This is a genomic window from Blautia wexlerae (assembly GCF_013300825.1).
Classification (GTDB): Bacteria; Bacillota; Clostridia; order Lachnospirales; family Lachnospiraceae; genus Blautia_A; species Blautia_A wexlerae_B.
On record NZ_JAAIMY010000001.1, the window covers coordinates 115344 to 173014 of the forward strand.

47 protein-coding genes and 3 riboswitches (2 of these 50 cut by a window edge) are annotated in these 57671 nt (G+C 42.7%); of the genes, 38 read left to right on the forward strand and 9 right to left on the reverse strand.

Going from position 1 to position 57671, the window contains the following annotated elements:
- The 5 genes from G4417_RS00485 to G4417_RS00505 form a co-directional block, all read left to right on the forward strand.
- On the forward strand, positions 1–18 hold the 3' end of the coding sequence (locus G4417_RS00485; protein ID WP_025578840.1) for a homoserine dehydrogenase. 1197 nt of this gene lie to the left of the window's left edge; the window shows 18 of its 1215 coding nt (coding positions 1198–1215); its start codon lies beyond the left edge, outside the window; its stop codon occupies positions 16–18.
- 163 nt (positions 19–181) lie between these two features.
- On the forward strand, positions 182–1390 hold the full coding sequence (locus G4417_RS00490; RefSeq protein ID WP_173682254.1) for an aspartate kinase: 1209 nt from the start codon (positions 182–184) through the stop codon (positions 1388–1390).
- A gap of 14 nt (positions 1391–1404) precedes the next feature.
- Positions 1405–2427 (forward strand): DUF975 family protein, encoded by a 1023-nt coding sequence (locus G4417_RS00495; RefSeq protein WP_173682255.1) that lies wholly within the window; start codon positions 1405–1407, stop codon positions 2425–2427.
- A gap of 149 nt (positions 2428–2576) precedes the next feature.
- Positions 2577–3857 carry a M28 family metallopeptidase gene (locus tag G4417_RS00500; RefSeq protein ID WP_173682256.1) on the forward strand — a complete coding sequence of 427 codons (1281 nt, stop codon included), beginning with the start codon at positions 2577–2579 and terminating at the stop codon, positions 3855–3857.
- Between the two features lie 315 nt (positions 3858–4172).
- Positions 4173–6332, forward strand: coding sequence for a Tex family protein (locus G4417_RS00505; protein WP_118566664.1), 2160 nt, complete (start codon positions 4173–4175; stop codon positions 6330–6332).
- An 87-nt stretch (positions 6333–6419) separates the two neighbouring features.
- Here the strand turns inward: G4417_RS00505 and G4417_RS00510 are convergent, their stop codons facing one another.
- Complete coding sequence (locus G4417_RS00510) at positions 6420–7313, reverse strand: LysR family transcriptional regulator (protein ID WP_173682257.1); 894 nt, start codon at positions 7311–7313, stop codon at positions 6420–6422.
- A gap of 163 nt (positions 7314–7476) precedes the next feature.
- Between G4417_RS00510 and G4417_RS00515 the strand changes: the two genes are divergently transcribed.
- The 12 genes from G4417_RS00515 (at position 7477) to G4417_RS00570 (ending at position 20771) form a co-directional block, all read left to right on the forward strand.
- The gene (locus G4417_RS00515) at positions 7477–7710 is read left to right on the forward strand and encodes an HPr family phosphocarrier protein (protein WP_025578847.1); all 234 of its coding nucleotides are present in this window, start codon (positions 7477–7479) and stop codon (positions 7708–7710) included.
- Between the two features lie 28 nt (positions 7711–7738).
- A complete protein-coding gene (locus tag G4417_RS00520) occupies positions 7739–8032 on the forward strand; it encodes a DUF1294 domain-containing protein (RefSeq protein ID WP_173682258.1) in 294 nt (97 codons plus the stop codon).
- A gap of 305 nt (positions 8033–8337) precedes the next feature.
- On the forward strand, positions 8338–9198 hold the full coding sequence (locus G4417_RS00525) for a mechanosensitive ion channel family protein (protein ID WP_118574488.1): 861 nt from the start codon (positions 8338–8340) through the stop codon (positions 9196–9198).
- Between the two features lie 391 nt (positions 9199–9589).
- Entirely contained in the window at positions 9590–11200 is a 1611-nt protein-coding gene (locus tag G4417_RS00530) for a glutathione ABC transporter substrate-binding protein (protein WP_020993649.1), read from the forward strand.
- 213 nt (positions 11201–11413) lie between these two features.
- Positions 11414–12334 carry an ABC transporter permease gene (locus tag G4417_RS00535; protein WP_055060088.1) on the forward strand — a complete coding sequence of 307 codons (921 nt, stop codon included), beginning with the start codon at positions 11414–11416 and terminating at the stop codon, positions 12332–12334.
- 13 nt (positions 12335–12347) lie between these two features.
- A complete protein-coding gene (locus G4417_RS00540; protein ID WP_173682259.1) occupies positions 12348–13247 on the forward strand; it encodes an ABC transporter permease in 900 nt (299 codons plus the stop codon).
- A 12-nt stretch (positions 13248–13259) separates the two neighbouring features.
- Positions 13260–14249, forward strand: a complete 990-nt coding sequence (locus G4417_RS00545; protein WP_022380021.1) for an ABC transporter ATP-binding protein — start codon at positions 13260–13262, stop codon at positions 14247–14249.
- Positions 14250–14252: 3 nt separating this feature from the next.
- Entirely contained in the window at positions 14253–15227 is a 975-nt protein-coding gene (locus G4417_RS00550; protein ID WP_081018937.1) for an ABC transporter ATP-binding protein, read from the forward strand.
- Positions 15228–15329: 102 nt separating this feature from the next.
- Entirely contained in the window at positions 15330–16091 is a 762-nt protein-coding gene (locus G4417_RS00555; RefSeq protein ID WP_173682260.1) for a DeoR/GlpR family DNA-binding transcription regulator, read from the forward strand.
- Positions 16092–16189: 98 nt separating this feature from the next.
- The gene (locus tag G4417_RS00560; protein ID WP_173682261.1) at positions 16190–16936 is read left to right on the forward strand and encodes a copper homeostasis protein CutC; all 747 of its coding nucleotides are present in this window, start codon (positions 16190–16192) and stop codon (positions 16934–16936) included.
- Positions 16936–19437, forward strand: a complete 2502-nt coding sequence (locus G4417_RS00565) for a transglutaminase domain-containing protein (RefSeq protein ID WP_173682262.1) — start codon at positions 16936–16938, stop codon at positions 19435–19437. The genes G4417_RS00560 and G4417_RS00565 overlap by 1 nt, the downstream gene beginning before the upstream one ends.
- Before the next feature lie 23 nt (positions 19438–19460).
- Positions 19461–20771, forward strand: a complete 1311-nt coding sequence (locus G4417_RS00570) for an alpha-L-fucosidase (protein ID WP_118520030.1) — start codon at positions 19461–19463, stop codon at positions 20769–20771.
- A gap of 81 nt (positions 20772–20852) precedes the next feature.
- On the opposite strand, the gene G4417_RS00575 is transcribed toward G4417_RS00570, so the two are convergent.
- Positions 20853–21371, reverse strand: a complete 519-nt coding sequence (locus tag G4417_RS00575) for a hypothetical protein (protein WP_025578865.1) — start codon at positions 21369–21371, stop codon at positions 20853–20855.
- 245 nt (positions 21372–21616) lie between these two features.
- On the opposite strand from G4417_RS00575, the gene cobI reads away from it, so the two are divergent.
- The 4 genes from cobI to G4417_RS00595 all read left to right on the forward strand — a co-directional run bounded on the left by cobI (position 21617) and on the right by G4417_RS00595 (position 27156).
- Complete coding sequence (gene cobI, locus G4417_RS00580) at positions 21617–22312, forward strand: precorrin-2 C(20)-methyltransferase (protein ID WP_173681034.1); 696 nt, start codon at positions 21617–21619, stop codon at positions 22310–22312.
- Entirely contained in the window at positions 22309–23151 is an 843-nt protein-coding gene (locus tag G4417_RS00585; protein WP_118593020.1) for an ABC transporter ATP-binding protein, read from the forward strand. The genes cobI and G4417_RS00585 overlap by 4 nt, the downstream gene beginning before the upstream one ends.
- A 73-nt stretch (positions 23152–23224) precedes the next feature.
- On the forward strand, positions 23225–23956 hold the full coding sequence (locus G4417_RS00590; protein WP_008706312.1) for an ABC transporter permease: 732 nt from the start codon (positions 23225–23227) through the stop codon (positions 23954–23956).
- A gap of 398 nt (positions 23957–24354) precedes the next feature.
- On the forward strand, positions 24355–27156 hold the full coding sequence (locus G4417_RS00595) for an EAL domain-containing protein (RefSeq protein ID WP_173682263.1): 2802 nt from the start codon (positions 24355–24357) through the stop codon (positions 27154–27156).
- 3 nt (positions 27157–27159) lie between these two features.
- Here the strand turns inward: G4417_RS00595 and G4417_RS16800 are convergent, their stop codons facing one another.
- The 3 genes from G4417_RS16800 to G4417_RS00605 form a co-directional block, all read right to left on the reverse strand.
- The gene (locus G4417_RS16800) at positions 27160–27648 is read right to left on the reverse strand and encodes a LysR substrate-binding domain-containing protein (protein ID WP_243872034.1); all 489 of its coding nucleotides are present in this window, start codon (positions 27646–27648) and stop codon (positions 27160–27162) included.
- 67 nt (positions 27649–27715) lie between these two features.
- On the reverse strand, positions 27716–27913 hold the full coding sequence (locus tag G4417_RS16805; protein ID WP_243872035.1) for a LysR family transcriptional regulator: 198 nt from the start codon (positions 27911–27913) through the stop codon (positions 27716–27718).
- A 54-nt stretch (positions 27914–27967) separates the two neighbouring features.
- Entirely contained in the window at positions 27968–29131 is a 1164-nt protein-coding gene (locus G4417_RS00605) for an aminotransferase class V-fold PLP-dependent enzyme (protein WP_173682264.1), read from the reverse strand.
- A 146-nt stretch (positions 29132–29277) separates the two neighbouring features.
- Here G4417_RS00605 and G4417_RS00610 point away from each other — a divergent pair, with 146 nt between their 5' ends.
- From G4417_RS00610 to G4417_RS00640, 7 genes are all read left to right on the forward strand, one after another.
- The gene (locus G4417_RS00610; RefSeq protein WP_330598056.1) at positions 29278–29541 is read left to right on the forward strand and encodes a hypothetical protein; all 264 of its coding nucleotides are present in this window, start codon (positions 29278–29280) and stop codon (positions 29539–29541) included.
- A 244-nt stretch (positions 29542–29785) separates the two neighbouring features.
- Positions 29786–30793, forward strand: coding sequence for a LacI family DNA-binding transcriptional regulator (locus tag G4417_RS00615; RefSeq protein ID WP_173682265.1), 1008 nt, complete (start codon positions 29786–29788; stop codon positions 30791–30793).
- Between the two features lie 250 nt (positions 30794–31043).
- Positions 31044–32348, forward strand: a complete 1305-nt coding sequence (locus tag G4417_RS00620) for an ABC transporter substrate-binding protein (RefSeq protein WP_173682266.1) — start codon at positions 31044–31046, stop codon at positions 32346–32348.
- 16 nt (positions 32349–32364) lie between these two features.
- A complete protein-coding gene (locus G4417_RS00625; RefSeq protein ID WP_055154109.1) occupies positions 32365–33252 on the forward strand; it encodes a carbohydrate ABC transporter permease in 888 nt (295 codons plus the stop codon).
- Entirely contained in the window at positions 33249–34091 is an 843-nt protein-coding gene (locus G4417_RS00630; RefSeq protein ID WP_173682267.1) for a carbohydrate ABC transporter permease, read from the forward strand. The genes G4417_RS00625 and G4417_RS00630 overlap by 4 nt, the downstream gene beginning before the upstream one ends.
- A 42-nt stretch (positions 34092–34133) precedes the next feature.
- Positions 34134–35807, forward strand: coding sequence for a glycoside hydrolase family 13 protein (locus G4417_RS00635; RefSeq protein WP_173682268.1), 1674 nt, complete (start codon positions 34134–34136; stop codon positions 35805–35807).
- A gap of 347 nt (positions 35808–36154) precedes the next feature.
- A riboswitch (FMN riboswitch) is annotated at positions 36155–36288 on the forward strand.
- 153 nt (positions 36289–36441) lie between these two features.
- Entirely contained in the window at positions 36442–37077 is a 636-nt protein-coding gene (locus G4417_RS00640) for an ECF transporter S component (protein WP_055054032.1), read from the forward strand.
- Here the strand turns inward: G4417_RS00640 and G4417_RS00645 are convergent.
- The 4 genes from G4417_RS00645 to G4417_RS00660 are packed head-to-tail and all read right to left on the reverse strand — an operon-like array spanning position 37064 to position 40491.
- Positions 37064–37954 carry an RluA family pseudouridine synthase gene (locus tag G4417_RS00645; protein ID WP_173682269.1) on the reverse strand — a complete coding sequence of 297 codons (891 nt, stop codon included), beginning with the start codon at positions 37952–37954 and terminating at the stop codon, positions 37064–37066. The genes G4417_RS00640 and G4417_RS00645 overlap by 14 nt on opposite strands.
- Before the next feature lie 50 nt (positions 37955–38004).
- Positions 38005–38526, reverse strand: a complete 522-nt coding sequence (locus tag G4417_RS00650) for an asparaginase domain-containing protein (RefSeq protein ID WP_055054034.1) — start codon at positions 38524–38526, stop codon at positions 38005–38007.
- Positions 38523–39638, reverse strand: a complete 1116-nt coding sequence (locus tag G4417_RS00655; protein WP_173682270.1) for an adenosylcobinamide amidohydrolase — start codon at positions 39636–39638, stop codon at positions 38523–38525. The genes G4417_RS00650 and G4417_RS00655 overlap by 4 nt, the downstream gene beginning before the upstream one ends.
- A 19-nt stretch (positions 39639–39657) precedes the next feature.
- On the reverse strand, positions 39658–40491 hold the full coding sequence (locus tag G4417_RS00660) for a leucine-rich repeat domain-containing protein (RefSeq protein ID WP_173682271.1): 834 nt from the start codon (positions 40489–40491) through the stop codon (positions 39658–39660).
- Between the two features lie 226 nt (positions 40492–40717).
- Positions 40718–40923: riboswitch (cobalamin riboswitch) on the reverse strand.
- A gap of 489 nt (positions 40924–41412) precedes the next feature.
- Here G4417_RS00660 and G4417_RS00665 point away from each other — a divergent pair.
- The 10 genes from G4417_RS00665 to G4417_RS00710 all read left to right on the forward strand — a co-directional run.
- A complete protein-coding gene (locus G4417_RS00665; RefSeq protein ID WP_173682272.1) occupies positions 41413–42285 on the forward strand; it encodes a hypothetical protein in 873 nt (290 codons plus the stop codon).
- Between the two features lie 373 nt (positions 42286–42658).
- Positions 42659–42849, forward strand: a riboswitch (cobalamin riboswitch).
- A gap of 151 nt (positions 42850–43000) precedes the next feature.
- Positions 43001–43768: a hypothetical protein gene (locus G4417_RS00670; protein WP_117844734.1), complete on the forward strand. Its 768-nt coding sequence runs from the start codon at positions 43001–43003 to the stop codon at positions 43766–43768.
- Between the two features lie 1064 nt (positions 43769–44832).
- Positions 44833–49185, forward strand: a complete 4353-nt coding sequence (locus G4417_RS00675; protein ID WP_173682273.1) for a hypothetical protein — start codon at positions 44833–44835, stop codon at positions 49183–49185.
- Between the two features lie 89 nt (positions 49186–49274).
- Positions 49275–49490 carry a hypothetical protein gene (locus G4417_RS00680; RefSeq protein WP_055054041.1) on the forward strand — a complete coding sequence of 72 codons (216 nt, stop codon included), beginning with the start codon at positions 49275–49277 and terminating at the stop codon, positions 49488–49490.
- Positions 49491–49634: 144 nt separating this feature from the next.
- Positions 49635–52217, forward strand: a complete 2583-nt coding sequence (locus G4417_RS00685; RefSeq protein WP_179969968.1) for an Ig-like domain-containing protein — start codon at positions 49635–49637, stop codon at positions 52215–52217.
- Entirely contained in the window at positions 52214–53485 is a 1272-nt protein-coding gene (locus tag G4417_RS00690; protein WP_243872036.1) for a DUF4430 domain-containing protein, read from the forward strand. Before G4417_RS00685 ends, G4417_RS00690 begins: the two co-directional genes overlap by 4 nt.
- Positions 53460–54482 (forward strand): energy-coupling factor transporter transmembrane component T, encoded by a 1023-nt coding sequence (locus G4417_RS00695; RefSeq protein ID WP_243872045.1) that lies wholly within the window; start codon positions 53460–53462, stop codon positions 54480–54482. Before G4417_RS00690 ends, G4417_RS00695 begins: the two co-directional genes overlap by 26 nt.
- Positions 54479–56389 carry an ABC transporter ATP-binding protein gene (locus G4417_RS16810; RefSeq protein ID WP_055052728.1) on the forward strand — a complete coding sequence of 637 codons (1911 nt, stop codon included), beginning with the start codon at positions 54479–54481 and terminating at the stop codon, positions 56387–56389. Before G4417_RS00695 ends, G4417_RS16810 begins: the two co-directional genes overlap by 4 nt.
- Positions 56368–57291 (forward strand): ECF transporter S component, encoded by a 924-nt coding sequence (locus G4417_RS00705; protein ID WP_070100092.1) that lies wholly within the window; start codon positions 56368–56370, stop codon positions 57289–57291. Before G4417_RS16810 ends, G4417_RS00705 begins: the two co-directional genes overlap by 22 nt.
- Positions 57278–57671, forward strand: partial view of an Ig-like domain-containing protein gene (locus tag G4417_RS00710; protein WP_055052727.1) — the 5' end (the start) only. The gene runs 1742 nt beyond the window's last position; the window shows 394 of its 2136 coding nt (coding positions 1–394); it begins with the start codon at positions 57278–57280; its stop codon lies off the right edge, out of view. The genes G4417_RS00705 and G4417_RS00710 overlap by 14 nt, the downstream gene beginning before the upstream one ends.

Below are 57671 nucleotides of genomic sequence, written 5' to 3' on the forward strand. Positions count from 1 at the left end.
ATTCGAGTTAAAGATTGATAAACTGACAGATTTCGTGTATCATATAGTGTGCCTGATAAGGTGGACACTGATACAATACTTCAGATAAATATTTGTACAGTGATTACTGTAAACAGAACAGGAAAGGGAAGATATGAGAATCTTCTCTTTCCTGTAAACTTATTATGGAGGAAGTAAAACAATGTTGATTGTCAAGAAATTTGGCGGTACATCGGTTGCAAATAAAGAACGTATCTTTAATGTTGCCAGCCGCTGTATAGAAGAGTACAGAAAAGGAAATGACGTGGTTGTCGTTCTGTCCGCAATGGGGAAATATACGGATGAACTGATCACCATGGCGAAGGATGTCAATGAGAAACCGCCGAAAAGAGAGATGGATATGCTCTTTACCATCGGAGAACAGATGTCTGTTGCACTGATGGCAATGGCGATGGATAAACTGGGAGTTCCTGCGGTTTCCCTGAATGCTTTTCAGGTTTCCATGCATACGACAAGCAGTCATGGAAATGCACGTTTAAAAAGAATTGATACAGAGCGTATCAGAAGAGAGCTGGACAGCAGAAAGATTGTAATAGTTACCGGCTTCCAGGGAGTTGACAAGTATGATGATTATACGACTCTTGGAAGAGGCGGTTCTGACACAACAGCGGTTGCTCTTGCGGCTGCTCTTCATGCAGATGCCTGTGAAATTTATACAGATGTAGATGGTGTTTACACAGCAGATCCGCGTAAGGTTCCGAAAGCAAGAAAGCTCAAAGAGATCACTTACGATGAAATGCTTGACCTTGCGACTCTCGGGGCAGGTGTGCTTCACAACCGTTCTGTGGAGATGGCGAAGAAATATGGCGTGCCGCTTGTGGTACGTTCAAGTTTAAACAACAGTGAAGGAACTGTGGTAAAGGAGGAAGTTACAGTGGAGAGAATGTTGATCAGCGGTGTTGCGCTGGATACAGATGCAGTGAGAATTGCGGTAATCGGATTAAAGGATGAGCCGGGTGTGGCTTTTAAATTATTTGATACCCTTGCGAAGAAGAATATTAATGTAGATGTGATCCTGCAGTCTATCGGACGTGCGGGCAGAAAGGATATTTCTTTCACAGTCGATGGAAATGATCTGGATGATGCAGTTGCAGTTCTGGATGCAAATCAGGCAAGACTTGGATTTGCAGAGCTTCATTCTGAGAGAAATATTGCGAAGCTTTCCATCGTAGGTGCAGGAATGATGAGTAATCCCGGAGTAGCTGCAAAGATGTTTGAGAGCCTCTATAATGAGGGCGTAAACATCAATATGATTTCTACATCCGAGATTCGTGTGACAGTTCTGATCAATGAAAAGGACGGCGTGCGCGCAATGAATGCAGTACATGATGCCTTTGGTCTGGCAGACTGATTTAGGAGAATTACATGACATCGAGACGTGAATTAAAAAACTATGCGAAGCAGGCCATGTCAGGAAAATATGGGATACTGATCCTGGCATTTGTTGCAGTTCAGGCACTGGCTCTGATCAGCAGCATGATATCCTCGGCTTTATTTCCGGGAGAGGAAACAATTGATATTGTGTTGTCGTATGCATTTACATTTATTCTGACTCTGCTGATCAATGTGGTAGCGGCAGGTATGAATTATATGTATCTGAATATTGCCAGAGGGAAAGCATATTCATTAAATGATCTGTTTTATTTTTACAGACATCATCCGGACAGAGTGATCGTTGCCGGATTTTTCATGGCAGTACTGAATCTGCTTACCATGCTGCCCTATACGATTTACAGTAATGCGAATCTTCCGGGTGAAGATGCTTCTGTGGAGGTGCTGATCACCTGGCTGTATACAGGTGTTGTTCTGATGATTGTAGGAATGATTGTTTATCAGATTCTGGTCATTCCTCTGGAGATGACTTATTATATTTTGGCAGATAAGCCGGAATTGAAAAGTACAGAGGCTATGAAAGAGAGTCTGGAGATGATGCATGGAAACTTCGGAAGATATCTGATGCTGAAGATAAGCTTTATCCCATTGATGTTTCTTTCTGTTTTTACGTTCTATATTGCACTCTTGTGGATATTTCCATATATGGCTATGACAGAAGTAATGTTCTATCGTGATCTGACAGGGGAGCTTAAAGTGCAGAAAGAGGAAGAAGAACGTGTGGCACGAGACTATGTGAATCCTATGTTTGACAGCTATTCACAGAGTGAACAGCCACAGGAAGATCAGACGCATCCGCAGCAGTTTTGGCATGTGCCGGAAGAATCGGTTTCTTATGAAAACGAAGATGAACAGAATATTACGGACAGCACAGAAATACAGAATGTTCAGACAGATATGGATGATAAAAAAGAGCAGAATGATTCATCACCAAAAGAAGAGGAAGAAGACAACGAACCGAAACCATGGGATGAATATTTTGACAGTCTGAAATAAAAATACAGTTTATTAAATTGAAGACCTTTTTGCTATGATAAGCATTATGATATCAGGGTTAAAATACCTTTTGGCCCTGACATCATATTATCAGAAGAAAAAGGTCTTTTTTATAGCAATTCAAGAAAAGAGAAAGGGTTTTTACGATTATGAATACAAATGAGATCAGTGGAAAACGTCAGTTGGAATTTCTGGAAGATTTTGACTATATCAGAGAGGCAGGAACTGCAGGAGAAGAAAAAGCAGCAGAAAGGATTCAGAAAACTCTGGACAGTTTTGGCGTGGAGAGTCATCTGGAAGAATTTTCTTTTGATACCTTTCAGATAAAAAAAGCAAAGCTGAAAGTAACAGAGCCATACACAAAAGAATACACAGTAACCGGATATGGAAGATGCGGAAACACAGCAGAGGACGGGCTGGAAGCACCATTTGCGTATGCAGAGAACGGTGATGATATCAGCCTTGCACATGTCAGCGGAAAGATTGTTATGGTAAATGATCCAGTGAGAAAAGATATGTACCGGAAGCTGGTGAAAGCCGGTGCTGTGGGATTCATCAGTATTGCAGGTTCTCCGTTAGATGAAGGCGTGGATCTGGTTCCACGTGCATACGCTCTGCCAAAGAATCTGCCGGGAGAAGAGAAAAAGGCGACAGGAAAAGAGGCTCAGAATTATGATAACAGAATTCCTGGTGTAAGCATTCATTACAAAGATGCCATCGAACTGGTGACGAAAGGTGCATCTCAGGTATGTTTATCTGTAGAGCAGGAGATAGTAACACGTACATCCCGTAATATAGTGGCACGTATCGAGGGGACAGATAAGGCAGAGGAAATCCTGACTCTGACTGCACATTATGATTCTGTTCCGGAGGGACCGGGGGCGTATGATAATATGTCCGGAGCAGCGATCATTATGGAACTGTGCAGATATTTCCATGCACACAGACCACGCAGAACAATGGAATTCATATGGTTTGGCGCAGAAGAGAAAGGTCTTCTGGGAAGTCAGAATTATATCAAAATTCATGAAAATGAACTTTTGGCACATCGTTTTAACATGAATGTAGATCTTGCCGGACAGCTTGTAGGCGGAACTGTAGCAGGGGTCACCGGTGATGCGTCTGTCTGCAGTATACTCACATATATGGCTCATGAAATCGGTATCGGAATGTCAACGAAGAACCAGATATGGGGAAGTGATTCTAATACTTTTGCATGGAAAGGCATTCCTGCCATGACTCTGAACAGGGATGGGTTTGGCATGCATACCCGTCACGACACCATTGCACTGCTGTCAGACTGGTCACTGGAGAGAAGTGCAGTTCTGCTCGGCTATATTGCAGACAGATTGGGAAATATTGAAAGCTTTCCGTTTGAACGGAAAGTGCCGGAGGAATTTATTGCACAGCTTAATGAATATTTTGGGTAATTTACTTTTTATACGCTGTTATCCGGCGGGTTACTGTTCACTGGTAATATCCCGCGAGGTGTTTTTTGTGAGCGAAGGTCACAGAAAACCCGAGACATACTGCGCGAATTTATGCGATTAGCATAAATTCTGTGCATCGCGAAGCGTGTTGCTGAGAACGGAGTGAACAGTAACTCCTGTGGGATTTTGACATATGCATGCCAAAATCCCGCACTTGACAAATCACTGCCAGATTGATACCCTATCACAAGAGCGTTTTTGATGATAAAAAATCAATCTGAATTCTGACAAGCAACAAGAGGAGAGAAACAAATAATGGATATTATTCAGGTAATCACACAGGAATTGAAGGTGGAGAAATGGCAGGTAGAAGCCGCAGTCAAATTAATTGACGAAGGCAACACCATCCCATTCATTTCCCGATACAGAAAAGAAGCAACAGGTTCCCTTAATGATGAGCAGCTTCGTGCACTCTTTGAGAGACTGACGTATCTGAGAAATCTGGAAGATAAGAAGAATCAGGTATTAAAGAGCATCGAAGACCAGGGCAAGTTGACTGAGGAACTGAAGAAACAGATTCTGGATGCCCAGACACTGGTTGTAGTAGAGGACTTATACAGACCATATCGCCCGAAACGCCGTACCCGTGCGACAATTGCCAAAGAGAAAGGGCTGGAACCACTGGCAGATATCATTCTTCTGCAGATGACAGACAAGCCGGTAGAAGAGGAAGCCAAGGCATATGTCTCCGAAGAAAAGGGTGTTAAGAATGTTGCAGAAGCATTGAACGGAGCTAAAGATATTATTGCAGAGCGTATTTCCGATGAAGCGGACTATCGTATCTACATCCGTAACCTGACAACAAAGAACGGAAGTATTTCTTCCACAGCAAAGAATGCGGAAACTCAGTCTGTATATGAGATGTATTATGAATTCGAGGAGCCGGTCAGGAAACTGGCAGGACACCGTATTCTTGCGTTAAACCGTGGTGAGAAAGAGAAATTTATCACTGTTAAAGTAAATGCACCAGAGGAAGACATCCTTCGTTATTTGAATAAGAGAGTGATCAAAAAAGACAACCCGAATACAACTCCGATTCTGAAAGCAGTTGTAGAAGACAGTTACAAACGTCTGATCGGACCGGCTATCGAGCGAGAAATCCGCAGTGACCTTACTGATAAGGCAGAAGACGGCGCGATCCATGTATTCGGCAAGAATCTGGAACAGCTTCTGATGCAGCCTCCAATCGCAGGCAAAGTCGTACTTGGATGGGACCCTGCGTTCCGTACAGGCTGTAAGCTGGCAGTTGTAGATGCAACAGGTAAAGTTCTGGATACAACAGTTGTTTATCCCACGGCTCCGACTACTGAGAAAAAGATTCGTGCTGCCAAGGATACAGTGGAAGGTATGATCGAAAAATACGGTGTATCCCTTATTTCAGTAGGAAACGGTACAGCATGTCGTGAATCCGAGCAGGTGATCGTAGATATGCTCAAAGAAATCCCGGAAAAAAAGGTGCAGTATGTTATCACAAATGAGGCAGGAGCATCTGTGTATTCTGCAAGCAAACTGGCTACAGAGGAATTCCCGAACTTTGATGTAGGACAGAGAAGTGCGGCTTCCATTGCAAGACGTGTACAGGATCCGCTTGCAGAACTGGTTAAGATCGATCCGAAATCTATCGGTGTGGGTCAGTATCAGCATGATATGAACCAGAAGAAACTGGATGAAGCATTAAGCGGCGTTGTAGAAGACAGTGTAAATAAAGTTGGTGTAGATTTAAATACAGCATCTGCATCTCTGCTTGAGTATATTTCCGGTATCAGCAAAGCAATTGCCAAAAATATCGTAGCTTACAGAGAAGAGAACGGTCAGTTCACAGACAGAAAAGAACTTCTCAAAGTAGCGAAATTAGGACCGAAGGCATTTGAACAGTGTGCAGGTTTCATGCGTATTTCAGGTGGAAAGAATCCTCTGGATGCAACAAGTGTACATCCTGAGAGCTATGAAGCAGCATCTGCACTTCTTTCAAAACTTGGATATAAGCCAAATGATGTTGTGGCAGGAAATCTCCTTGGACTTTCCCTGCAGGTAAAAGACTATAAGAAGATGGCAGCAGAACTGGGAATCGGTGAGATCACACTTCGTGATATTGTAAAGGAACTGGAGAAACCGGCAAGAGATCCTCGTGATGACATGCCGAAACCGATCCTTCGTTCAGACGTTCTTGAAATGAAAGATCTGAAAGAAGGAATGGTGCTGAAGGGAACTGTCCGTAATGTTATTGATTTCGGTGCATTTGTAGATATCGGTGTACATCAGGACGGTCTGGTGCACATTTCCGAGATGACAGAGAGATTTATCAAACATCCTCTGGAAGCGGTGAGTGTAGGAGATATCGTAGATGTAAGAGTAATCGGAGTTGATATGAAGAAAAAACGTATCAGCTTATCCATGAAAGGATTAAATAAATAACATCAATAAAACAGGGATTACCACTGCAGACCGGATATCTGCAGGAGTGATCCCTGTTTTTGGGGGTACTGCTGTCTGCAGTAACAGTTATTCTGTTTCCCGGTGTGATGTGAGGTGTTCTTCAAGGCTGCGTGCTGCAATGCTCTGTGGCCTTTTTACATTGCGGATCAGACAGATCTTTCGTTCAGGAAGAGGCTCTTCAATGGGAATCTGGACGATTTTCCCCTGAGCAATATGTTCAGCAGCAAGCTCTTCAGGGAAGAATCCGATTCCCAGGTTGTGCTGCACCATAGGAAAGATCTGGTCAGTAGTTGCCACTTCCATATCAGGTGAGAAGGGAAGGTTATGGCGCATAAAATACTGTGTATATAATTCTCTTGTACTGCTTCCGGGAGCAATCCCGATCAGAGGGATATCCTGCAGATCCTGAAGACAGTGTTTGTTGGAAGCTGTTTCCGCATATTCCTCTCCGCCTATAAGGATCTCGCGGAAAGAATAGAGGGGAATTCTCTGAAGTGGTTTTTTCAGAGCGACAGGTGTGGTAACTACTGCAAAGTCTACCAGACCGTTTTCCAGTGCCTGAACTGCCTGTGGTGTGGAATGATTAGAAATCCTCAGCTTTACATGTGGATAACGGTGATGAAAGATTTCCAGTTCGTTCAGCAGGAATAAACGCAGTGCGATTTCACTGGCGCCAATATTTACAAGTCCGCTTTCCAGGCCTTTATCTTTGAGAAGTTCATTTTCTCCTGATACAAGCTGTTCTATTGCAATTGATACATGTTCAAAAAGTCTTTCTCCTTCAATGGTCAGCTGTACTCCGCGATTGGAACGGATAAAAAGCTTACATCCCAGCTCATTCTCCAGAATATTCATACACCGGGTAATGTTAGGCTGATTGTTTCCCATAACGTCGGCTGCTTTGGAAAAACTCTTATACTGGGCAACATAGTAAAAAATACGATAATAATCAAGAATCATGATACAGTCGGCTCCTTATGCTATATAAAAATAGAATATCTGATATAGAAAAATAACGTTTGTATATCAATGTGTGAATCAGTATAATACGACTGGGTCAAAAAATCAATATAAAAGTCCTGACAATAGGACGGAGACCAAAAGAAAAGGGAGGTTACCGAATATGACAACAGCGAATAAGACAATTAAGATCAATGACGTGGAGGCAGCAAAGAAACTGGTCAGTGCGGCAGTCAGATGTCCATTTGATATTGATATTGTATTTAAAGGAAAAATTTTTATTGATGCCAAATCTATTCTCGGAGTATTAAGTCTTGGCGTGGAAGAACCTCTGGAACTTAAATATGATGGCTATGATGAAGATTTTGAATCAGTGATCGCAGGTCTGGCATGTTAAGATTAAAGAAAGGAATTCACAGGTGCAGATGACATCTACAAATCTTCTATATATTTATGTGATTATCATTAATGTAGTCACATTTTTTATCTATGGCTTGGATAAAAGCAGGGCAAAAGCCGGACAGTGGCGCATACCGGAAGCGCAGCTGATATTTCTGGCAGTGATCGGAGGGTCGGTGGGAGCTCTGACCGGTATGAAGGTATTTCATCATAAAACAAGAAAGCCGAAATTTAAGACAGGAGTTCCGGCGATACTGATTATTCAACTAATTATTTATTTTTTGTTTTCGGGAAATGAGGGGATTATTCTGCGCTTATAGCAATCCTTATAAATAATGCATATTGATTTTAGCTCATCAGAGCGTGAAATCCTGTGTCAGTAAAGCGGATATATTGTCCGCTTTCTTTTTTGCCCGAATAAAATTGATTGTTACAGAGAATGAGGTATGTTATGCTACTCTTATATGAGAATTGCGGGATCTGCAAAGCAGCGGAGTAATTCGTAGATATCAAGTCAGGGGAAAGACATCTTTTAACCCTGATATTATATGAAAAGCTGCCTTTTAAGTGAAAGCAGGGCAGAAAAATAATACATGACAAAATATAAGAGAGCAGGTGAAAAATATTGGAACAGGAAATTCAGGAGGCAAAAAGTTTATATTACAGTTATAAGCAGTATTTTTCAGACTATCTTCCGGCTTTGACGAAACTGGGATTGAAAGTAGTAATGGCATTGCTGGTATTTGTGGGCGGGCGCAAAGTGATCCAGTGGTTTGTTTCTTTCATAAAGAAGTCTATGGAGCGTGCGTCTGTAGACAAAGGTGTGGTCCAGTTTACAGGGTCGCTGTTGAGAATTGTACTTTACATTTTGCTGGTATTTAGCATTGCCACTCATTTTGGTGTAAAGGAATCCTCTATTGCAGCACTGCTTGGTACTGCCGGTGTAACGGTAGGTCTTGCATTGCAGGGCGGCCTTGCAAATATCGCAGGCGGGATCATGCTTCTGATCTTCAAACCATTTCAGGTGGGGGATTATATCATTATCGCACAGCAGAATGGGTGCGAAGGAACTGTATACAAAATAGAAATCTGTTATACAACTCTGATTTCCATAGATAACAAACACATTGTAATCCCAAATGGAACGCTGTCCGGCAGCATTATTACAAATGTAACTGCCAGAGATCTTCGTAAGCTGGAGATCAAAGTAGGAATTTCTTATGATTCAGACATTAAGAAAGCAAAAGCAATCCTGGAAGAAATCCTTCATAATGATGAAGATACGAAAGACGACCAGGGAATGGTGGTGTTTGTAGATGAGCTTGGAGAGAGCGCAGTGGTCATGGGCCTGCGTGTGTGGGTGGCTACGGAGAAATACTGGCCTGCCAGGTGGCGGCTTAATGAACTGATCAAAGAAGCGTTTGATGCAAACGGAATTGAAATCCCGTACAATCAGCTGCAGGTTCATGTGAAGAAACAGATATGATAACAACATAAGTCCTCTGAACCAACTATAAGTTTTAGAGGACTTATTGTTTGTACAGATTATAGCCAAATAATACCAAACAAGAATAAATAATCTTTAATTCATAGTGATTTATACCAATTTCATTGTCGAATATTGGTATAATACCACCAAAATAATATAAAATACGATAAAATAATTGACAATGCGACAACAGATTGCTATACTGGAGTCAAGTTAAACAACAAAGTGTTTTTATGAAGATGCAAAGGCGCATGTAAGTAAATGGATTGCTGCACGATTTTTATACATTGCAAAGACGCAAAAATATAAAAACACTTTTTTTGTACCCAAAATTAACTTCGTGATTGTAACTAAGTAACAATGTACAAAAAGAAAAGGAGAGAAAACTATGAAAATGTACAAAAAAGTTATGGCAGCAGCTCTTGCAGGAGTAATGACAGTTTCCATGTCTGCTACAGCATTTGCAGCAGATGATGACGGCTATATTCTCAAAGCCACAAATGAAGATTCCAAATCATCCGACAATGATCTGGTGATCGCAATCGAAGGAAGCGTAAGCTCCATGGACCCGGCAAACATTCCGGATACAAACGCAATCTCTGCTACACGTGGTGTATACGAGACACTGGTTTCTTTTGATGAGAACCAGGAATTAACAGGCAAACTTGCTGAATCATGGGAAGTTTCCGATGACTCTCTTACTTATACTTTCAAACTTCGTCAGGGCGTTAAATTCCAGGACGGAACAGACTTCAATGCAGCAGCAGTTAAAGCAAACTACGATCGTGTAGTTAACAAAGACAACAACCTTCGTCAGAGAAGAACATTTATCGTAACTAACGAAGACGGATCTGAAACACCTCGTGTAGACAGCATTGAAACACCGGATGATTACACACTGGTTATCAAACTGACACAGGCATGGGCACCATTTATCAACCGTCTGACACAGTTCTGTATCATCAGCCCTGCAGCTCTTGAAGAGTATGGCAATGATATCATGAACCATCCATGCGGAACCGGCCCATATGTATGTACAGAATGGGAAGAGGGAGACCACACAAGCTTTAAGCGCAATGATGATTATTGGGGAGACAAACCGGGCGTTGACACTGTAACAATCAAAGAGGTTCCGGAAGCAGGTGCACGTACAGCTATGCTTCAGACAGGTGAAGCAGACTTCATCTATCCTACACCATCTGACCAGATCGAAGCAATCAAAGGAACAGACGATGTAAATATCCTTACAACAGACTCCAATATCATGAGATATGTAACTCTGAACATGGATCTGGAACAGCTTTCTGATGTAAAAGTACGTCAGGCTATGAACTATGCAATCGACAAAGATGCATACATCCAGTTAATGTATTCCGGATACGGAAAACCAGCTACATCTGTAGTTCCATCTATCATCGGCGGATATGAAGAGCAGGAAGCTTACACATATGATGTAGACAAAGCAAAAGAACTTATGAAAGAAGCCGGATACGAAGACGGATTCAAACTTACTCTGTGGGGCGATAACACAACACAGGAAATCAAAGGTATGACATTTATTTCCCAGCAGCTTGCTCAGATCGGTATCGAAGTTGACGTTCAGCCAATGGAGCCTGCAACTGTAAGTGACAAGATTTATGTTGACAAAGAAGATGCTGAGATCAATATGTGGTATGTAAACTGGTCTGCATCTGACTTCACAATGGATGGTTCTTTACGTTCCCTGCTTTACAGCACAATGTGCCCTCCTACAAGTGCAAACACAGCATATTTCAACGATGCTGATTTTGATAAAGATATGGATGAAGGTCTTGCAACAGCTAACGAAGAAGAACAGGCTAAATACTATAGCGATGCTCAGAAGATCGCATGGGAAGCATGCCCGTGGTTATTCCTTGGCAATGACCAGATCATCTATTCTACAAAATCTTATCTGTCTGGCGTATATGTATCTCCGGACGGAGCATTTAACTTCGCAAATGCAACTTTAGCACAGTAAGTAATTTGTTTGAGAACAGGCTGCGAAGAACATAAATCTGGCTGCCTGATCTGAAATTGCAGCAATTCCATAAAAATACTGCCGATACAGCAGTGTGAATACAGGACAAGGATGTTCAAACCGGAGAACTGCCATAAGATTCACTATGGCAGTTCTCCGACTATAAAGCATCAAATATACACAACAGGTAAGAAAATGATAAGGAGGAAAAATATGGGACGTTATTTAGGTAAACGTTTGATAAGCACGATCCCGCTGCTTCTGGTTATCTCATTCGTAGTATTTATGTTTATCCATATGATTCCCGGTGATCCGGCAAGACTGGTAGCCGGTCAGGATGCAACAAAGGAAGATGTGGCAGTTGTACGTGAACAGCTGGGACTGGATGAGCCACTACTTGTACAGTATGGCAAATATATGAAAGGTCTTTTTACAGGAGATCTGGGAAGCTCTATCAAAAACGGTAAAACCGTAGTAGAGACAATCGCACCAAGACTGAAACCAACTATCATGCTGACATTCTCATCCATGATATGGGCTGCGATCATCGGTATTGCAATCGGTATCATCGCTGCCGTATTTCATGGCAGAATTCTTGATTATGTAGGTATGATCATAGCAATCGCAGGTATATCTGTTCCAAGTTTCTGGTTAGGTCTGGAATTAATCCAGCTTTTCTCAGTAAGCCTGGGATGGCTTCCAACCAGTGGACTGGAAACATGGAAGAGCTATATTCTTCCATCACTTACAATGGGAGCAGGAATCATGGCCGTACTTGCCAGATTTTCCAGATCTTCCATGCTTGAGACCATGCGTGAGGACTATGTGCGTACCGCACGCGCCAAAGGTCTTTCTGAATCACTGGTTGTTATGCGCCATGCATTTAAGAACTCTCTGATCGAGATCGTAACAGTAGCCGGACTTCAGATCGGTGGTCTTCTTTCCGGATCTGTTATGGCAGAGACAGTATTCTCCATTCCCGGACTTGGACGTCTTCTGGTAGACTCCATCCAGATGAGAGATTACAAAGTTGTTCAGGCATTACTGCTGTTCTTTGCTACAGAATATATCCTGATCAACCTGATCGTAGATGTTCTTTATGGCGTGATTAACCCAAGAGTACGTTATGAGTAGAGGAGGAGAGAAGATGGCAGATAAGAACACAACATCAAATATTAACCTTGCTGCTGCCGAAGAACTCCCTAAGGCACAGAGCAAGTTCAAAGAATTTGTCAAGAAATTCATGAAGAGAAAAACAGCAGTGATTTCTCTGGCATTTATAGTTTTTATTATCTTAATGGCAATCATCGGACCGTATGTAGTTCCGTATGATCCGCAGGCACCGGATTACACAGCTATGATGCAGGGGCCAAGCGTAGCCCATATCTGGGGAACCAATGAATACGGACAGGATGTTTTCTCCCGTCTGATGGTTGGTACCAGACTTTCTCTTACATGCGCGCTGACAGCGACGATCATCGGTACGGCTATCGGTGTTGTTCTCGGACTGATCGCAGGTTTCTACGGCGGAATTATCGATTCCCTGATTATGAGATGCTGTGACGTACTTTTCGCTTTTCCTGATATCCTGCTGGCTATCGCAGTCGTTGCCATCATCGGACAGGGTATGGTAAACGTTATGATCGCAGTTGCGGTATTTACAGTGCCGTCCTTCGCACGAATCATACGAAGCGCGACGATTTCCGTAAAGCAGGCTCCTTATGTAGAGGTTGCCCGTTCCCTGGGATGTTCAAACACAAGAATCCTGTTTGTACATATTTTCCCTGGTACGATCCAGTCTATGATCGTTAACTTTACCATGCGTGTAGGTACTGCGATCCTTGCTGCATCATCCTTAAGCTTCCTGGGATTCGGTGCAAACGTTACAGAGCCTGACTGGGGTTCCATGCTTTCCACAGGACGTAACTATCTGAATACAGCTCCTCATATGGTACTGTTCCCTGGTATTCTGATCTTCCTTACAGTTCTGGCATTCAACCTGCTGGGCGACGGTCTCAGAGATACCCTGGATCCAAAGATGAACTAGGAGGAAGAAACCATGGCAGAAAAATTATTAGAAGTAAAGAACCTCCGTACGGAGTTTAAAAGAGATAAAACATGGGTGACAGCAGTTAATAATGTAAGCTTCTCCATTCAGCCGGGTGAGATTCTTGGTCTGGTAGGAGAGTCCGGATGCGGTAAATCCGTAACTTCCCTCTCCATTATGAAACTTCTGGCACGCAACAGTAAGATTTCCAACGGTGAGATCCTGCTTAATGGCAAGGATCTTCTCAAAGAAGATAAAAAAGGCATGAGAAAGATCAGAGGACGTGAAGTTGCCATGATCTTCCAGGAGCCGATGAACTCTCTGAACCCATGTATGAGAATTGAGAAACAGCTGACAGAAGCAATCCTGCTCCATAACAATTTCTCAAAAGAAGAAGCGCATAACAGAGCATTCGAAGTACTGAAATCAGTAGGTATCCCTGAACCGGATATGACATTAAAGAGTTATCCGCACCAGCTTTCAGGAGGTATGTGTCAGCGTGTTATGATCGCTATGGCAATGTCCTGTGAGCCGGAGCTTCTCATCGCAGATGAGCCGACTACAGCCCTTGACGTTACCATTCAGGCACAGATCCTGGAGCTGATGGAGGACATCAGGGCAAAGAAGAATACAGGCATTCTGATGATTACACATGACCTTGGTGTTGTTGCTGAAATGTGTTCCAGAGTTGTTGTTATGTATGCCGGCCGAATCGTAGAAGAAGCACCTGTGCAGGAACTTTTTGCAGATCCGAAACATCCATATACACAGGGTCTGATCGGTTCTGTACCGAAACTTGGAAGTGGTGTGGAATCTCTTCCGTCCATTCCGGGAAGCGTACCGGATCTGTCCGTAATGCCGAAAGGATGTAAGTTTGCACCGAGATGTAAATATGCAATGGATATCTGTCATCAACAGGAACCGGAGCTTGCAGATATCAACGAAGCAGGTACCAGAAAATGCAGATGCCATCTGCTCAACAAAACCGGAAAGGAGGCGTAACCTGTGAGCGAGCCGTTATTATCAGTAAAGAATATGAAGAAAACATTCCAGGCAAACGGAGGAATGTTCAGCAAGAAGAAATTTGTTCATGCGGTAAATGACGTATCTTTTGATATTTATCCAGGCGAGACTTTTTCGCTGGTAGGTGAGTCCGGATGCGGGAAATCTACGACAGGTAAACTGATCGATCATCTGATCACACCGGATTCCGGTGAGATCTGGTTTGAAGGAAAAGAAATCTCCAGACTTTCCGAGAAAGAAATGCGTCCGCTGCGTTCTGATATTCAGATGGTTTTCCAGGATCCGTACGGTTCCTTGAATCCGAGAATGAAAGTTCAGGATCTCATCGGTGAGCCACTTCTGATCCACACAAACATGAGTGCAGGAGAGCGTCTTAAGAAAGTACATGAACTTCTCGGCACTGTAGGATTAAGCCCGTCTCATGGAGAGCGTTATCCACATGAATTCTCCGGTGGTCAGCGCCAGCGTATCGGAATTGCCAGAGCACTGACAGTGCAGCCAAAGCTGATCATTGCAGATGAACCGGTATCTGCCCTTGATGTTTCTATCCAGGCGCAGGTATTAAATCTTCTGCAGCAGTTACAGAAAGACTTTAATCTTACCTATCTGTTCATTTCCCATGACCTGAGTGTCGTTGAGATGATTTCAGACAGGATCGGTGTTATGTATCTGGGTACGATCGTAGAGACAGCTCCGAAGAAAGAACTGTATGCAAACCCGAGACATCCATATACAAGAGCACTTCTTTCCGCAGTTCCGATCCCGGATCCGGAAGTGAAGAAAGAGCGTATTACCTTAAAAGGTGATCTTCCAAGTCCGAGTAATCCGCCAAGTGGATGCCTGTTCCATACACGCTGCCCACATTGTACAGAAAAATGTAAGACACAGGTGCCGACACCTGTTGAAATTGCACCGGGTCATATTGTAAAATGTCATTATCCAAAACTTACAGAATAGGAATTCCAAAATAACAATATTACACCTGAAGATGAACAGTGAAGAAAACAGGCTTCACTGAAAGATACAAGTTATCATGAATGGATGAGGAAAGAGGGGGCTATGTTTACTGAGGAAAGACAAAGCGCAATAGAGAAATGCCTTCGTGAAAACGGAAAAGTCAAGGTTAAGGAATTAAGTGAGATGTTTCAGGTCACAGAAGACTGTATCCGAAAAGATCTTAAGATTCTTGAAAACGCCGGTAAGTTAAAGAGAACCTACGGCGGCGCAATCCTTTCACAGGATTATCCGCTGAAAAGAAACGTAGTAGACAGACGCCAGTTTAACCTTGACAAAAAGAGAACAATTGCAGCCAAAGCATTTAAACTGATCAAGAATAATGAGACGATTTTCCTTGATATTTCTACCACAAATATCGAGCTGGCAAAGCTTCTTGCCACGTCAAATATGCGTGTGGTAGTGGTGAGCAATATGATAGATATCCTGCAGATCCTTGCCACAAATCCGTCCATTACTGCAATCGGTACAGGGGGAACAATGTATCAGACAGTAAACGGATTTATGGGAGCTGCAACGATAGAAGTGATCAAACAATATAGCTTTGACCGTGCATTTATAGGAAGCTGCGGTGTGGATATGACTGATTGTGCAATTACTACATTGGGGGTAGAGGACGGATTGACAAAGAAAGCAGCCGTGCACAGCAGCAGACATAAATATGTTGTTATGGAAAGGGATAAATTCTATTTCAATGATTCCTATAAATATGCATACTTCGATGATATCAGCGGAATTGTTACGGATGAATTTCCAGATGATACGATCGTGAGTACACTGGAGAGAGCAGGGGTGAAATTGTTCTGATGCAGGTAAGTCTTCGGGGGACTTATCTGATCTGGGTAAATCAGTCAGCAGAAAGGATGATCTGTCTGGCTTAAATGAAAAAAGATGGAGGCAAGTACGTGAAAGAATATATTTTGGAAGCCTGTGTAGATTCTGTAGAATCTGCTATGGCAGCGGTTGAGGGAGGCGCAGACAGGCTGGAACTCTGCGGTAACCTGATCATCGGCGGAACCACTCCGGGACCGTGGCTTTTTGATGAGATAAGAAAGCGTTCGGATATCAGGATTCATGCTCTGATCCGTCCGCGTTTTGGAGATTTCTGCTATACAGATGCAGAATTTTCCATGATAAAGCATGCAGTGGAAGATTTTAGGAAAATGGGTGCCGAAGGTGTTGTATTTGGGGTGCTGAAACCGGATGGCACATTAAACATGGAACAGATGAAAGAGCTGATGGAGGCGGCAGGGGATATGTCGGTAACCCTTCACAGAGCTTTTGATGTATGTGTGGATCCAATAGAAACAATGGAAAAGGCAATCTCACTGGGAATCAATACGATCCTTACTTCAGGACAACGCAATGTATGTCTGCAGGGGGCAGATCTGCTGAAGGAACTGGTAGAGAAGAGTCAGGGACGTATCACGATCCAGGCAGGAAGCGGCGTGGGAGCAGAAGTGATCCGCCAGCTTTATCCGCTTACAGGAGTCAGGGCTTATCATATGACCGGAAAGAGAGTCATTGACAGTGAGATGCAGTTTCGCAAGGATGGAGTCAATATGGGACTTCCGATGCTGAGCGAATATGAGATATGGCGTACGGATGTAAATAATATCCGTGCCGCAAAGAAAGTTCTGGAGGAATTATAATGGCAGAACCAAGGGTTTTTTTAAAAGAGAACAGGGGCCGAATTGAAGAGAACTACCTGGAGCAGGCAAAGAACCTGCCCCGGGTTTTTGCGCCTGTAGACGAGAAATTACAGAAATGTACAGAGGAAGTGGCACTTGCATGTAAATATTTATATGCGTTTATGCCGTACAGTGATATTGGCAATTATCCATTTGAAGTATTTCTGGACTATGCAGAGAATGGTGTAAAGCTCTGGAAAGAGAATCCACAGGTTGCAGATCTTCCGGAAGAAATTTTTCTGAATTATGTGCTGTTTCACAGAGTAAATGAGGAAGAAATCGCACAGTGCAGAACTTACTTCCGCACAGAGATCGGAAGCAGAATACAGGGAATGAACTTCAGAGAAGCAGCGCTGGAAGTGAATTACTGGTGTGCCGAAGAAGCTACTTATCATTGTACAGATGACCGTACTTTATCTGCGATTTCTGTATACCGCAGAGGAAATGGCAGATGTGGTGAAGAGTCTGTGTTCACGGTAAATGCACTGCGAAGCGTAGGTGTACCTGCCCGTCAGGTATATGCACCGAAGTGGTCTCACTGCGATGACAATCACGCCTGGGTAGAAATCTGGTGTGATGGCAAATGGTACTTCCTGGGAGCCTGTGAGCCCGAAGAAATCCTGAATAAAGGATGGTTTACAAACGCTTCTTCCAGAGCAATGATGATCCATTCACGTGTGTTTGATACCAAGATCCCGGAAGGCGAGGTGATCGGCACAGATGGTATGGTGACCATGCTGAATGAATTGAAGAGGTATGCAGTAACCAAAGAAATTACAGTAACAGTAAAGGATACGCAGGGGTTACCCGCAGAGGGAGCTGAGGTTTCCTTTGAGGTACTGAACTATTCAGAGTATGCACCGATCGCAGAGAAGAAAACAGACAGTAAAGGAACTGCCAGACTGACAACAGGACTTGGAAGTCTGCATATTTCCGCAAGAATGTGTTCTGACGGCGAGTGGTTCTATGCAGAAACAGTTATGAACACTGAGAAAGAAGATAACTGTGAACTTTGTCTGGTACCGCAGGATAAAAGAAATGACGGCGAATCAGAAAAATGGACAGCAGCAGATATATTTGCTCCTCATGATGCACCTGTAAACACAGACATGCCGACTCCGGAACAGAAGGCGAAGGGAAATAAGCGTCTGGTAGCAGCCAATGTACACAGAGAGCAGAAAGTAAGAAACTGGTCAAATCCGGAATGTGAACGTTTCCTGGAAAAAAAGGTAAACAGGATAGAAGAAGCCATTGCTGCCTCATACAGAGAAGATCTCCTGAGGGTTCTCACAGAGAAAGACAGAACTGACTGTATCAGTGACGTTCTGGAGGAACACCTGGAGCTGGCAATCCCATATCATGGTATGATGAAAAAGGATACCTTTGTATCTTATGTGTTAAATCCAAGAGTAGATGATGAAGTTCTTCAGAAATACAGAAGAGAGATTAAGAAGCATTTTTCCAGAGCTGAGAAACAGGAGCTGAGAGATGATCCTTCCAGAATCTGGAATCTGATCGAGAAGGCAATTGTTTCCAGACCGGAGAAAGAGCGCTCCAGTGTGATCACAACACCGGCAGGATGCATAAGGACCTGTACAGGAAGCTTCCTGTCAAAGAAAATCCTGTTTGTTGCAATAGCGAGAACCCTTGGAGTAGCGGCAAGACTGAATCCACATGATCGTTCTATGGAATATATGGAAAACGGAAGATTCGTTCCTGTGCTTGCAAGAACAGAGAAGAACTGTACTCTGATCCTGAAAGCAGGAGAGACTGTACAGTGGAAATATTTCCAGAACTGGAGTATTGCAAAACTGGAGAATGGAAGATATACATCACTGAAACTGGGAGCAGAGAATTTCGAAGATCAGATCCTGAATCTGCCGTTGGAATCCGGAAACTACAGGATCCTTACTTCAAACAGACTCCCAAATGGAAATATGTTTGCAAATGAATATCATTTTGAAATTCAGCCCGGAGAGACAAAGGAGATTGAACTGGTACTCAGGGAAGCAGACCTGGAGGATATGCTGGAGAATATTTCCATGCCGGAATTCATGCTGAAAACTGAGGATGGTACAGAGGTGAAAGCATCTGACCTTACAGCAGACGGGAAACGTATCCTGATGTTTCTGGAAGAAGAAAAAGAGCCTACTGAGCATATCTTAAATGAAATGATGGAGCAGGAAGAGGCTTTCGCAGGATATGCAGAGCAGATTATTTTTGTAGTGAGAAGTAAAGAAGCACTGGAGACACCGACACTGTCCAAAGCACTTGCAAAGTTAAAAAATATTCAGATTTATTATGATGATTTCTCAGAGATTATCAATACTCTGGGAAGGCGTATGTACGTAGATCCGGACAAACTTCCGCTGATTATTGTGACGAATGGAACCCTGAATGGGATTTATGCGACCAGCGGTTACAATGTAGGAACCGGGGATATGCTGCTTAGATTAATGTAAATAAATACAGGAGATAAAAAATCATGTATCAGTTTAACAGAAAAGAATATGAAGAACGTATGAAATGGTATCAGGATGCCCGTTTCGGAATGTTTATCCACTGGGGATTATATTCTATTCCTGCAAGAGGAGAATGGGTACGCAGTACAGAGGAGATGCCTGAGGAAGAATACCTTCCGTTTATGAAAGAATTTGATGCCAGAGACTATAATCCGAAACAGTGGGCAAAAGAGGCAAAGGCAGCAGGTATGAAATATGTGGTTCTGACTGCAAAACACCATGATGGTTTCTGTTTATTTGACAGTAAATACACAGATTATAAAGTTACCAATACACCTGCAGGAAGAGATCTGATCAAAGAATATGTGGAAGCTCTTCGCGAAGAAGGTCTGAAAGTCGGTCTGTATTTCACCTTACTTGACTGGCATCATCCGGACTATCCTCATTACGGAGACCGCATCCATCCTATGAGAAACCATCCGGAATGCAGTAATGAAAACAGAGATTTTTCTCGTTATATAGAGTATATGTACAATCAGGTGGAAGAGGTCTGCACAAATTATGGAAAAATCGATATTATGTGGTTTGACTTTTCATATGATGATATGCGGGGCGAGAAATGGGGAGCAACAAGACTGATAGATATGGTCCGCAGATTACAGCCGGGAATCATCATTGATAACCGTCTGGAAGTCAGCGGTGAGGGAAGAGGTTCTCTGTATGACTGCAATCCGACACCATATCATGGCGATTTTGTAAGCCCGGAACAGATCATTCCGCCGGAAGGAATCTGCGACAAAGAAGGGAATCCGATGGTATGGGAAGCATGCTTCACCATGAACAATAACTGGGGCTACTGTGCAAATGACCACTATTACAAACCTGCTTCCATGCTGATCAAGAAGCTGGTAGAGTGCGTTTCCAAAGGTGGAAATATGATCCTGAATGTAGGACCTGATGCGAAAGGTAAATTCCCGAAAGAGTCCTCGGCGATTCTGGCGGAAATCGGACGCTGGATGGATAAGAACCATGACAGTATCTATGGATGCGCTCCGGCAGCAGATATCCCGAAACCGGATTACGGACGTATCACCAGAAATGGAAATAAGTATTATGTCCATATTTATGAGAATACATTAGGACCACTGCCGCTGATCGGCTTTGACAAGAATAAGATTGTGAAAGTACGTGCCCTGGATGACGGACATGAAGTGCCGATTTCTACTTTATGGGTGCACAGCGATTATCCGGATATCGCATTTGTTGACCTCGGTCCGGATCCTGTACTGCCGGATCCTGTAGACTATGTGCTGGAAGTGGAGATGGCTGAATAAAGATATAGAATACAAAAAAGCTGCCGGATGGCAGCTTTTTTGTATTTCTTAACCGAACTGAGATGCAGGTGTCTGCCTGGTTCAACAACGGTTTCTCTTGTTTACGAAATAATTCAGAATCCCGCCGCCTATGATAATAACAAGGGCAACAGCAACAACACGTTTCGCTGCTTCCTGCGGCATCTGGCTTTTGGAACCGATGGAATCGGAATAGAAAGTCAGGGTATAATTGATCTCATGAGGGGTGCCCATGGCGGTAGTGTCTGCGATTACCGGCATGCTCTCATCCATAATGGTAACCGGGATCTGGAATTCAGAATTCGTTCCTTCCTCATTGACAGGGAGATATTTTTTACCGTCAACGATCATGTAGTCATAATTAGAACTGCTCCACTGGATATCGGCAGTTACTTCGCCGTTTTTCACAGTGATCAAAGTCGGTGAAGTGACACTGGCTTTGCCGCTTCCGCCTTCCAGCTCTACCTGGATGGAATACTCCCCATCTTCTTTATCAAGAGTGAAAGCCTGTGCAGCAGGAACAGAAGTCCATACTGACAGACAGCAGATTAAAGCTGCCAGAACTGCAAAAATCTTTCTCATATTTCTTTCCTCACTTAAATTCGATAATTTTCATCATCCCACAATTGAAATTAATTGTCAATACTTTGTTGAAAAAGTTATCCTGTTTTAGTATAATAAAAGATACTGTCCGCACGCAACATCATTGAGAACGTAGTGAACAGTGAGCACAATAAATGAATATCTGTGAATTGCTTTGCTGCGAAGCAGCTCATGCAATTCTGATATCATAAAAATGTATATGTAAATCACAGGAGGATATGGTAATGAGAGGAATTTTATACGGAGTAGGAGTTGGCCCCGGAGATCCGGAACTTATGACATTAAAGGCAGTGCGCCTGATCAAAGAGAATGATATTATTGCAGTACCGGGCGCAGAGGTGCGTGAAACAGTTGCATATAAGATCGCAGTACAGGCAGTACCTGAGCTTGCCAAGAAGGAACTTCTGCCAATCTATATGCCAATGACACATGATAAGGCAGAACTGGAACTGAACCATGAAAAAGGTGCCAAGGCACTGGAAGCGGCACTTGATACAGGTAAGAATGTAGTATTTCTGACACTTGGAGATCCGACTATCTATTCAACATTTTCATATGTACAGAAGAGAGTAGAAGCGGATGGATATGAGACAAGACTGGTAAGTGGCATCACTTCCTTCTGCGCAACAGCAGCACGCCTGAATATCCCGCTTACAGAGTGGAATCAGCCCCTTCATGTACAGCCTGCAGTTCACCGTCTTGACAGTGAACTGGATCAGCCGGGAACCTATGTGCTTATGAAATCCGGAAGAAAGATGAATCAGGTGAAGGAAATCCTTGAAAGAAGCGGCCGCGAAGTCCGTATGGTAGAGAATTGTGGTATGCCGGATGAACATATCTATAACAGCGTAGAGGAAATTCCGGATGATGCAGGATATTATTCCCTGATCATTGCCAAAGAGAAAGCCGAAGAGAAATGATAGAGACAAAAGATCTGACTAAAACTTTTGACAATTTTACAGCAGTGGATTCCCTGAACCTGAAAATTGAAAAAGGTGAGTTTTTTGGTCTTCTCGGACCAAATGGAGCAGGCAAGACAACGACCATCAGCCTGCTCTCAACCCTTCTTCTTCCGACAAAGGGAGAAATCCTCATAGACGGTCAGCAGCTTACAAGACAACGTCCCGATCTGAAAAGAAAAATCAGTGTGATCACCCAGGAATATTCCATGCGTCAGGATATGAATATGGATGAGATCATGGAATATCAGGGCCGTCTCTATTTTATGCCCAGAAAGCAGATAAAGGAAAGAACAGAGGAGCTTCTGGAGTTCTGTGACCTGCTGAAATTCCGCAAGCGTACAGTCCGTAAGCTTTCAGGTGGAATGAAGCGTAAGCTGATGGTCTGTCGGGCATTATTGACAGATCCGGAGATATTGCTTTTGGATGAACCCACAGCAGGTATGGATGCTCTTTCCAGAAGACAGATGTGGAATCTTCTGCGTAAGCTTAATGAGAAAAATCTGACGATCCTTCTGACCACTCACTATATGGAAGAAGCACAGAGTCTCTGTAATCGTGTGGCACTGATGGATCATGGTAAGCTGGAGGAGGTAAGTACTCCGTCAGCACTGATCGAGAGTCTTGGTGCTTATGCAGTGGACGAGATGACAGCAGATGGAACACAGAATCACTATTTCCATACACGACAGGAAGCAATCCGGTATCTGGAAGAGCTTACAGGGCAGGCGTCTCTTCGCGAGACAACACTGGAAGACGTCTTTGTAGAAAGAGCCGGGAAGCATTTGATTTCAAAATAGCAGATATTAACCGAATCAGGGAAGTCCCCTGCGGTGGTTGCGAAAAAAGTTAGAATAATCTGGAGAAAAATGTATGGGAATTATAACAATATTATGGGAGAAGTGGGTAGAATTCCGCCGGGACTTCTATAAGATCACGCTGGCGGCAATGATCGCACCGCTAATGTATCTGATCGTATTCGGAATGGGAATCCAGACCACTTCTCATGGACAGCCATACCTGAACTTTCTGATTCCGGGTGTGGTATCATTGACAACTATGAATGGAAGCTTCAACGCCATTGCGCAGAATCTGAACGTGCAGAGACTGTATGAGAAAGCTTTTGACCAGGTGATGATCTCCCCCACACCATTATGGCAGTTTATTGCCGGACAGATCATCGGGGGAAGTCTGCGCGGTCTGTATGCAGGAGGAATCATACTGCTTCTTACAGCACCTATTGAGACAGGACTGATCTTCAACGGATGGTCCTTTCTGGTGATGTTCCTGAACGGAGCAGTATTCTCAGCCATCGGCGTGGTGGTCTCCTTTCTGGCAAAAAACCACGCAGACGTGCCGAGGTTTTCCAATTATATCATTATGCCTATGGCATATTTGTGTAACACCTTTTTCTCAACAGAGAAACTTCCGGGATTTGTAGGCAAGTTTGTATCAGCCTTGCCATTATCCCAGACCAGCCATCTGATGAGAAGCATTTCATCAGGTGAGGCAGTGAATTACACTGGTATTGGGATTCTGCTTCTTTATCTGCTGGTGTTTACTGTAGCAGCATCATGGTTTATTTATAAGAAGAAAAATCTGTAACTGACTGACAAGGAGGAGCCTGTGCTCCTCCTTGATCTGTTTATGTATTATATATCAATGTGAATTTTTGTAAAGAGAAAACAGGGAACCATATATGTTACTGTTCACACACCACTATCCCGCGAGGTGTTTTGGCATGAATATGCCAAAATCCCGAGACATACAAGCCAAAATTCCATTGCCGCAGGCAATCTGGAATGAATTTTGGCAACGTTACTGTGAACGGAGTGAACAGTAACCCATATATTGGCAGTATATCCAATTATTGACTTTTATCCTTTGGATGATATACTTAAATTATGTATAATCAATTTGTTAGCACACGAACAGTTGATTCTGGCATCTGTCCGGTTAAATTTTCACACAGCCATAATAACAGAAGAAAGGGCATACATTATATGAGTAAGCCAAAGATATTAATCGTTGATGATTCACAATTAAACAGAGAAATCCTTTCCTGTATGCTGGAAGATAAATATGATATCTGTGAAGCTGAAAATGGAAAGCAGGCAGTTGAAATCCTTGAAAGATGCCATAAGGATTTTAAGCTGGTGCTCCTTGACCTGATCATGCCGGTAATGGATGGTTATCAGGTACTTGCTGTTATGAAGGAAAAGCAATGGCTGGATATGCTGCCTGTTATCTGTATTTCATCAGAGACTTCCGAAGATAGCATCCGTCGGGTTTATGGGCTGGGAGCAAGTGATTACTTCACACGTCCCTTTGATGCAATGACGGTCTTTCATCGTGTTGAGAGTACGATTGCGCTGCATGATAAGATGACGGGAGACCTGCAGGATGCGATGAAAATGTTATCATCTATTTTTCACCGGATACTCAAGATTAATCTCTCGACAGATAGTTATACAGTTATAAGAGAAAAAGACAGTACTGTTTCCATGCTTCCAAGTCTTTCTGAAAGCCTTAAAATGATGGCTGATTATAAGTATATTTATGAAGAGGATCAGGAAGAATATTTGAAATTCTGCAGTATAGATAATCTGAGAAGAGAACTTGCGAAAGGCAGAGAACGCATTTACCTGAACTACAGAACTCTGATAAAACAGGAGTACCGCTGGGTATGTATGGAAGTCATCAGAAGTGCAGAATATAAACCGGATGACCAGATTGCCATGATGTATATCCGGGATATCAATGATGAATATCTGAAACAGCTGGATAAGATCATACGTCATGCAAAAGATGCGTTTGCCTCAGTTACAGTAAATATTTCGGATGGAAGCTGTATTATGGCAAACAGCAGGATTGCTTCACTGGAGCTGAAAGATGTAAATGAACCACTGGATTCTTATATTGAGCGGATCAGTCAGTCTATTCCGCAGAGAGAAGTGAGAACTCAGTACAGAAAGGTATTTTGTGTAGATAATCTGAGGGAGTGTCTGACACAGGGAAAAGATATGATCCAATGGGAATGTCCTGTGTATGCCGCAAAAGGAATCAGTCTGAGGATGATCAGAACCACAGTTGAGATGGTCCGGAACGTTTCTTATGACAGGCTGGAAGCACTGATCTATTTTTCTGATATTACAGAAAACTATTTTTCAGAGCAGATTCCGCATATGCTGTACAGAAAGAATTTTGACAGAATAGAGATTATTGACGGGCAGAGAGACTGTGTGAGACTGGATCATCCGGGTATGTGTGCCATGGAGATGGTTCTGGCAGAAGAGATCAGTTATTCCGGTTATGTTACTGAAGTTATGAAGAAATTTGTTCCGGATGATGAGAAATCCGTATATGAAAAATGTGTGCGTCTTGATACCATTCGGAAAGAACTGCAGGAGAAAGATAGATATTCTTTCTCTGTTCATCAGTTTAATAAAAAAGGGGAGAAATGTTTAAAGAACTATACATTTTTTTACCTCAATAAATTTTTTGACATTATTGTAGCTACAGTTGAGGATATTACGGAGAAATTTGAACAGGATATTCTGACGGGCGGATATAACAGACAGGGTTTTATCCGTCATGTGGAACGGATCCTGAAAGAAAGTGAAGACAGAACCGGATATGCGGTTGTATTTTTCGATATTAAGAATTTCAAGGCAGTCAATGAACTTTTTGGAACAGAAATCGGAGATATGATGCTGCGCAAAGTGTACGAAGATGTCCGGAAATCAGAGCTGAAGCCTCTGGTATCGGCACGTGAGGACGCAGATCATTTTATCTGTCTGGTAGAACGTAAGAATCTCGATCTGGATATGCTTGCCGGAATGTGTCAGAAGAAACTTACCCGGGGCGGAAAAACACTTCATTTGTCTGTCAAATGTGGGATTTTTATGCTTGAAAAGAAAAAAATGTCTGTGAATGGAATGATTGACAGGGCAAAGATTGCCCAGAGATATATTACAGATGAGTTTGTCCAGTCATATAAGATTTATGATTCTTCCATGAAGAATATATATATAGATAAAGCAACATTAGCAGGTGAACTGGAGGAAGGGATTGAGCAGGGACAGTTCAAAGTATATTTTCAGCCTGTTGTGGATGCAATGACCGGAAAGATTGCATCAGCAGAATCTCTGATCCGGTGGTTCTACCCGGAAAAGGGATTTATTTCGCCGGGTGTATTTATTCCTGCACTGGAGGAAAGCGGACATATTTCCGAACTGGATCTGTATGTGCTGGATTCGGTTAATGAATTTCAGAAGAAACGTTATCAGTCCGATAAGATCACAGTTCCGGTATCAACTAATCTGTCATGGATGGATTTCTATGATGAGACGATCATGAACTGGCTGGAGAAGAAATGTGCAGATGCTTCCATGCCGTCCGGTCTGTGCAGAATGGAGATTACAGAAACTTCCTATGCTGCCATTGAGGCAGACAGAAATGCAACTCTGGAGGCATTAAGAGAAGCAGGGATTCTGCTGCTCCTGGATGATTTTGGAAGCGGATATTCTTCCTTTGGAATGCTCCAGAATTACAACTTTGATATTATGAAAATTGATATGAGTTTTGTGCGGCAGATAGAAACCAATACCAAAACACGCAGTATTATCCGCTTCATCATTGAAATGGCACATACTATGGATATAAAGATTATAGCGGAAGGTGCTGAAACTAAAGAGCAGGTCGAGTTCTTAAGAGACAACGGCTGTGATTATATTCAGGGTTATTATTTTTACAAACCGATGCCGGAGGAAGAGTTTGTGAAACTGCTGGATGCCGGCAGATAACAGTTACATATAATAGTCTCGCACAAACTGTACAAACTGCTTTACATGGGGTTTCAGAATCCTGTTTTTGCTGTAGACTATATAGAAACTGCGCTTATGGGCAGCTTCCTCCAGCGGAAAGACAAGAATCTGCTTTGTCCTCAGCAGGTCATTGACAGAGCGTGATGAAAGAATAGAGATTCCCAGACCATTAACAATGGACTTTTTGATGCTTTCCAGGTCATTCATGCGGGCGATCACATTCAGATTGCCTGTTGTGATGCCTGTGCGCTCCAGAAAAAGGTCCATTTCTTTTTTTGTGCCGGAGCCCTTTTCCCTGAGGATAATAGGATCTTTCAGGAAATCATGAAAAATAGCGGGTGTTTCTCTGTCCTTGAGTGCAAGATAGTGATCTGTTACAGGAGTTGCAATAACCAGCTCATCATGGCAGAAAGGAATAAATACGCAGCTCTCATCACGTGTATTCTGGCCTACCAGAGCCAGATCTATCATATGTTTGTGGGCACCTGTAAAATTCTCAAGCAGATTATTTCTGATCTCCAGTATACGGACTGCACTGTCATAAAGCTGGTAGCCTTTGGCTGTGATTGTTGTTTTTTTTTGTAGTACGGATGATCAGTTTCATATGCAGTTCATCTTCCAGAGAGCGTATATGTGCACTGATCGTGGGCTGTGTCAGGTAGAGGCGGCGGGCCGCCTCTGAAAAGTTGCCGTAATCCACGACAGCAACGAATGCTTCTAATTGTTTAAATTCCATTGTGAAAATCTCCTTTTATAGAAATCCTCTTTAATGCATTATTTAAGAGGATTTCTATAGTAATGCAGATAATGCATCTAAAGTAATATCCAATTCCTGTTTTGTATTCTCAGGTCCGAAAGAAAACCGGAGAGTACCTTCCGGGTATGTTCCAAGGGTTTTATGTGCATTTGGTGCACAGTGAAGGCCGACTCTTGTCATAATTCCATAAGTACTGTCCAGCTTAAAGGCGGCCTGAGCCATGTCCATATGTAAGGTCTGGATGGATACAACTGCACAACGGTTTTCAGTATTTTTTTTACCGATAATACGCAGAAATTTTTCTTCAGGATCCAGATTCAGGATACCATCCATAAAGTATTGTGTCAGCATTAATTCATGTTGGCGGATTTCTTCCATGGACTGTTTCTCCAGATCACAGAGTGCGGCATGCAGTCCCAGAATCCCAGGTATATTGGGAGTTCCGGGCTCGAAACGATCCGGAAGAAATGCCGGTACTTCCTCAGAATGTGAGGCGCTTCCTGTCCCCCCGCTGATAAGAGGATCAATCTGTGCTGCCAGCTCCTTGCGGATCAGAAAACCACCTGTTCCCTGTGGTCCTCTGAGTCCCTTATGACCTGTAAATGCCAGTGCGTCTATGTGATATTTCTCCATATCAATGTCAATGGTTCCTGCCGTCTGTGCAGTGTCCAGAATAAAAAGAAGTTTATGTTCCTTGCAGAAATTTCCGATTTCCTGTGCAGGCATGACAGTTCCGCATACATTGGAAGCATGAAGACAGACCACAAGCTTAGTCTCAGGACGAAGGAGTGCAGCTGCGCTATCAAGCAGAAGACTGCCGTCAGAAGCGCAAGGGATTCTGTCAAAAGAAATTCCATGTTTCTCCAGCTGTACAAGAGGACGCATCACTGCATTATGCTCCATGGCAGTTACAAGTACATGATCGCCGGGGTTCAGAAGTCCTTTCAGAAGAACATTCAGACTTGCAGTGATATTTTCTGTAAAAATAACATTCTTACCCTTTCCGGAAGTAAAGTGAAAGAGCCTCAGAAGCTGTTCTCTTGTCTCGAAAATCTGCTCCTCCACAGAATAAGCTGCCCGGTATCCTCCCCGATTCACATTCACAGCAGAGCCTGACAGGTAATCATAAACTGTCTGTGCCACAGATGGTGCTTTTGGAAAAGACGTACTGGCCTGATCCAGATAGATTTTATTCATAGTAACAAATCCCCCGATTTTTATATATAGCAATTCGTGGATATCAAGTCAGGAAAAAATACTTTTTGACCCTAACATCATATCTTATCTGTAGTATAGTACAACTTATAAATGATTTCTATAAATAACTATAAAATACGACTATAATGAATCTGATCCTCGGTGCAGTTACAGGAACATCCTATTTCAATCCGGGATTTGCGGGACAGCCGATCCTTGCAGGCGAGGGAAATACAGACTCCGCTGTGACCGTTCTCGGTTTGATGGCAGGTGCTGCTTTTGCCCATAACTTCGGACTGGCATCTTCCGGTGAAGGTCCTACAGCAAATGGAAAGATCGCAGTTATTATTGGGATTGTGGTAGTTGCTGTAATTGCGGCAGTGAACTCCATGAGAAAAGAAGAATCCTGATTGTTGGAATTTATCATGCGGATGAAGAATAAAAGTACCATTAACTATACCATTTGCTTGTCTGCGAATTCGATTGCACAGGTATAAAAGCCTCAGCGTAGCCCGCTATGCTTGCGTTTTTATAATGATATAAGAACGGAAGTTTACTTAAAAACATATATATGGTATAAACATTTTATAGACAAGGATATCTTTAACACTATTGTATGAATCTATAAAATATCGTAAAGCAGGAGGCGTTTAAATGATCAGACTTCAGGATATTGCAGATATGGCAGGGGTGAGCCGGACTACGGTTTCCAATGTGATCAATGGAAATACTAAAAGAGTTTCCCAGGAAACTATAGATAAGATCACCCGCATTCTGAAAGAGCAGAACTATGTCCCCCATATGGGCTCTGTTATGCTTTCGGGACATGGCTCGCGGATCATCGGCGTAGTATTGGGATTTGCTGTGACTCATGGTATGCAGGCTCTGCAGGACTCCTTTGTGGGGGAGCTTGTGGGCACTATACAGACAGAGGCGGAAAGAAACGGCTATTTTGTCATGCTTATTGGTGGTGAGAAGATTGATAATGTAGTAGATATGGCATCCAGATGGAATGTGGAGGGATTAATCATTCTGGGATATGATGAGAAAAGATACCATCAATTGTCACGGAAGCTGAACAAAAAAATGGTATTGATAGATGCTTATCCGGAGGGAGAGTACACTTTTCAGAATGTGGGCGTAGATGATTATTCCGGTGGTTATCAGGTTGGCGAATATCTATATTCCTGTGGCTATCGCAAGGCTTTATTTGTTGCAGAGACAGACAGAGACAGTGATGCCAGGAGATGGATGGGATTTAAGCAGGCTATGGAGAAAAATGGTGAGTTCTGCAGTCGTTCCCGCCTGATTATTGTGCCTGGTGAGAAAACAGGACGTCTGAAAAAATATGAGGAGCTTTTGCCCCGGTTTCTGAGAGCAAGGGCACTGGCTTTTTCCTCTGATTATGATGCGATTGAAGCTATGAACTATTTCTTTGACCAGGGAATCCGGATTCCTGATCAGATATCAATTGTAGGTTATGACGACAGCATTTTTGCAGAGTTTGTCAGGCCCAAGCTTACCACTGTACATCAGGATATACATCAGAAGGGGGTTCTGGCATACCGGCGTCTGATAAAAATGATTGCCGGGGAATCTATGAAAGAATTGAATATCAAAAGCCCTGTGCGGCTGATCAAGAGAGATTCTGTGAAAGAGTAGCAGGGTCTCTTTTTTATGGTTTATTATTGGAGGTTTTGCACAAAATACAAATGGAAAATTTAGAGATATTTTAAATTTCACGAGAAACCTATTGATTTCATATTGTTCCGTGGTATATAATAAGTACATCGAAGGAATCCGAAAGAGGGACAGACGTGTCCGGACAGTCTTTCAAAACTTCTGATGCTGCGCAGCTTCTGATCTCACGGCAACAGTTCCGTATGCCTCTAATGGTGAGGAGGATGGAAAGTTGAAATTAAAACATGGAGGAAATAAGATGAATAAAAAAGTTATTAGCACATTGGTAATTGGTACTTTAATTGCAGGTACTCTGGCTGGATGCGGTGGTTCATCCGATGCAGGCTCTTCCGCAAAAAGCAGCTCAGGTAAAACAGAGCTGGAGCTTTTTTCCACAAAACCTGAGAACAAGGATACGATTCAGAAACTGGTAGACAAATATAATGAAAGCCATGATGATGTGACAGTAAAGGTTACTGCTCCACCGGATGCAGGAACAGTATTAAAGACCAGAATGGCAAAGAATGATATGCCTGATGTCATAGCAATAGGCGGCGATAACAACTACACTGAGGTTGAGAGTGCAGGTGTGCTGCTTGACCTGGGTGATCAGGATTATATCAAGGATGTACAGGAAGCCTATATTGACATGGTTTACGATGTAAATAAGGATAAAGAAAAGACTATATATGGTGTTCCATTTGCCACAAATGCTGCCGGTGTCATCTACAATACAGAGAAATTTGAAGAGCTTGGACTGGAAGTTCCGAAGACCTGGGATGAGTTTATAGATGTTCTGCAGAAAATCAAGGATGCAGGCGAGCAGCCATTACTGATGACTTACAAAGACGCATGGACATCACTTGCACCGTGGAACTCCATGGCAGCAGACCTTGCACCGGAGAACTTTGCAGATGACCGCAAAGCAGGCAAGACAACATTTGTGGGAACACATGAGGAGATTGCAGAGAAATATCTGACACTTCTTGATTATGCACAGGATGATTACATGGGACTTAGCTATGATGACGGAAACAAGAAATTTGCCAACGGTGACGCTGTAATGATCATCAACGGAAACTGGGCAATCAGCCAGTACCGTAATGCTAATCCGGATGTAAAAGTAAACATGTTTGCACTGCCGTCTTCCAATGATGAATCCCAGAACAAGGTTACCTCAGGTGTGGATGTGCTTCTGGGCGTAAGTAAGAACAGCTCTAATGTAGATGCAGCCAAAGATTTCGTTTCCTTTATGATGGAAAAAGAAAATATACAGACTTATATTGATGAGCAGTTCTCATTCTCAGCATTAAAGGGTGTAGAGCAGAGTGATGAAGCAGTATCAGGCGTACAGGAAGACATCAGCAATGGTAAAGTTGCTAACTTTGAAGACCATTACTATCCATCAGGACTGGATATGGCTGCACTGGTTGCTGAATTTAGTTTAAATCGTGCAAATGGAATGGATGATAAGGAAAACATCGATCAGTTCCTGAAAAAGTGTGATGAGAAATATGATGTTGCGAATGTAGATTAAGTGAGGGGATGAGCCTATGAAGAAAGCAGTGAATCGTAAAAGACCTGCTGTCAACAAAATTTACTATATTTATGTTGGTATTCTTGCAGTATTATTTTTCATCTTCCATACAATTCCGTTCCTGAAAGGTGTGTTCTACAGCTTTACTGACTGGAGAGGATACGGAGAGTGGAATTTCGTAGGGCTGCGTAATTACCTGCATATGTTTGTAGATGCAGATACAGGAAATGCTTATATTTTTACTTTTAAATTTGCTGTGATCACCACGATCCTGGTTAATGTGATCAGCCTTGTGCTTGCATGCGCGTTAAATGCAAAGATTAAATTCAAAAATACGATTAAAGCGTTTTATTTCCTGCCGTATATGCTGGGAAGTCTGATTGTGGGATTTATTTTTAACTATATTTTTGCAAACCTGGTTCCGGAGCTTGGAAAAGCTCTGGGAATCAAGGCTCTCAGTGTGAATATTCTGGGTACCAACAATGCAATCTGGGGAATCATTGCAGTATCTCTGTGGATCGGATGTGCATTTAATACACTGATCTATATTGCAGGACTCCAGTCTATTGATACAGATGTATATGAAGCTGCTGACCTGGACGGAGCTACAGGCTTTAAACGTTTCAGCAAGATCACATTCCCTCTTCTGGCACCGTCCTTTACCATTAATATGGTACTCTCTGCCAAAGGCTACCTGATGGTTTACGATCAGATCATGGCCATGACAGATGGTGGACCTGGAACCGCAACCACTTCCATTGCAGTCCTGATCTATAAGAGAGGATTCGGTGGAGGACAGTTCGCCTACCAGTCAGCCAATGCAGTTATGCTTTTCATCGTAGTTGTACTGATTTCTATATTCCAGCTGCGTATACTTGAGAAGAGAGAGGAGAAGTTAGGATGAAACAGGGTGTAGCGAAGGTAAAAGAACGTTACAACTGGCCTGTAACGATTCTTCTTATCATAGGAATTGTGCTGATCATTCTTCTGCCTCTGTATATGGCATTGATGATCGCCATCAAGGATCCATCTGATATGAATAACGTACTGGCACTGCCCAGAAAGCTGCGTCTGCAGAACTTCGTAGATGCCTGGGTGATGACCGATTTCCCACAGAAATTTTTTAACACTGCATTTATTACAGTGATCAACCTGATCTTTACATTGATCACAAACTCCTTTGCAGCGTATGCAATAACCAGAAACAGGAAAAAGAGTAAATTCTTTTCCGTTATGTATTACTACTTTATCAGTGCTATGTTTATCCCATTCCAGGTAATCATGCTTCCGTTGGTTGTACAGGCGAATGCCTTCCATCTGGATAATATTTACGGTATTACTTTTCTATACATTATCTTCGGTCTGCCTATGAACATTTTCCTTTATACAGGTGCGATCAAGGCGATACCGGAAGCACTGGATGAAGCAGCAATGATCGATGGGGCCAACCCTATCCAGACTTTCAGCCGGATTATTTTCCCGGTATTAAAACCAACTACTGCAACAGTAGCGATTCTTTCCTTTATGTGGACATGGAACGACTTCAACATGCCGCTGGTACTCTTAAGTGATGAGAGCCAGCAGACCTTACAGCTTGCACAGTATGTATTCAAGAGCCAGTTCTCTGTAGACTATAACCTGGCATTTGCTTCTTATCTGCTTGTACTGGCACCTGTACTGATCGTATATATCTTCTGTCAGAAATGGATCATGAACGGTGTTGTTGCCGGTGCAGTAAAATAACACAACAGTAAGATTGAGAAATGCAAACAGGAGGCTTAAGTTATGAAGAAAACCTGGTGGAAAGAAAGTGTTGTATATCAGATTTACCCCAAAAGTTTTAAAGACAGTAACGGAGACGGCATCGGGGATATCAGAGGAATTATAGAAAAGCTTGACTATCTGAAAGAGCTGGGTGTAAATGTACTTTGGATTTCGCCTATGCTTGAGTCTCCGCAGGATGATAACGGCTATGATATTTCTGATTACAGAAAGATCTATAAAGATTACGGAACCATGGAGGATTATGAAACTCTCCTTGCAGAGGCACACAAAAGAGGAATCAAGATCCTTATGGATCTGGTTGTAAACCATACTTCCGATGAGCATTCCTGGTTCGTCGAGAGCCGTAAATCCAAAGATAATCCTTACCGCGACTATTATATCTGGAGAAATCCGGTGAACGGTAAGGAGCCAAATAACTGGGGCGGAGTATTTGGCGGTTCAGCCTGGGAATATGACGCACAGACAGATATGTATTATCTTCACCTGTTTTCCAAGAAGCAGCCGGATCTGAACTGGGAGAACGACAAGGTTCGCCGGGAAGTTTATGATATGATGAACTTCTGGTGTGAAAAAGGAATCGATGGTTTCCGTATGGACGTGATCAGTATGATCTCCAAGGATCAGGCATTTCCGGATGGAGAGACTCACGGAGGACTTTATGGAGATTTTGGACCTTACAGTGTCCATGGACCAAGAGTACATGAATATCTTCAGGAGATGAACCGGGAGGTGCTTTCCAAATATGATGTGATGACTGTGGGAGAGACTTCAGGAGTTACTATTGAGGAAGCGCAGAAATATGCAGGTGATGACCGAGAAGAACTGAATATGGTATTCCAGTTTGAACATGTAGAAATCGGCGGCGGTGATTATGGCAAGTGGACCACAGAACGGTATGATTTCAAAGAGTTCAAGAAGATCATGATCAAATGGCAGGAAGAACTGGCAGGAAAAGCATGGAACAGTCTTTTCCTTGGCAACCATGACCAGCCAAGAAGTGTATCTAGATTTGGAAATGATAATCCTGCTTATCGGGATATTTCAGCCAAGATGCTGGCAACCTGCCTTCATATGATGCAGGGAACTCCCTATGTATATCAGGGTGAAGAGCTTGGAATGACTAACATCTATTTCGACAAGCTTGAGGATTACCGCGATATCGAAAGCCTTCATTATTTCACTGAGCTGACAGAATCAGGCAGACTGACACCGGAGTATATGATGAAATGCCTGATGCTCAGAAGCCGTGACAATGCCAGAACACCTATGCAGTGGGATACTTCCGCAGGTGCAGGTTTCACCACAGGGGAACCATGGATTAAGGTAAATCCAAATTATCAGCAGATCAATGCTGCAGATCAGTTAAAAGATCCGGACTCTGTTTTCCATTATTATCAGAAGCTGATCCGTCTGCGTAAAGAAATGGATATTATCGTGTACGGAGAATTTGAGGCTCTGTACCGTGACCATGACCAGATCTTCGCTTACACAAGAAAGCTTGGATCAGAGAAGCTGCTTACAGTATGCAATTTCAGTGCGCAGGAAGCGGAAATGGAACTTCCGGAAACATTTGCAGAAGGAGCTCAGTGCCTGATTACAAATATGGGCAGAACAGTGTTTGGCAGGAAAATTGTCCTGAATCCATATGAGGCGTTTGTGCTTTACAAAAAATAAAATAGTCTGAAAAAAAATACCCTTTCGTATGACATGACGGAAGGGTATTTTGGCTTTTATAGTGCTTATAGTTCTGATAAGTGACGTAAACGCTGCGGTTTTCATTTATTTTATAGACAGGTATGTATTACTCCTGTAAAGGCATATCTTCACTAAGTTTCAGCAGTGCTTCAGCAAGATTGGAGTCCAGGATCAGCACATCCACCAGCCTGCCCTTTAAAGCGCTTAACACAGTATTTGCCGTCTGGGAGTGAACAGTAACTTAAACAGAAAGAAAACTCAGAAAAAAGTCACAAATGATATTGAAATAGATGCCTGTATGTAGTATAATCAGACGCAGATAAAAGAAAATTCTTCGGGGTTGTGGTGATCAGCATCAGCTGAGATTCCCTACCGGCGGTTATAGTCCGCGACCCGCTTAGGCGGCTGATCTGGTGGAATTCCAGGACCGACAGTATAGTCTGGATGAGAGAAGAACACGCGATATTTACCATACGTGCTCATTACCCCGGATATGATCCGGGGTTTTTTATATGTTGAAGAAAATCTTCATTATATAGAAAGCTTGTGGAATTTTCTTTTAACAGGATATGAGACATATCCATAAAGAATAATTTCAAAGGAGAGAAACAGTATGAGTGAACAGGTATTAAGAAATGGAAATGCGATGGCAAGGAGTAAGACGAGAACCGTTACACAGATAGCCATGCTTGGCGCTATCGCAGGAATTTTAATGAATCTGGAGTTTCCGCTTCCTTTCCTGGCACCGACTTTTTATCAGCTGGATTTTTCAGAAATCCCGGTACTGGTTGGCTCATTTGCAATGGGACCGATCGCAGGTGTACTGATCGAGCTGGTGAAGATTCTTGTGCATCTGGTAACAAAGGGCTCTATGACAGCAGGTGTAGGCGATGTGGCAAACTTCATCTTTGGATGTACATTTGCAGTTCCGGCAGGTCTGATCTACCGCTATAAATCTGTTAAGAGCAGAAAACATGCAGTGATCGGAATGGCAGTTGGAACCGTACTTACAGCAGTAGTTGCATGCTTTATCAATGCATTCGTGTTACTTCCGGCATACGGAAAGGCTTTTGGAATGCCGGTAGAAGCATTTATCGAAATGGGAAGTGCAGTACACAGTTCTGTAAATAATCTTCTTACATTTGCAGCAATGATCATTTTCCCATTCAATATCTTTAAATACACACTGACATCCCTGATCGTATTCTTTATTTATAAGAGAATCCGTGTAGTGCTTAAAGGTGACTGATGGCAGACATGTCCGACGGAAGGGGAGCAGTGAAGGTCATCTTCTGTCCTGTGATGGGATGGGGGAATTCCATGTGGTAGGAATGTAAGGCCTGGCGGGTGATGTGTTCCATGTCAGGGTTGTAGAGGTAGTCTCCGATCAGGGGATAGCCTAGGTATTTCATATGGATACGGATCTGATGGGTGCGGCCGGTTTCCAGCTGAAGGGAGACCAGGCTGTGCCCATTTTCTTTTTTTACCAGTTTATAATGGGTGATGGCTTCTTCTCCATGGTCAAAATCTACGGTGCGCTCAATGATGGAGCCTTCTTTGCGGGAAAGAAGTGCTGTGATGGTTCCTGTGGGTGGGGTGAGGTCACCCTTTACGATTGCCAGGTATTCCCTGTGTACCAGGCGTTTTTTTGTCATATCGGCCATAATGCTGGCGCTGACCAGGTGTTTGGAAATTACGGTAAGTCCGGAGGTATCCCGGTCCAGGCGGTTGCTGCAACGGAAGATAAAAGGCTTTCCCTGATCCTGGTAGTACCATGCCAGGGCATTGGCCAGGGAGTTATAGTAGTTTTTCATGGAGGGATGGATAGGCATTCCGGCAGGTTTGTTGATCACCAGGATGTCTTCATCTTCATAAACAATGTTCAGGGGAAGCTTTACCGGTGGGATTTTCTCTGAGGATTCTGTCTCGCAGATACAGACCTGGAGATGGTCGCCTGCAGCCAGAGTCTGACGCATATAGTAGTGGATTCCGTTTACCAGGATACTTTGAGGCATCCGTTTGATTTCTGTGAAATTCTGCCGGGAGTATCCCTTTCTTCTGAGAAATTGTTCTACCCGAAGTCCGTTCTGGGATTCCGGGATTGTATATTCTATGGTTCGGTTCATAAGTTTCTCCTTTTGGGTGTGAAATATAGAAAGATATGGAGATTTCGGAATTATAGGAACAGCAGATCGTGATTAATGGTTTTATAAAATAATCTTCTGCATTCTGGGAGATCCTGTGTCTGGCCCAGCACCCACATCATTTTGGTAACAGAAGCTTCCAGAGTCATGTTATAGGATTCCAGTATGGGAAATTTCTCCTTGATCACTTTTCCAACCTGGTAGACTTCCATATCGCTGCCCTCATGGGTTACCTGAGTAGCCATGCATACCAGTTTACCGGCAGAGATCCAGTCTGAAAGTGCATTCAGAAAACTGTCATTGCCATAGTTTGGAAGAACGCCTACGCTAAAGGATTCGATGATAAGCCCGTCATAGGAGCCTGCCAGAGTGTCCAGGATCCGTCCGTCAGTTCCGGCAATTACTTTGCCGCCAAATACAATGGAGATACCGTGAGCCCTGTCGTGGGAGGCAAAACGCAGGCTGTCCAGCAGATTGGAGCGGGCATCTGTGATTGCCAGGTCAATGGACTGGAAATTACATTTTATTGCTTGATTCTTGGAACAGTAATTCATGACTGGACGGAAAAATAAAACAGGAGAATGTACATCAGCAATTCCCTGAGTGAAAATCCTTTTATCTCCTCATTATCCCAGACGCCGGCAGGATAGCAGCTGGCAAGGAAGGTATCCGGACCACAGTAAAGCCCATAGAGAAGCAGTCTCTTTCCTTCGCGGATTCCTTCCGGTTCCATGATCAGTCCCCAACGGAGCTGATCCATCAGATGGAGGTAGAGAGACACACATAGAACCAGATTGCTGTTACGGTTCCTGGAGAGAAAAACATCTTCCAGTGCAGAGGCCTTTTCAAAACAGACATTCCAGGTGTTGAAAAATGACTGGTGTTCTTTATAAAAATCCCACATGATACCTGGGGTGATTCCATATCTGGCAGTTCGGATAAGTACCTGGAACTGCCTTGCACCGCTGGCTGCGGTCTGTTTCAGAAGTGCCTGTGTGACTGCAGTGCTGACTGTTCTGCCGATAAGCTCTCCCAGTTTGGAATGTCCGGAGGCGTCTGTGAGGGTGGTTTTTCCATCCATACAGGCTGCGATCACAGTTCCGTCTGTGCCTGAGCCGGTAGCGATTTCCTCAGAATAGCAGCTTCCAAGTAAAAGATGGGAAACAGCAGCAGCTTTTGCTTCTGAACAGAGCATCAGTGCCCGGCCTATGGCCGCGTCTGTAAGGTTCTGGTTGATATATATAAAAATATTGATGGTTCCGGGAGGCAGCATTTCATAAAAACCATTGTGCTCACAATAGGAGGAAGGGTCTCCCGGACACATTCCATTGGAATCAATTCCTCCTGTGACAGCAGCAGTTACAGATAATTCCTGATGCCGGAGCGTTTCCACTGCGCAGAGCTCTGTCCAGGCGGCTGTGCTCAGTGCGGTGGCAGTCTGTGGGTTGATTTCCAGTCTTTGTGCATGTATCATCAGATCCTTCTCATAGGTATCTCCCAGCATTTCGCATTCATAATCACCGTTCATGCAGTTAATATTTAGTGCATGGGTAAGATGTGTGGTGATTCCGCCGTTCAGAGGACTGGTGCTGAGAACCTTTGTCCTTCCTGGAAAAGTAAAAATCGTACTTCCGTTTTTCTGACTGTAAGTAAATATATCATTCATTATAATCCCTCTCTAATATTCAAAGATATTCCACTTTAAATCCGGACTCCTGACAATATCGGTCTGCTTTGGAGCCTTTATAGCAACGGATCGTAGCTGCACGGTTAATGATCCATTCTCCGATATACTCCGGATCATGGCGGATTTCCAGGTACTGCAGGCGGTTACATCCGTGAAAAACCCATTTTCCGATATAACGGACATTAGGCGGGAGAGTAACAGTAATCAGGTTATTACATTTGAAAAAAGCACTTTCATCCAGAATTTCCAGTGAATCGGGGAGCTCCAGGGAAGTCAGGCCACAGGAATAAAAAGCCTGATTACTGATTACCTTCAGATTTTCCGGAAAATGGACTTCACTCAGATTTTTGCATTTGTAAAAGCTGCCGTTACCTATCTCCTGAAGCGAATCAGGAAAAGAGATTTCTCTTAATGCAGAGCATTCTGAAAAGGCGTCTGCCTGGATTTTAAGCAGCCTGCTTTCACTGGAAAAAAGAGTTTCTGATAATTTGTGGGCGTTGCGGAGCATGCCCTTTGAAATTGTGGAAATATATTGAGGGATATAGATAGAGGATAAAGTGGTACAGTCGGAAAATGCTTCCTTTCCAATCTGGCACAGACTTTCAGGAAGAAGCAGCTGTTTCAGGCGGCTGCATCCCGAAAATGCGTTTGAGCCGATCTGTTTCAGACCATATGGAAATGAAACAGACTGGATCATGGATCTGTTCTGGAAGGTTTTTTCAGAAATAATGGTACAGTTTGCCGGAATGTCTATGTCTCTTTTTAAATATGGGGTACAGTTACAGCGTTGAAGTGTCAGGTTTTGTTTTCTGCCGGATATATTGTATGTCATAAAAAAAACTCCTTTGCAATAGAATATTTGTTTTCTCTGCAACGGAGCAATGTAATACTTTCATAAACGGGCAGGTTGATGAAATGCATGAACAAAAACCGTCAGGTTGCCGATACTCCATATTCCGGTAAGGAACAGAGAAAACATCTGGTAAAAAGGGATCTTTCTTTAGTACAAAAATGGGTACACTAAATAAGATCACCCTTCCACTTCCCATTGCGTGTAGTTGGTGGCGGCAGCCTTAAGCAGGTATTCTGACTCACGCAGTGACGCTGTAATCTCTCCTTCTCACATGATAATATGCAATGGATATGAGACCCAGCTGCACGTATACAGCAGCACGACTGTCCAGGATTCTGACCTGATTCCCTCTTGGCTGAAGGTCCGACATCCTGTGCCGTGACCAGCAGAACTTAAAACCGGTAATTGTTTGTAAATATTTGGTTTGATTCTATTATATATGTTTTGTGAGAAGAATCAATTGGTTTTTTGAAAAAAATGCAAATAAATGCAAATAAATGGTGGATTTTTCCAGACTGGGTACTGGATGTATGGAAATATATTATGGTTGGCATTGAAAATAGCTTTTCTGGGCTGAATATAGGATGTGAGAAAATAGGCCTTGCATTTTGGAACAATGTAATCTAAACTGTGATTGTAGTGAAAATTTATCACCTGCTGCCTGATCTGGCATTTCAAGGCAGGTTCATCTGGCGTTCGCCGACATTTTCATTAGGATATTTCAAACTTTATAATTCGGACAGGGATGAATGATTGTGAAAGAAGGGTATTCTGTTTTTTTGCCTTGTTTGAAGGAGAGGAGGCAGAAACGGTTAAAAGTGAATTATTTTTTTGCGGTCAGTAGTAGTTCGGGGGTTTTAGAAAACATATAGAAATGCTATAATGAAAGTGAGGGATTCAATGAATAATAATACGATCTTTGATGACGTATTCCGTACAATGATCGAGAAGATACCGCAGTTGGCGATACCGTTGATCAATGAAGTATTTCAGACTTCATATCCGGAGGATGTAGAGATTATACAGCTTCGAAATGAGCATCATCAGGAGAATGGTGAGATTATTACAGACTCCTGCCTGAGGATTGGAAGGAAGTTGTATCATATCGAATGTCAGAGTGTTGATGATACCACAATGGCAATCCGGATGATCGAGTATGATTTTGCTATTGCTTTAGATTCGGCCAGAAAGTACGGACGCAGATACCGTATCCCTACTGTAAAACTTGATGAATATACGAAAGATAAAATTTTCGAGAAGAATCTGCGGATGTTTTTGCCGTTTTATATTATGCGGTATGAGAAAGAGATACATAGAATAAATCAAGATCCGGAAAAGCTGCAATCTTTGTTGGATGAATACGAAGATATCCGAGTAATGCTGGAAAAAGAACTGACAGAAACAGGAAGGGCAGAGTTATACACGAATTTAAATAAACTGATTACAAAAATATCGGATTACATTTGCCGTGATGAGGAAGTAGTCCGGGAAAGGTTAGGTGAGACTATGGGTGGAAAAGTGTTAGAATTGGAATCTGAAAGATTACGTGCGGAAGGAAAGGTTCTGGGAGAGTCTATTGGAGAAGCACGTGGAGAAGCACGTGGAGAAGCGCGTGGAGAGGCAAGAGGAAAAGTCATTGGAGAGCTTCAGGGCGAAACGCGTCTTGGTGTTTTGATCAATCGTCTGATCCTGGATGGAAGAAGTGCGGAAGTTCAGGGTGCTGCGACGGATGCTGAGAGGCGGAAAGAACTTTATAAAGAGTATAATATGTAACGCAAAGGAAACTTCCTCCTGCTGGTCGGAAAATAAGAATAACTGGCAGGAGGAAGTTTTTGGTCATCTTTGGATTTTCATTTATGTAAAATTCTGAAAAAGATTGACAAAGCACTGGGTGGGTGTTAAGATTAGTTTGTTAAATAAATAGCGTTTAGCGCATATGTACAGCTTATTACTACGGTAATGATTGAAGAATCGTTGGGTGAGAATCCCAAACAGGGTTCCGTTCCCTTGCAGTATATTTAGTCTGCAGTTCACTGTATTCTTGTAATGGTATTCAAAGGGAATACTATAATGCGAAGGATATGAGTGAAAGTTCAATCTGTACATTATATTCCCTGCCAGTATGGTGGGGATTTTTTTTGCACTTTGATAACTGAATATCGGAAGTCGCTTTTTATCCCTTTAGTTTTCGGAAATCCGGTGAGATACCGGTACGGTTTCATCCCCACTGTAATAAGGACGAACACTGCGAAACCATTGGAAAGATCCTTTCCGAGAAGGGCAGCAAGTAGGTTGGAACTTTAAGTCAGGAGACGGACTTTAGTAAAAATAAAAAACAAATATCTGTAGGCATAACGGAGGTTTATTTTTTGTACCATTTTTTAGGGCAGAAAGGTATCAACGTGGCTTGAAAAGGCTACGAAACGATATATTTTGCAGGATAACCTGCGAAAAAATTAAACTACATTTAATTCAAGGAGGAAACAAAATGAACATGAAAGTAAGAAAAAGTGTGATTGCATTCTTAATGGCAACAACAATGGTGGGAAGCACAGCAGTACCGGCTATGGCAGGTCAAATTACCGTAAAGATTCAGGCAACAGGATTGCAGGGAGAAAGTTCTGAAAACATAGACACAATCCTTTCTGACTCATTAGATATTGCTGACACTGGAAGTGTAACTGCTATGGACGTATTAAAAGAATTAGCAGCACCAGGTGAAGGAAAACCTGTCGAAGATATCAGAGTTATTGATGAAGAGGGAAATAAAAGAACTTATTATCGAAAGGGATTACTGGAATGGTATAAGAGCGAATACGGAAATTATATTTCTGCAATCAAATTAGACGGGCATAATAATAGTTTAGTTGGAAAATTTTTCGGCGAAAACGGAGCAGCAATTGATGAGTCATTAACGGGTAATAAAGGATTAGCCAATAATAGAGGTGCATATTTTAAACTCTTTGATTTAAATCAGACAGAAACAAACGACATGAAGGTAACTGAAAATTCAACTTGGAACAATACAGTACATTTTGCGAATTATTTATCTGAAAAAGATTACAACGATTATTCTGGTTGGATGTGTGTAATTGATAACAGTACTTATAACAATGGCGTAGATACCGTGCTTTCTGATGGAAAAGATCATACCCTTACATTAGATTTCTCTATGATGATGGGATTGGATTTAGGATTTGACAGCTATGTAAAAGCTGCTGATGGTACATGGGTTCCTGTAAGCGGATGGAATTAAACCAGATTAACACGTTAAACAATTAAACAAGATCTATAGGAATTAGACTACAAGAAATTGTAGTCTTTTTCTTGTGTATATAGGAAATCAGTATGAAAAATAATAAATGTATAAAAATTTGGCAATATATTTTGTTCGGTATAGCGCTCGTAATGATACTTATAAATTGTCGCATAGTTAAAGCAGATACCACAGAATTACGACAAAATGATAAAGGGCAATACTGCATCAGTACAGCAGAAGAATACTATTTTTTTGTAGAAAATTATCGTAATGCTCCATATAAAACAAGTACAGTTATCTTGACTAATGACATTGAAATAACAAATCAAGTAACTGGTTTGGGAACATTTTCAGGAATTTTCGACGGACAAGGGCATACTATTACATATTCTGCAACTGACAGAACTCTTAATAAAAAAGGAATTTCAGTAATTTCATTTAGCCTAGATTCCAATGGTGTACTTGAAAATCTAAAAATTAAAATAGAACAAACAAAGCTATATGTAGGGGATGTTACTTATTCAAACATAGTATTTTCAAGTAATAATGGTCTTATAAAAGGTCTTAAAGTTACTGGAAATGTAATTTTAGTATGCGATGATTTAACAACAAGATGGAATGTAGCAACGGGTATAGGAGCAGGAAGGGGAAAAGTAGAAAACTCTGAATTTTCCATCAGTTATGGTTTAGAAAGCACTATGACATCTGACGAAATAGCACAAAAAATTATTGATAAAAAAACTCTTTGGGAAATATGTCAGCTTGGAATTAAAGCTTCTTCACGTATACAATATAAAAATTGTGTAAATCATGGATGCTATAGCGAAAAAATATCTGAAATAGCAGAAAAAATATCTGAGAAATTAGACCCTGAATCAAATTTTTCAGCAGGAATATATGTAGTATATTCATTTCGTGCCAACGAAAGCTCTACAATTACAAATTGTTATTATGATAAAGATATTTTCAAAGATATTCGTGTTGTTACCGAAAAAACCAAAAGACTTTATAGCAGTAAAGAATTCCCTAATTATGAGGAATTAGGGAAAACAACTGCTGAAATGAAAGTAAAAGAAACCTATATCGGTTTCGATTTCGAAAAGGTATGGTCAATTTCACCAGATGTAAATGACGGTTATCCATACTATGATCCAAGAACAGTTGAAATAACTTTAGAGGTTCAGGCAGATGCAGAACCCAAAGTATGGAAAACCAATTATGATCGTGATTATAACCGTTTCAAAGATTATTCCACGAATTATCATTTTCCATATCGTGTTGAAATAATCGATGGCACAAAAACTAATATCTACGACGATGGTGATAATAACAAAGTTACTATAAATGGTGCAAAAATTGTCAATCAGACAGAAGAGACAAAGGAATTGATTGATAAATATGGTATCAAAGCAATATGTAATCCTGAAACAGATATTGAATCAGCTACTGTAGACACCAGCTTTTTAGGTCAGCGTCCTTTAACAGTGAAATGGATTAAAGAACCGGTTCTGCAGTTTGACGAAGGCCAGGAAGCACAGGCGGAAGAAGACGGATATACTTTCAAGATAAAAGTAATAAACGGTACTTGTGAAGTCAAAGATAATAGAGATGCAAGCGCAGCAGATGATCCGGCTAACTGGGAAACATATCTGACCAAAGCGGAAAAAGCCATCAAAATTATTCTGGATTACTGCAAAGATAAAAATGCGTTTGGACCTAAAGATTCACCTTCTTATGAAAACACAGATATCTGGGCAATCTTTACTGCAGCCAGATGTGGTTATGTTCCATATGACGATAGTACCTATTTTGACAGATGGTTTACAAATACTAAAGTTTATCTGCAGGAATTAAAAGATTCCGGATCAGATTTATCCAAATGGCAGGCAACAGATCTTTCAAAACTGATTCTTGCTATTGAAGCAATCGGATATGATCCAAGAGATATTTCTTCTGTAAATCTTCTGGATGCAGTAGGAAACAGAAATGGTGATAATTATCTTAATACGGAGTATGCGATTCATGCCATTAAATCAGGTGGCTATACCTCATCTACTTTTACTGATGATGCAATGGCAGAATGGGTACATAAAAGAGCTGAAAGTCTTCTGAATGCAGATAATGGTTCATTTTCAAATGCAGATAACACGATGAACTGGCAGCCGTTGGTTTACTGGTATGGTAAAGATGGTTTTGGAGATGTAAAGAAAGCTATTGATCAGGCATTACACAAACTTCCGGAAATTGCGCAGCGTGCAACAGGTTCTTTCTGTACCGCAGGGTTTGAAACAGGATGTATGTCCTATGGAAATAATGCATGGAATGATGCACAGGCATTGATTTTCGCATCCATCTATAATGTAAATGTATTAGACCGCAGTACAGGATTTACAAAAAATGGAAACAATCTCCTGGATGCATTCTTTGATCTGGTTGATGTGGATGGAGAGGTAGATGGAAGTATTCATGGATTTACAAATTATGATGTACCACAGATTGCTCGTGGATTAAATGCTTTTGTCCGTCAGCGTAAAGGACAAAGTAACTTTTGGGATTTCTCAGACGTAAAAGTACCAACCAAGTCCGTCAACGACATGATTCTTGCCCTTAACGATAACAGTACAAAAGAAGAAATTGAAGCAGCAAGAAACGCTTACAATGCATTAGACGAAAAACACAAAGCAATCTTTAACAAAGACACACTGAGAAAGCTTCTTGCAGCAGAGAACGGTAAAGGTGATTCTATTACAAAAGTAATCGCAGCTATTGATGCTCTGCCGGCAGCAGATAAGCTGACATTGGAGGATAAGGATGCTGTAGTAAAGGCAAGAAATCTTTACGATGCACTTGATGATGAAGCAAAATCTGTAATCTCCAATTATTCTAAGCTGACAGAAGCAGAAGCCAGGATAAAAGAACTGGAGAAGGGGCAGACACAGAAAGAAAAGGATAAAGCAGCTGCTGAGAAGGTGGTTGCGGCAATTAATGCACTTCCTTCTTCAGATGCATTAACCCTTGATCCCTATGTTCTGCAGCTTCTGGACAACATACAGGCAGAGTATAATGCACTGACTGAAGCCCAGAAAGCTTTGGTAACTAACTACAGTACCTTACAGTATTTACGAAACCTGATTCCGGATTTGAAGGCTGCAGCCGCAGTTGTAGATAAGATCAAGGCAATCGGTGAAGTGACTTCCGATAATTATCAGAAGAAACAGGCTCTTGTCATAGAAGCCAGAACCGCTTATGATGCACTGACAGCAGATCAGAAGAAACGTGTTACGAACTATGCAGAGCTTGAGAAGGCAGAATTGTTTATCAGACGCCAGAGTACAGATGCAAAAGTAAGCTATGTGATTTCCTTTATTGATGAACTGAATATCACCACATCCTCTACAGGTGCTTTGTCTGACGGACCTCTGAAATTGACAGAAAAGAATAACAACGTACCGACAGAGAAGATCTGGAATAGCTGGAAAGATTATGTGGCAAATGCAAGAGTATTATACAATACTCTTGATGATCAGCAGAAAGCTCAGGTTACAAACTTAAGTTCTCTGGAAAAAGCAGAAGGTTATCTCTATCAGCTGAAATCTGATGCACTGAAAGCAATGCTCAAGGCACTCCCGGATGCAGAGACTGTCCGCGCTTATGAAGCACCTCAGCCGACTACAGTACCTGCAGCACAGGAAGCTGTACAGTCAGAAGAGCTCCCGGCACAGGAAGTTCCGGCAGAAGGTTCTGATTTCTCAGACGGAAGCGCAGATGCATTTACTTCTGATATCAGTGAGCAGCCTGCAGCGCAGATGGATATTCAGTCATCAGAAGACATTGCAGATGTTTCGAATGAAGAGACCCCTGACTCTGTAATTGCAGATGAAACAGAAGCACCGGATACAGATTTCTCCACAGAAGAGGAAATTTCTGCAGCAGGTGATACTGCGAAACGTGCACTTACTGAAACAGAACTGAAACAGATTGCAGCAGCTAAGAATGCTTATGATCAGTTAACAGAAACAGAAGAAAAGAAATTCAGAAGTGAAAATACTGCACTGGTAGAGAACATGGAGAAGCTGATCGCCATGGCTCTGACTTATGAAAAAGGCCAGAATGAATACCAGCAGCTCTTCGCAGATGAAGCAGCTTTAATTTACGCAACTGTAAAAGACCACCCTGTAGACAGAGATTCTTATCCACAGGTTAAAGCATTCCTTGACCGTTATGCGAAAGATTATCAGGGACAGGAAAGCGCAATGGCAGGTCTGAAAGTCAAAGTCGGAAATCAGGAAATGACTTTTGCAGAAGTGATCGCTGCACTGACAGCACAGGCTGACAAGGCCGGCAAAGATATCTCTGATGCACAGCAGGCAGACGACTGGATCAGCAACCTTCCGACAGCTGTTACTAAAGAAAACATTGCAAGTGTAGAAGCAGAACTTGCAGCACTTCAGAAACTCATTGACAGCATGAGCGCAGAAGGCAAGTCCTATATGTGGAATGCAAAGCAATTAGAGTTGATCAAGACCATTGTTGCAGATTATCATATTGAACTTGCAGGCAAACAGGACGCCTTCAAAGCAGATATGCCTGCTAACCTGCAGACAAAATCCCTCAATTACAAGACAATCCAGGTAAGCTGGAGCAGTGTTGATAATGCGGACGGCTACATGGTATATCGCAGAACAGAAACAGGAAGCTGGAAGAAGATTGCAGATCAGGTAACAGATATTTCCTATAAGGATCAGAAAGCAGTTACAGGAAGAGTTTACTATTACACAGTAAGAGCTTATTCTTATACATGGGGCGGAAAGACTGTAAGCAGTTATGACAAAGATGGTGTGATTGGAAAAGCGAAGCTTGGAAAAGTAAAGATCGCAGCAACTGATTCCGAGAACTATACCACCATCCGTGTCACATGGAATAAGGTTTCCGGAGCAAACGGTTACAGAGTATACCGCTCTGCTTCAAAGGATGGCAAGTATACAGCAATTGGATCAACCGCAAAGAACAGTGCAGTTACCTTCCTTGATAAGAAAGCAGCTACAGGAACAACCTATTATTACAAAGTACGTGCTTACAGAAATGTAAATGATAAGAAGGTTTATGGAAGTTCTTCAACAGCAGTAAAGGGGAAAGCAATTCTTTCTGTCCCGGCTCTGTCTGTAGGATCTACATCCAAAACTGCAGTTCTGGAATGGAGCAAGGTAAAGGGTGCTGATGGATATCAGGTATATGCCAGTGCTTCAAAAAATGGTAAATATATCCGTATAAAAGCCACAAAAGGAACTGGCATGACAGAAGAGAAACTTGCCACAGGCAAGACCCGTTATTACAAAGTACGCGCTTACAGAAAAGTAAACGGCAAAGCAGTATACGGTTCTTTCTCTAAAGTAAAAAAAGTAGTCATTAAATAATAAAATGTCAGAATGCAATGTGTCATTATTGGCACACTGCATTCTTCCAAAAAAAGCAAAGATAATCAAAAAAAATAGTTTCTGAATGCATGAAAAGAATAATAAAAATATTTCTATTGGCTGTTTTGGCAATGTTTTTCGCAAGTTTAGCGGGTATATTCATTTCAGAAGAATTTGTATTCCATAATAATATATCAGGGATCAAAGACCTGTCAGGGATATGGCTACATACTTTTGGATGGAATTTTGTGATAAACATTGTAATAGCCATGATAATTGCTGTTAAATTCGGAAAAAAAAGATAAATAAAAATAAGGCAGATGTTATTTCTCTCCTGTCATTTTGCAGGAGAGAATCATCTGTCATTTTGTGATTTAACCGAATAATTGCTAAGCGGAGGATTTTATCCGTTTGATTGTAGAATCAGAAAAAGCGGAGGAAGCAAGTAAATGAATAAACAATGGATGGCACTGCTTCTCAGTGCAGGAATGGCAGTTACTACATGTCCTGTACCGGGAGCACAGGAGCCACCGGCAGAACAGATACATACAGAACAGGCCGAAGAAAGTTCTGCCGCAGTACACAGTGATGATTCTGACAGGGAGGGGACTGCTGCGGATGAGTTTCAGTCTGAAACAGAACCGTCCGGATCAGAAACAGAAACTGGCGCATATGAAGAAGAAACATCGGAAAATGAAAATAAGAAAGACAACGGAACCATGCTGGATATACAGACCATGTGTTCTTATATTCAGAAAGCTGCAGAAGCAGAGGAAATAGATCTGGATTCAGAGATGATCGCAGATTTCTGTCTTGCCAGTGACACTTACGACAGTCTGACAGAGGATGAGCAGGCAGCGGTGAATTCCGGGATCAGAGAGGCACTGGAAACTGTCCGGAACCGTATTGCAGCTCAGATTTCTTCTGTCAATGGAGTAACAGTAACAGGGAATCCCTGGTATGTGCAGCTTCATGTACAGGAGAGTTCTGATGGACAGCAGACAATGCAGCAGCTGTCAGAAACTTATCCGGGTACTCTGCCGCAGCTTCTTTATGACATAGAGATTTCCTATACAGATATCCGTACAGGAGAAGCATATCAACCCATGACAATGATCTCGCTGGCCTTTCCTGTACCGGAAGGGTATGAGAGCCTGACAAAACCGAGAATCCTCAGATCTGCGGAAGATTCTTTTATGGAACTGACCCCACAGATGCAGGAAGACGGAACTTTCTATCTGGACAGTGCCAGAACTTTAACGCATCTGATCGTGGCAGATTTTCCGGCAGGTCTGCAGGGAATCTCTCTTAACAGCAGCTCCATAAAGATCAACCGTGGTCAGAAACATACCCTTAAAGTAGTTCCAATACCGGAATCCGTTACGGAAAATTACAATGTTACCTGGAAGAGCAGTAATACTTCTATTGCAAAGGTAAGCAAAAAAGGAGTTGTCACAGCAGTAAAGAATGGCAAAGCTACGATCACAGCGACAGTAGCAGAGCATCCGGAGATGACAGCGACCTGTAAGGTAACTGTTATGCAGGGGGCGAATACCCTGAAGAAATCTGTCAGTCAGGTCATGGTTGAGACCAGTGCCTATATGCGTGCCACAGATACCAATCCTTCGGTAGGAAGTGAATGGTATGTGCTGGGGCTGGCAAGGGGTGGACTGAGTCTGAAGGAGAAATATTTCTCTACTTATTATAATCATACAGCAAATTATATTGAGGAAAAGAAAGGAATTCTGACCAATACTTCCAAATATACGGAGTATTCCAAGAGGGTTCTTGTACTGACTGCAGAAGGGAAGGATGCCCGTAATGTAGGCGGTTACAATCTTTTTAAATACATTTCTGATCTTAGTCTGGTAAAGGAGCAGGGATTAAATGGTCCTATCTGGGCACTTCTGGCAGTGAACTGTCATCCGGAATATTCTTTTCCTGATAATCCGTCTGCCAAAGAACAGAACTCAGAAGCTGCACTGGTAAATTTCCTGCTGCAGAGTGAGCTGTCCGGGGGTGGATGGGCTTTGATGGGAAGTAATGCGGATTCGGATGTTACAGGAATGACCTTGCAGGCTTTGGCACCATACTACCATAAAGCAGGATATGAAAATGTGACTGCTGCCATTGACCGTGGACTTGCCCGGCTGTCTGAAATGCAGAACGACAGTGGTGGTTATTCTACCATGGGAGTCGAAACAGAGGAATCCTGTGCACAGGTCATTACTGCTTTGTGCAGTCTGGGCATTGATCCGGAAACAGATTCCCGTTTTATAAAGGGCGGACACTGGACAATAGAGAATCTCATTACTTATCATATTGCAGGAAGTGGATTCATGCATGTAAAAGCAGGCGCCGGAAATAATGGCGGTGCTGCTGCAGGTACATTGGATGGTATGGCTACAGAACAGGGGTATTATGCACTGGTGGCTTATCAGCGTCTGAAAGACGGAAAAACAGGTCTTTATGATATGTCAGATGTAAGTATCAGTAAAGGGGGAAAGGGTGACGGAACCGGCACTGGTTTAAAGGAGCCGACTCCTATTCCAACTCCAACCTCTGCTCCTGCAGCAGACCCATCGGGAAGCAGCGGTAATATAAATACGAAAAAGCCCGGTGGTTCCGGTAAATCTCTGGGCGGCAAGTCATCAGGCAAAGGAAGTTCAGGCAATGCAGGAGATTCAGGAAAGAGTGCTTCTGGTAACTCTTCGGATAAGAACTCTAAAAGCAGTTCCAAAAACAGTAAATCAAAGAACAGCAAGTCAAAGAATGGTAAAAATTCCGTAGGATGGGATTTTGAGGCAGAGCCTTATGTGGAATCAGAGGAAACCTCTCTGGCGGATGACCATGCAGATGGCAGCATAGAGTCAGCAGAGGATACCGGATCCGGTGTTCTGACTTCTGATAAGAAAGAATATGGTATGATCTTTGGATTTGCAGCAGCTGGTGCTCTGGCAGGAGGTCTGGCAGGAAGCGGCATTAAAGCAGGAGTGAAAGCTCTTATACGTAAGCGGAGGAAGAAGAAATGAGCAGAAAGAAAAAGGGACTTGCTCTGTGGCTTGCATTGTTTCTGGGAGTAAGTTCCCTCACAGGCTGCGGCAGCGGAAATGACAATATGACACAGCTTTCCCAAAAGGGAGCAGAAATCATGAACAGTTCCGATGAGGAACAGGATGCAGATGTAGAACCACTAAAAACAAAGACGCAGCTTCCGGAGGATGGGATTATCACCCAGGCGCAGATGGAGACCATTGCGGGAAAAGATGAGAAGTTTTATTTTGTGGGAAAAACAGACAGTGGTATTGGATATAAATGGACCTACAATGGAAGCCAGATTCAGAATCCTGTAGAACAGAAGCTTCTGGTACAGTGTACAGAGGACGGGACAGAAGAAATAAAGAAAGCTGCCAATAATGCACCGTATGCACTGAAGGTTACACTGGAGAAGATGAACCTGGCTGCTCCGGCAAAACTGACCCTTAATCTGAAAGAAGAATGGAACGCAGATAAAGTTCTCTATTGTCTGGAAGAGAATGGAAAGATTTATCAGTTGGATACTGCGAAGATCTCTACCAGGGAAAGTGGCAAAAAGAAAGTAAAACGGACAACCCTTACTTTTAATGTAACAAAAACGGGCGGAGATTTTTATCTGATCGGAGGCTCCACCACAGGAGAAGCTGCAGACGACCAGGCGGATGATGAAACCAAAGATAATACCAAAGATAATGCAAAAGGAGAAGATACACAGTCAAAAGACAATAAATCTACCGGTAGTTCCTCAGACCAGGCAGATACAGATAGAAACCCGACCTCCGGGCAGGATGGTTCTTCTGCAGACAACAGTTCCGGGGACACATCAGGCAGCGGAGACAGTTCGGATGAAGATACAGCAATGACCTGTACCTTCTCTATCGAATGTTCTACGATCCTGAATAACTGGAATGACCTGAAGGAGTCCAAAGCAGAGTTTGTCCCTGCAGACGGATGGATCCTGTATCCTTCTGAAGTGGAATTCTATGAAGGCGAAACTGTATTTGATGTACTGAAACGTGTGTGCAATGAGGCTGGAATCCAGATGGAATCGGAATGGACTCCTATGTATAACAGTTATTATGTTTCAGGTATCAACAATCTGTATGAATTTGACTGTGGCAAGGACTCCGGATGGATGTACTGTGTTAATGGCTGGTATCCGAATTATGGATGCTCCAAGTATACGCTGGAAGACGGGGATACCGTAGAATGGCGTTATACCTGTAATCTTGGCAGGGATGTGGGGGATCAGTATTATGACTGATGCCTTCTCCAGATGCCATCCCATTTTGAATTTCTTTTATTTTGCCGTGGTGCTGGGGTTTACCATGTTTATCCAGCATCCGGTTTATCTGGCAGTGTCTTTTGTGGCTGCTACTGCATATTCCATGTGGCTGAACGGAGTGGGAAAGGTCCTGAAGATCAACTTTCTCCTGACAATTCCAAGTCTTTTGATCGTCGCACTGCTGAATCCGATGTTTAACCATTATGGAGTGACACCGCTGCTTTATATCGAGAGCAGTGGAAACTGGGTTACACTGGAAGCATTGGTATATGGAATTGTTCTGGGATGTGTGCTCTTTATCATGATCCTGTGGTTCTCCTGTTATAACCAGATCATGACCAGTGACAAATTTATCTACCTTTTCGGCAGGATCATTCCGGCAATGTCCCTGATGCTGTCCATGGCACTTCGGTTTGTACCGCATTTTATCGCACAGCTGAAAGTGATCCGCAATGGACAGAAGTGTGTGGGAATGGATGTAAGCAATGGGAAATGGTTTAAGAAAGTCAGGTATGCCTTAAATATGGTATCAATTCTTGTGACATGGGCGCTGGAAAATGCCATTGAGACAGCAGATTCTATGAAAAGCAGAGGATATGGACTGAAAGGCCGGACTGCTTTTTCTATTTATCGTTTCAATCGGAGAGATAAGATTTTGGGCGGGATGCTGGCAGTGCTTTTTGTGGTTTCCGGATACGGATGTTATCATGGCGCTGCTTTTTCCCAATATAATCCAAGAATCCTTCTGGCAGGGTTTACTATTTTCGGACGTGTCCCGAGGCAGTCCTGCAGTCCGGTACTTGCGGTCATTACGTTTATCAGTTTTGGGATTTTCTGTTTTCTGCCGCTGATGCTGGATCTCAGCGAGGAATACGCTATGAAAAAGAGCCGCAGTCATGTACACAGTGAGATGACGGTAACCTACAGACAGATTTATGAAGAACTTGCAAATGAAATGGAAGGAGAGCACAAATGAAGATAATAGAAGTGAAGAATTTTTCCTTCCGTTATGCAAATGGGGACAGGGATTCTCTGGAAAATGTAACGCTGGATGTAGAGGAAGGAACCTTTAATGTACTATGTGGTAAGAGCGGCTGCGGCAAGAGCACACTGCTGCGGCAGCTAAAATCAGATCTGGCCCCTTATGGCAGCAAATCTGGACGGATCTGCTATTATGGTCAGAATCTGACTGAGATTGATCACAGACAGCAGAGTCAGGAGATCGGATATGTATTACAGAATCCGGAGAACCAGATTGTAACAGATAAAGTCTGGCATGAACTGGCTTTTGGACTGGAGAGTCTGGGATACGATACGCCGTCTATCCGTCTCAGGGTAGCAGAGATGGCAAGTTATTTCGGCATCCATCAGTGGTTTTATAAAAATGTGTCGGAACTTTCCGGAGGGCAGAAACAGTTATTGAATCTGGCAGCGATTATGGCCATGCATCCAAAACTTCTGATTCTGGATGAACCTACGTCTCAGCTGGATCCGATTGCTGCCTCTGACTTTCTGGAAACTGTGCGGAAGATCAACAGGGATATTGGTACAACTGTAATCCTTACAGAGCATCGTCTGCAGGATGTGATTCCCTGGGCAGACAAAGTATATGTAATGGATAAGGGCAGTCTGCTCACACAGGGAACTCCACGGGAAATCGGAGAATTTCTGAAAAAGGAACATCATGGAATGTTTTTGTCCATGCCGGTTCCCATGCAGATCTATGCGGAAGTAGAAAGTGATCTGCCGTGCCCGCTGACAGTCCGTGAGGGCAGAAACTGGATTACACAGGTGATGCAGAAAGCACGACATGACAAACTGGAACAAGTGTGCCATGACCGGGAACAACTGTTGAATGAGAGTTATCATGACGAAATGAATGTCGAAAAACATGACAGAGCTTTCGAAAAAAATAATGAATTCGAATCTACAAAAACGGATGATTTTACACAGAATAGCTCAACAGATATAAATATAGACACAAATGAGGTCAACTCAAAAAGCAACAGTAAATTACATAAAACATTAAATACTCTTAGAAGTAAGATACCTCATATGTCGAAAGAATTTGAAACTCCTGCAATTCAGGTAAAAGATGTATGGTTTCGGTATGAAAAGGATGGCAGAGATGTGGTGCAGGATCTGAATCTGGAGGTGAAGCAGGGAGAATTCTATGCATTGGTTGGCGGAAACGGAACAGGAAAGAGCACAACGTTATCCCTGATCAGTCGTGTCCGGGCTCCGTATCGCGGAAAAATCCTGTTAAATGGCGTTGATATCCGCAGGTATACAGATACTCAGCTCTACAGAGGCTATCTGGGTGTCCTGCCGCAGAATCCCCAGAGTATGTTTATCCGAAAGACAGTCCGGGAAGATCTGTATTCCATCATCGGCGGGGCAAAAGAGAAGAAATCTCCGGAATATACAGCTTCTATGAAGAAGGCAGAAGCCATCGAAGGGATCGTAAGCCTGACCAGACTGGAAGGGCTGCTGGATCGTCATCCTTATGATCTAAGCGGAGGAGAACAGCAGCGTCTGGCACTGGCAAAAGTACTTCTTTTGCAGCCACGGCTTCTTTTGATGGATGAACCAACCAAGGGGCTGGATGCAGAGTATAAACAGGAACTGGGGGAAATCCTTAAGAAACTTCAGGAGCATGGCATCACGATCTTTATGATCTCCCATGATGTGGAATTTGTAGCAGAGTATGCAGACAGGGTTGGTCTGTTTTTCCAGGGAAATGTGGTGACCAGCAAACCGGCGGCAGAATTTTTTGCAGGAAACAGTTTCTACACTACTGCTGCAAACCGTATGGCGAGACATTACTTTCCTGATGCAGTTACCGGAAAGGAGGTGGCTGCGTGCTTGAAGGAAAGGCTTTAGACCAGTTTATGGATCGATTCTGGGGAGAAACCCGGAATGAACAGCTTTTAAAATCCGGAAAGTCCGTGGTGGAACAAAGTTCTCTGGCAGACACTTCCGAAGACGATCTGGAAGAATATGAGTTGAAAGAGGATGGCATCATTATTCAGCCTATACACAAAGGAAAGATCGAGAAGCGTACCTGGATCGGACTGGTCATGTTTCTGGCATTTGTGCCACTGGTGCTTTTTATCCTGGTACATAAGTTTCATGGCAAACATGATGTTATCATCAGCCTGTTAGTGCTTGCCTATTCCATGATTCCATTTTTTATGGTATTTGAGGGGCGGCATCCACAGGCAAGAGAGATTATGGTCATTGCTGTAATGGCCGCCCTTGGAGTGGCAGGCAGAAGCGCTTTCTTTATGATTGGAAGCTTTAAGCCTATCGCCGCTATCGTAATCCTTACCGGAGTATCCTTAGGCGGTGAGGCAGGATTCCTTTGCGCCTGTCTGATCATGATGATCTCAAATATGTTTTTCGGGCAGGGACCCTGGACTCCGTGGCAGATGTTCTCCTATGGAATGATCGGATATCTGGCTGGAATTCTTTTTCAGAAAGGGATTCTCAAAGCCAGAAAGATTGATCTGTGTATCTACGGATTCCTGAGTGTGTTTCTGATCTTTGGAGGAATTATGAACCCGGCATCTATCCTGATGGCTTATGGACGGATCACTAAGAAAAGTCTGATCGCATTTTATATCTCGGGTGCACCGGTGGATCTGGTACAGGCAACTTCTACAGTGATTTTCCTGTGGATCTTAAGCAGACCTCTGCTGGAGAAACTGGAAAGAGTAAAAAGAAAATACGGGCTGCTGCAGCGGCCCGAAAATAAGGAGGAAAATGAAAATGACAAAGAATAAGTTGTTACAGGCTGTGAAAGGCCTGACTCTGGCAGCCGGAATGGCTGTTGGAATCTTTGCACTTGGACAGACAGATGTCCTGGCAGACACTCTGACTCTGACAGTGGAAAAGAATACTATCGGACAGGGTATGATTCTGGAACCTACACAGGTAGAATTTTCCAAAGGGGAAACCTGTGCAGATGTTTTGCTGCGTGGATTAAGCGAAAATGGGATCACACCCCTTTATGACACAAATTCAAGCTATGGTTTTTATCTCAGGGGAATTGCAAACTGTGACAGTGGCAGCCTGAATACGCCGGAATGTATCAAGAGAGTTCTGGCGGAAACATCTACATGGACAGGAGAGCCCTATAAGCTGACAGGAAATAAATATTCTC

Excerpts from the sequence above, each read along its gene's own strand:
- G4417_RS00490 (WP_173682254.1), top strand. The coding sequence starts at position 182 with ATGTTGATTGTCAAGAAATTTGGCGGTACATCGGTTGCAAATAAAGAA.
- G4417_RS00495 (WP_173682255.1), top strand. The coding sequence starts at position 1,405 with ATGACATCGAGACGTGAATTAAAAAACTATGCGAAGCAGGCCATGTCA.
- G4417_RS00500 (WP_173682256.1), top strand. The coding sequence starts at position 2,577 with ATGAATACAAATGAGATCAGTGGAAAACGTCAGTTGGAATTTCTGGAA.
- G4417_RS00505 (WP_118566664.1), top strand. The coding sequence starts at position 4,173 with ATGGATATTATTCAGGTAATCACACAGGAATTGAAGGTGGAGAAATGG.
- G4417_RS00510 (WP_173682257.1), bottom strand. The coding sequence starts at position 7,313 with ATGATTCTTGATTATTATCGTATTTTTTACTATGTTGCCCAGTATAAG.
- G4417_RS00515 (WP_025578847.1), top strand. The coding sequence starts at position 7,477 with ATGACAACAGCGAATAAGACAATTAAGATCAATGACGTGGAGGCAGCA.
- G4417_RS00520 (WP_173682258.1), top strand. The coding sequence starts at position 7,739 with ATGACATCTACAAATCTTCTATATATTTATGTGATTATCATTAATGTA.
- G4417_RS00530 (WP_020993649.1), top strand. The coding sequence starts at position 9,590 with ATGAAAATGTACAAAAAAGTTATGGCAGCAGCTCTTGCAGGAGTAATG.
- G4417_RS00535 (WP_055060088.1), top strand. The coding sequence starts at position 11,414 with ATGGGACGTTATTTAGGTAAACGTTTGATAAGCACGATCCCGCTGCTT.
- G4417_RS00540 (WP_173682259.1), top strand. The coding sequence starts at position 12,348 with ATGGCAGATAAGAACACAACATCAAATATTAACCTTGCTGCTGCCGAA.
- G4417_RS00545 (WP_022380021.1), top strand. The coding sequence starts at position 13,260 with ATGGCAGAAAAATTATTAGAAGTAAAGAACCTCCGTACGGAGTTTAAA.
- G4417_RS00555 (WP_173682260.1), top strand. The coding sequence starts at position 15,330 with ATGTTTACTGAGGAAAGACAAAGCGCAATAGAGAAATGCCTTCGTGAA.
- G4417_RS00565 (WP_173682262.1), top strand. The coding sequence starts at position 16,936 with ATGGCAGAACCAAGGGTTTTTTTAAAAGAGAACAGGGGCCGAATTGAA.
- G4417_RS00570 (WP_118520030.1), top strand. The coding sequence starts at position 19,461 with ATGTATCAGTTTAACAGAAAAGAATATGAAGAACGTATGAAATGGTAT.
- G4417_RS00575 (WP_025578865.1), bottom strand. The coding sequence starts at position 21,371 with ATGAGAAAGATTTTTGCAGTTCTGGCAGCTTTAATCTGCTGTCTGTCA.
- cobI (WP_173681034.1), top strand. The coding sequence starts at position 21,617 with ATGAGAGGAATTTTATACGGAGTAGGAGTTGGCCCCGGAGATCCGGAA.
- G4417_RS00585 (WP_118593020.1), top strand. The coding sequence starts at position 22,309 with ATGATAGAGACAAAAGATCTGACTAAAACTTTTGACAATTTTACAGCA.
- G4417_RS00590 (WP_008706312.1), top strand. The coding sequence starts at position 23,225 with ATGGGAATTATAACAATATTATGGGAGAAGTGGGTAGAATTCCGCCGG.
- G4417_RS00595 (WP_173682263.1), top strand. The coding sequence starts at position 24,355 with ATGAGTAAGCCAAAGATATTAATCGTTGATGATTCACAATTAAACAGA.
- G4417_RS16800 (WP_243872034.1), bottom strand. The coding sequence starts at position 27,648 with ATGATAGATCTGGCTCTGGTAGGCCAGAATACACGTGATGAGAGCTGC.
- G4417_RS16805 (WP_243872035.1), bottom strand. The coding sequence starts at position 27,913 with ATGGAATTTAAACAATTAGAAGCATTCGTTGCTGTCGTGGATTACGGC.
- G4417_RS00605 (WP_173682264.1), bottom strand. The coding sequence starts at position 29,131 with ATGAATAAAATCTATCTGGATCAGGCCAGTACGTCTTTTCCAAAAGCA.
- G4417_RS00610 (WP_330598056.1), top strand. The coding sequence starts at position 29,278 with ATGAATCTGATCCTCGGTGCAGTTACAGGAACATCCTATTTCAATCCG.
- G4417_RS00615 (WP_173682265.1), top strand. The coding sequence starts at position 29,786 with ATGATCAGACTTCAGGATATTGCAGATATGGCAGGGGTGAGCCGGACT.
- G4417_RS00625 (WP_055154109.1), top strand. The coding sequence starts at position 32,365 with ATGAAGAAAGCAGTGAATCGTAAAAGACCTGCTGTCAACAAAATTTAC.
- G4417_RS00630 (WP_173682267.1), top strand. The coding sequence starts at position 33,249 with ATGAAACAGGGTGTAGCGAAGGTAAAAGAACGTTACAACTGGCCTGTA.
- G4417_RS00635 (WP_173682268.1), top strand. The coding sequence starts at position 34,134 with ATGAAGAAAACCTGGTGGAAAGAAAGTGTTGTATATCAGATTTACCCC.
- G4417_RS00640 (WP_055054032.1), top strand. The coding sequence starts at position 36,442 with ATGAGTGAACAGGTATTAAGAAATGGAAATGCGATGGCAAGGAGTAAG.
- G4417_RS00645 (WP_173682269.1), bottom strand. The coding sequence starts at position 37,954 with ATGAACCGAACCATAGAATATACAATCCCGGAATCCCAGAACGGACTT.
- G4417_RS00650 (WP_055054034.1), bottom strand. The coding sequence starts at position 38,526 with ATGAATTACTGTTCCAAGAATCAAGCAATAAAATGTAATTTCCAGTCC.
- G4417_RS00655 (WP_173682270.1), bottom strand. The coding sequence starts at position 39,638 with ATGAATGATATATTTACTTACAGTCAGAAAAACGGAAGTACGATTTTT.
- G4417_RS00660 (WP_173682271.1), bottom strand. The coding sequence starts at position 40,491 with ATGACATACAATATATCCGGCAGAAAACAAAACCTGACACTTCAACGC.
- G4417_RS00665 (WP_173682272.1), top strand. The coding sequence starts at position 41,413 with ATGAATAATAATACGATCTTTGATGACGTATTCCGTACAATGATCGAG.
- G4417_RS00670 (WP_117844734.1), top strand. The coding sequence starts at position 43,001 with ATGAACATGAAAGTAAGAAAAAGTGTGATTGCATTCTTAATGGCAACA.
- G4417_RS00675 (WP_173682273.1), top strand. The coding sequence starts at position 44,833 with ATGAAAGTAAAAGAAACCTATATCGGTTTCGATTTCGAAAAGGTATGG.
- G4417_RS00680 (WP_055054041.1), top strand. The coding sequence starts at position 49,275 with ATGAAAAGAATAATAAAAATATTTCTATTGGCTGTTTTGGCAATGTTT.
- G4417_RS00685 (WP_179969968.1), top strand. The coding sequence starts at position 49,635 with ATGAATAAACAATGGATGGCACTGCTTCTCAGTGCAGGAATGGCAGTT.
- G4417_RS00690 (WP_243872036.1), top strand. The coding sequence starts at position 52,214 with ATGAGCAGAAAGAAAAAGGGACTTGCTCTGTGGCTTGCATTGTTTCTG.
- G4417_RS00695 (WP_243872045.1), top strand. The coding sequence starts at position 53,460 with ATGTGGGGGATCAGTATTATGACTGATGCCTTCTCCAGATGCCATCCC.
- G4417_RS16810 (WP_055052728.1), top strand. The coding sequence starts at position 54,479 with ATGAAGATAATAGAAGTGAAGAATTTTTCCTTCCGTTATGCAAATGGG.